The following is a 56,936-nucleotide window of genomic DNA, read 5'->3' on the forward strand; positions in this document are numbered from 1 at the left end:
ACACATCCGGCAGGAAACCGAACGCGTCGAGGATCGGTGGCGAGGTCAGGTAGCCCATGCCAGCTTCGGCAATCTCGCGATAGCGACGCTTGCCGGTGTAGGACGACAACAGGCTGAACATCCTGACCGCCGTGACATTGTCCTCCCGCTGTTTGATCGGTTTGACCAACTGCTGCGCCTCCGGCGACGCCGAGGCGATGAACCCGCCCGTCGCGGAATCGACGAAGGTCTTCGCGATGAAATCGGCAGTGGCACGTGCCTGGTCCAGCCATGCGCGCTCGCCGGTTGAGCGGTGCAGCGCGAGCAAGGCCTTCGCCATCTCGACGTTATCGGCCAGATAAGGACCACCCTTGTCCTGTTCGGCGTGCCGGAAGCCGCCGTCGTTGGACGGAGCCCGTTTGGCCAACGCCCAGCGCGCACCGGCCACCGCAAGCTCGCGCGCCTCCACGATGCCCGTGGCATCGTAATAGGCCAGCAACCCCGACACGGCCTGTGCGGTCTCACGGGTATATTGCCGTTTGTCGACGCCGGGCTCGCCTTCGCTCAGTCCCATCGAGGCGTAGAAGCCGCCGCCGGGTGCCGCCATCGTGTTCTTAAGAAAACCGTAGATCCGATCCGCAGCTTGCCGATAGGCTGGATCGCCGAACATGACAGCGGCCCGCGCAAACGCTGTCAGCGCGGCCTCCTGCGCGAACATCGGAAACTCACGAGCCGGCTCCGACCAGTCGGGCTTCAGATTGACCTGGTTCATGCCACCCGTTCCCTTGTCGATCATGGTGTCAGCCATCAAGGTCAGGACTTTCCGGATACGCGCTTCGTTCGTCCGGTCGCCCTGCCGTGCCCGCTGCAAGGCCCAGACCAGCATCGGACCGTCCACGAACTTGGATTTGCTCCAGCCGCCATACTCCTTGTTCCACGCACCATCGACGAAGCTGAGGATCTCATTGCGTTGCGCATCAGACAAACCCGTCGCCAGCGTGCGCCCGCGTTCTGGTCCGCTATCACCATAGTCCACCGGGGTGGGATCCTTGATCGTGTCGGTCAGCACCGGAATGAAAAACTGCGCAGAATAGAAACCACGTAGTTTGGCGATCTCCTTGCCATCTGGACCAAAGATGATGGTGGCGGGCCAGCCCCAGCGTTCATATCGCTGGGAAATATCCGGACGGCTATCCTGATCGACATAAACGGGGATGAAATGATCCTTGAGGACGGCGCGAACTTCAGGTTTCGACCAAGTTTCCTCGTTCATGACATGGCACCACTTGCACCACCAGGATTGCAGCGAGACAACAACGAATTTGTGCTCGCGAGCCGCGCGCGCAAACGTAGCCTCGCTCCATTCGCTCCAGAAGCCATCACTGATTGGCGCTGCGTGGGCGCCCATGGCAAACAGCAATGCCAGAAGCAGAACTCCGATGCGGATCATTTTCGTATTCTCCTGGCCACGATTGATACCCGCCTGTTTATGCGAAAATTTGTAATTCAAAATCGCAGCAGCTTTTTTCCCGCCAGTGCGCCGATCGCGGTCACCGCTGCAATCGCTATCGAGTACCAGGTAGCGACGAACAGCGGCGAGTCGTCGATGCATTGGGAGGCATACAGCGTGGCGGCGAATCCCGCCGACAGCAATCCGGCAAACGCACCGGCGAGGGCCGGCCGGCCGGGCGCGCCGTGGCGCAACGCAATCAGGGCGGCGATTTGATATGGTTGCTTCAACTTTGGTCCTCCTTGCACTTTCAATCGGAGCTAACCCTTTGGCCCGCCCGCGAGCTTTCGACGAGGAGCAGGCTGTCGACGCCGCCATCGCGTGCTTCTGGCGGCGTGGGCTTGAAGCAACGTCGGTGCGCGATCTGGCGGCAGCAATGGGGATCAACGGACCGAGCCTCTATAATGCGTTCGGCGATAAACGCGCGCTCTTCATCCGGGCCCTCGGACGGTATGCGGAACTTTGGATGCGGGAACGCATTGAGCGCCTGGAAAGTAGGCATTGCGCCGACGGCTCCGTTTCATCCCTTTGTGCCACGGGTTATTCGCGCCTTTCGGGAAGCCTTTCCGTTGGTGTCGCTCACCCTGGAGGAGGGACTCAGCAACGAGGTGCGTGAGCGATTCTCCCATGACCAGATGGACGTCGCGTTTGTCAGGACGTCCACTATCCATGCGGACAACCTTGTGGTTAGTCCGCTGCTGGAGGAGCCTATGGTCGTGGCTTTGCCTAGCCTCCACGCGATGGCACAGGGCAAGCGCGACACGGCGCTTCCGTTGAAGCGCCTGGCTGGCGATTCTTTCATTCTCTTTGGGCCGCCGGGGACGGGCATCTACGATGAAACCGTAGCGGCATGCCGAGCTGCCGGCTTTAGTCCTCACATCGGCCAGCAAGCCCCTCGCATCACGTCCACACTCGGCCTGGTCGCCGCCGGGCTGGGCATAGCGCTCGTGCCGGAGTCGGTGCAGAGCATGAGCATGGACGGCGTGGTCTATCGTCGACTGAAAGGCGCCGCTCAACCAAAGGCTGTTCTGGGTCTGGTATCGCGACGGGGCGACCCATCCGCGGTCGTTCGGCAGTTCCTAAACCTTGTCAAGCGAGCTGCGAAGGTTCACCCAAGTGACTGATGGGACGCCAAGGTTGCACGTCCGGCTTGGGGTCATTCGCGACGGATCGAGCACGTGTGCGACGAGTCCGCTTCACCCTCCGATCGCTACGATTCCGGCGCGCATGCTGGCCATGATGATATCCGACTCCTCGGCCTGATCAGCATCACCGCCGACACCAACATGGTGCTGGTCGCGGGGACGACGCTGAGCGGCTTTGTGATAATTTGGCGAACGAGCGATCCTGGCACGTCTCAAGGGCGTAAAGTCGGCGGCGTTTGGCGTCGATAGCGTATCCCGAAGTGGCGCGCCCGAAGAGATTAGAAGTAATCCCGTAAAGCGCTGTAAATACAACACTTTCCTTGCACGATTTGGTGCGGGGCACAGATCGAGGGACAAAGTTATTTTTTTACGCTGGGGACTGATCGGGCCAGCGCTAGGCTCATGTTTCGACCCGGCCCGCCGCCTGCCCATTCGTTATTCCGCCGACCCCGACACATCGGTTATCCAACCCGGCCGACGCACCAGCGGCCCCTCGAAAATCCGCATCCACCCGCCTACCCTTCCGCCATTCCAGCCCTGCATTCCGACCCGCGCGACCAAGGTTCCGGGACGGTCCCGACTGGCTTCACGAGATCAATCACGACGGCTACCTGTGAATGCTGATCGAACTTTGACCCCTCAATCGTCGCACGCGCGAATCTAAAGCCTTGATTTTATTGAAGAGGTAACAGAGACCCCCGCGCCGATCGGCGTCCAAACCCTGCGCCGAAAGACATACAGCGTCCGTAATGCATCATGGATCGTCCGGAATATGGAACCGCTCGCCGACGTGATAACGCTGCTTCGTCCGCGCGCGGTCGGAACGAAGGTTTTCCAAGGGGCGGGACGTTGGGCCGTGCGCCGCTCGCGAATGGATTTTGCCGGCTTTGGGCTCGTGCTGATCGGCGAATGCTGGCTCGCGGCGGATGGCCATCAACCCGTACATCTCGTCAAAGGCGATTTCGTCCTCGTGCCTGCCAACCCAGGCTTCACGATCGCCAGCGACCTTGCAAGCGAAGTCGTCTCAATCGACGCGCAACGGCCGATGGAGTGTCGGGCCAGCGGGGGTCGGTACGGCGATCCCGACCTCGAACCTGAGTTCAAACAGCTCGGTGGTTATTTCGAATTGGACCCCACCAACCGCAGCCTGCTCGGCGGCCTGCTGCCGGCCCTTGTCCATATCCAGGCCTCCGATCCCGCTGCGGGACGGCTTAGGCGCACGATAGACTCGATCGTCGAGGAGGCGCTCGCCGACCGGCCAGGCCGCGATCTCGTCGTCGATCGTCTTATCGAGGTTCTGCTCGTGGAGGCGCTGCGGTTCGGCTCCGAAGGCGTGGACGCGATCGGACAACCAGGCCTTCTCGCGGGGCTCGCTGATCCGCTTCTCGCCCGTGCCCTGAGGCGACTCCACGGAGACGTGCGCCTCCCTTGGAGGTCGTTGCGGCCGCGATCGGCTATCAATCGGCAAGCGCCTTCAGCACCGCCTTTCGCCGAGAGGTCGGCAGTCCGCCCAGTCACTTCGCTCGCACCACAGTCGGTTGACCGTCAGCCAGCCGCAACGCTCAACCAGTTCGGGGGCATCGGAGCCTGCGGCCTTTAGTGCGCAATTGCCGTCGGCCGCAAGGTGCCGAGGTTCCGCACCACGGTCTCATCGGTCAATTTCAGCATCCGGTACATTTGAGCGATTGCAGTGTCGGTGCCGCGGAACGTAACGAGCCCTCGCGCGAGAGCCTCCTCGAGACGGGAATATCCCGTCCAGACCTTCGTAAAGGCGCCCAGGTCGGCCTCGATCACGACATCGAGAGTCTGCCCGGGATCCTTCAGGCACACCTCGATCTCGTCTTGCCGGATCAGCAGCCACCAATGGCGCGGATTGCGGCTGCTCTTGGGGATGCCCCTGAAATCGAAGCGCACAACAAATTCCTGCGCCGTGATATCTTCGCGATCGATGTGCTGGCGTATCCCCCATATCAGCAGCTTCGAATCTAGATCGCCGGGACCGATCAGCCCCTGTCCCCATTTGAGCCCCCATTCGCCCATCATCTCGATCATCGGCCGAAACGCCTCTCCGGCTGCCGTCAGCGCATAGATGTGGCCTCGGCCCTTTTCCTTCGCATCGGGATGAACAACGCCGGCGACCGCCAATTCCTTCAGGCGTTGCGAAAGCATGGTTCTGGAGATCAGCGGAATGGCCGCCAGGAAGTCGCCATAGGATCTGGGGCTGTAACATAGCTCGCGGATGATCAGCGGCGACCATCGATCGCCGAAGATCTCGGCCGTCTTAGCGACGGGGCAAAACTGACCGTATCTGATCATGAGTTCGAGCTCCCGGATGGGCCTCAAGCGACAAGTCTGTTTTCCGTACTAATTCCGGAAAACCGATCCGGGCCTTCGATGTGGAGTCGAAGCCTCGCACTTTCAAGCGAAATATGCGGTTTCCGATAGATCCGGACGGGGGGCCAGGAAGCTAAGTACGGAATACAAACTTGATTCCGAACCCGGGGCGACGATTTCTAGTCGTGTATCGGGCAGCGATCGCTTGGAATGCTTCGATCAGTTTCGGCGAAATCTCCGCAGGCCCGTGTTGACTATCACGAGAAACAAAAAAGGCGCCCCCATGAAAGCAAAGAACCCCGTCTTGTGGATCTCCGTTTGCGCTATCGCCCTGTTCGTAGGGCCGAATGTCACCCGGGCGCAAACCGCGGCCGAAGCTGACGTCGTAACGACCATCTCTAATTTGGAAAATGACGGCGTCGAAGCCGATTTGGCCGGCGAGCCAGCCTTTTATCAGAAAGTTCTGGCCGAGGATTGGACCCGGGGCGACAGCGATGGAACCTTTTACACCAAAGCCGAACTCTTGAAACTAATGGCCGACAAGAAGAACTTTAAGACAAACAGCGAGAAGCTCTCTGAACTTAGGGTGCGCGTGTACGGCAATACGGCTGTGGCAACCTACAAGGACACCTATGACATTCTGATCATGGGGGAACGTCGCGCGCACACTGAGCTGGCCCCGGTTGTCTGAACAAAAATTCCGCGTCGATAAGTGGAGCCTCTGCCGAGGTTAGGCCGCCGCGCGGAGCGGCGGAAGATCGAAGTAGGCTTGATCCGGGGTCATGTCGTCAAGACTCGAATGAGGACGTCGGCCGTTGTAAAAGTCGAGATACCGGCCGATCGAATGTCGCGCCTCGCCGACGGTTTCGTAGGCTCGCAGATAGACCTCCTCGTATTTGACGCTGCGCCACAGCCGTTCGACGAACACATTGTCCCGCCAGGCCCCTTTGCCATCCATGCTGATGGCGATGCCATTGCTGGCGAGCAGGCCGGTGAACGCCGCGCCGGTGAACTGAGAGCCCTGATCGGTGTTGAAGATGTCCGGCTTGCCGTGGCGAGCCAAGGCATCTTCCAGGGTCTCGACGCAGAAGGCCGCCTCCATCGTGATCGACAGCCGCCACGACAGAACACGACGTGTCGCCCAGTCCAGCACCACGGCGAGATAGACGAAGCCGTGCGCCATCGGAATGTACGTGATGTCCATGGCCCAGACCTGGTTCGGCCGCCGGATCTCGATGCCGCGCAGCAGATACGGATAGATCTTGTGGCCGGGCTCGGGCTTGGTGGTGCGCGGACGGCGATAGAGCGCCTCTATCCCCATCCGCCGCATGAGCGTCTTCACATGCCGGCGGCCGATCTTGCACCCCTGCAAAGCCAGCAGGCCTCGCAACATACGCGAACCGGCGAAGGGATACTCCAGGTGCAGCCGATCGAGACGCTGCATGATCTCGAGGTCGGCTGAAGAGACTGGACGCGGCAGATAGTACACGCTGCCGCGACTGACCTTCAAAATCTCTGCCTGCTTGGTGATCGACAGATCGTGCTTACGGTCGATCATCGCTTTGCGCTCAGCAATCCCGCCTTGGTGAGCGCGCCTTCTAAAAAATCGTTCTCCAGCGTCAGCTCCCCGATCTTGGCATGCAGCGACTTCACATCGACCGCGGGCGTGGCCGGCGTCCCGCCCCCCGATCCGAAAATATCAGAGGCGCCGCCCTCAAGCTGTGATTTCCAGGCCGTAATCTGATTGGGGTGAACGTCGAAATGCTCCGCCAGCTGGGCTATCGTCCGATCGCCCTTGATGGCGGCCAGAGCCACCTTCGCCTTGAAGGCCGGTGAGTGGTTCCGCCGGGGTCGTCTGCTCATGGTCTCTCCTGTTCACGGCAATTATCGCCGCTGTCAGGCAGAAATTCCACTTATCGTTCTGTCCAGATTTCCGCGACCGGCTCTGAGGTCGGCCTCGGTCATGCTGGGCTGAAATGGGTCACGCGCGCTGGGATCATCCGTGAAGTGGCAATTATCGTCGATTTGGACTTTGCGCTGATCTCTCTGTATCGGCTTGGTTCTCTGAGTCGTCGCGTCCCGTGCGTGCTCCGTCCACATTGCCGCGACATGCTTGATCTAGATCAAAGGGGGCGTCGGTTCGTCGCGACACCCTTTCCCGATCGAATTGACCGCGCTGCGCGGCGACCGCTCGGAACGACCACCATGCTTCGATCCCTTTGCCTGCTCATCGCCTGTTGTGCATCCACCATCCTGGCGACGCTGAGTCCTGGCAGGAGCGCGGACAATCGAACGTTGCTGCCGATCCAGGAAGAAGTCTGGGCGCTCCCGCTGACACAACCGACCTTCGCCTACGTGGTGCGTCCGGTTGGACCGGGACCGTTTCCGCTGGCGGTGATGAATCACGGCGTCTCCCTCAACGCGGGCGAGCGCGGCTTCTTCCCGCTAGTCGAGTTTCGCGATGCTGCGATGTGGTTTGCGCGCCCGCGGCTACCTGGTCGTGGCGCCAACCGGCTCAGGATACGGTGCAGCGGCTCTAGATCTACCGGAGCGTGGGCTGTTTTCAGTATTCTATTCAAAGATCGGCAGCTGCGACAATCCGAATTTCAGAGATGCGGGGATGGCAGTCGCCCTGCTTGACGAGTGGATCATCGACTACATGACCGATCAAAAATTCGCCGTGCCCAATAGTGCCATTGTCATCGGCCAGTCCGCAGGCGGCTGGGCGGCAATCGCGCTCTCGAGCCAGAACCCGCCTTCGGTGAAGGAAATCATCACCTTCGAAGCCGGACGGGGCGGCCGCGTCGGCGGCAAGCCGAACAACAACTGCGCGCCCGATAAGCTCGTCGAGGCGACCGGCGAATTCGGGCGTACCGCCCGAGTACCGATGCTGTGGTTCTACGTCGAGAACGACACGTTCTTTGGACCGGAATTATCCAAACGAATGCATGCGGCCTACACCGCCGCGGGCGGCAATGCCGAATATCACCTGATGCCGCCGTTCGGCGGCGACGGGCATTTTTTCATCGATTCCGCCGAAGTCATTCCACTGTGGTCGCCTGTGGTGACCCAATTCCTGGATAAACATCGATAATGCACGATGGAGGCCAATGATGGGCAGTCGCCGCGCTTCGCAATTCTGCCCTCTCTCGACTTCACTGTTCGCCGCATTGTCGCTCCTGCTGTCGCCGAACCTCGCGGACGCTCAACAGGCCACACCGTCCGCGAGTGACCAGCCGCAGGCGGAAGTCGCGCCGCGCGGCCAGCGCAGCACGGTGCGCCAGATCAAATATGGCGACTGGCAGAAATACTGCTTCAAGACACCCGGCACCAACCAGGTGTGCCGCACCACCATCTCCGGCAATTTTGACACAGGCCAAACCGCAGTGCGCGCCGATCTGATCGAGCGCGAGGGAGAAGGCAAGGTACGGCTGCAACTCTTCCTTCCGGTCGGACTGTACCTGCAGGCCGGCGTCAAGCTCACGGTGGATCAGGGCAAGCCGCACCAAATCCCCTATGTCTGGTGCCTCACCAACACCTGCATCGCCGCCAACGTCGCCGACGCTGCGCTGATCCGCGAAATGGAGCAAGGACAGAACTTGCAGCTGGATGTCGTCGATTCAAGCGTGCAGAGCGTCAGCACCACGCTGTCGCTTGGCCAGTTCGCCTCCGTTCGCCACGGCGCGCCGGCACGGACGTTCGAGCAGGAGATCGATGAATAGGTCGCGGTGAAGCTCAGGCCAATCCACTGGATGCGCGCTCAATCGGCTCGATCAGCGACTTGGCGGCGAACGGCTTGGTGAGATGGGCGAGACATCCGGACTCGATCGCAGCCATCCGCGCCGCGGGATTATCCCTTCCCGTGATGTAGATGACCGGGGGGCTTTGGCTATCGACCTTGGGGATGGTGCGCGGCTGCGGCCGGAGCCTTGATCGTTGGCACTCTCGTCACCGGCGCCTATTACGGATCGTATCCCGCTTATGGCGGCGGCTACGCCTATGAAGGCTGCTATCCCAACGGGTACGGATACGGCGGATATTCGCAGACTTATTACGGGAGTCCGTATCACCACGATTACGGCTGGTAGCATCGATTGCCTTCGCAGGCCGCACGATAGCTCGTGCAAAAGGGCCTGCGCTCCGACGAGGCGGCCCCGGCCCCAATCTCCTCCCGACGCGGGGCCGTCTCGAAGGGCCTTCTCAGCCTGATGATGGCTCAGCCGGCGAAGACCACCACCATCACCGAGCCCCAGGTCGTCAGCAGGATGTTCGCGATCGGATAGGCGGGCGTATAGCCCAGTACCGGAACGGGGCTCCCCGCCCGCTCCTGGAGCGCCGCCATCGCTGCCGTCACCGTCTGTGCGCCGGTCAAACCGCCGAGCAGAAGGATCGGGTTCATGCGCAACACGAAATGGCCAAAGCAGAACCCGACGATCTGCGGCAGCAAGGTTACGATCATGCCACCCAGCAGCAAGCCGATACCTGACTCCCGGAGCGCGGAGAGGAAAATCGGCCCGGCATGAATCCCGGTGAGCCCGACGAAAGCCGCCAACCCGAGCGATGTCATGAGGCTGATGGCGCCGTCGGGGATCCGGCCAAACGTCGGGTAACGCGTGCGGAGATAACCGACCAGAAGTCCGGCGAGCAGCGTGCCGACGCTCGTGCTCAGTGTGAGCCTGACGCCACCAATTGAAAAACTCACGAGAACGCCAACGAGGCCCCCGAGGAAAATAGCGAGCCCCAACACGATGAAATCGATGCTTGTGCTGGGCGCAATGATGACGCCGATGCTCTTGGCCCCGTTCTGCACGACCGGTTCGGGTCCGACGATGCGAAGCAGATCGCCGAGCTGCAGGACGACGCCGGCCGCGACGGGAATCTCCTGACGACCCCGGCTCAACGAGCGTAGATAGAGGCCGCGCGTCCAGTTCTCTCGTGAAGCATCTTCGAGTGTCATCCCCGCAAGCTTCGGATTGATCAGGAAGACATCGGCGGAGATCAGGGGAATGTCCAGAAGCTCCCTGTCTTCCACCTCTTCGGCGCGAGGCCCGATCCATTCGACGATGATCTGGCGCGGGGCGGATAGCGCGATGACATCGCCGGCCGCCAGGTTCATTCCAGGTTCGGCGTCGAGGACGCGGTCTCCGCGCCGGACGCGGTGAATGAACAAACGATGTTCCGGGATGCGGGCTTCCGCGGCAACGACGGTCGATCCAACGAGGGGCGACTGCGCATCCAATCGATAGGCGCGTAGCTCGAACTTCCGCCACGCGGAGGCCAGCCCTGGCTTGGCGCGTGTCATGCCGAGCGATTGCTCGAGCTTGAGCGCCTCCGCCCGCAGGTCGACCTTCAACAGCGCCGGGGCAATCTGGGTACAGAAGAGGATCACACCCGCATAACCGAAGACGTAACAGACCGCATCCGCCACCGCGATGTGCGAGATGAACAGCGCACGCTCCGCCTCGGACACCGCCAACCCGTTGACCGCGTCGGTCGCCGTGCCCATGGCGGCGCTCTGGCTGAGCGCCCCCGACATGAGTCCCGCGGCAAATCCCGGATCCAGTTCCAGCACACGCGAAATCACGATGGCGGCCGCAAGGCCGGTGAAGCATACGACGAGGGCCAGCAGCATCGGTTTCAGCCCGTCGCGCTTCATCGCCGCCACGAACTGCGGACCGACGGAATAGCCGACTCCAAACAGGAACAGCAGGAACAGGAACGATTTTGTCATGCTGGAGACGGGAACGTGCGCGAAGTCACCCACCACCAATCCGGCAAAAAGCGCGCCCGTGACCGGGCCGAGACTGAACGTGCCGATCCTGAAACTACCGATCCAGTAGCCCGCGGCGATCACCAGGAACAGCGCGAGCTCCGGATAACGGACGAGAAACTGCTCCAGCCAGGTCAGCATCGCGGGGCTGCGGCTATGTCATCAGCATGACCAGCACCATTCCCCAGATCGTCCTGGCCGATGATGACAGCGGCAATCAGGGTAGCAGTGACGGCCCCAAGGCCTAGGCCCTTGTAAGTGAAGGAGCCGAAATAGTAGCCCAAGGCCAGCGAGAGGAAGATCGCGATTTCCGGATAGCTCTTGAGCGTCTGGAAGAACCAATTGATCATGATTTCACCTGTTCATGCTATCCCAAAGCGTCGGCACGCGCCCGCTTCGGCCCGGCGCCAAACAGCGGGCCGAAGAAGAACCAGCGGCGAGAACTGAAACCGCATCAGCCATGATCAGGCGACGGTTCACCGAGCGCCTGTTGATTTATGTCAAAGCGCTTCTCTGCGACGTGACGATTCAGATGCCGCTTCTGAGGAAAGCACTCGGGCCGCCTCGCCGCGTGGCGGCGGCCGGCCGGATGTCCCGTGACACCGCCGCCGGAGTTTGAAAGCCTTGAGATAGATCAAGGAGCGCAGCCAGCCCTCTTTGATTCTGCGGAATTGAAAAGGCAAGGAGCTCGATCGGGCTCCATTTCAACAGGTTGCGCAGCTCGGGAGCGTCACATGGAGTGGAGTGCGGATTCGGCTTCAGCCGACGGATGACGAAGTAAGGCTATCCGATCGCGCCATCGCGCTCATCGACCGCCAAACGTGATCTAGTCTTCGTCCGGCTCGCGCACGACCGGCGGTTCGTCGGCGCGGTCCTCTTCGTCCTCTTCCTCTTCGTCCTCGTCGTCTCCGTCTTCATTAGGATCTCGGGGCGGCATCGTGTTGCCCATGATCACGAAGGGACTCCAGTCGATCAACCTGGCGGAAAATTCCTCGGGGATGTGGGGGGTCATGGCGTTGCTCCTCGGGTGTGGACCCTGGGGATTTTACCCCTTCTCGCTGCAAGGTGGACATTGATCAAGCCGCGCTTGCCAGAGCATACCGCGTATTGGCGTCAGCTGGCTTGCGGCAACTGGCAGTCGGCTCACTTCGCCGGCGGCCGCAGCGGGCTGTTCAGCCAGCCCTGCGCCTCGGGAGATAACATGGGATCCAGATCGTCGCAGTCGGCGCAGCGGAATTGCTCCCGTCCGCCCTCGTCCGACGCAGAGACTAGCTTCATCGGCTTGCCGCATGCCGGACAAGGCTTCAGCCTCGGATAGGGATTCGCCATCGGACCTGCCCCGGTCGCAAGCGAGCATAATTCGTGGGAACCAGCGTTTCACAAACCCGCGACGGCCGCCACGAAAATCTATGGTGCCCGCCCCGTCGCTGCGCGGCGGACGGCTTCGTTGACCATCGCCCGGTCGCGCCGGTCTTCCGGAGAGAGCTCCATCACCGCGTCGTGGAATCCCCGCCGATATGGTCAGAGGGCTCTTCAGCGGCTTTTCGGCCCACTCCCACCAGAGGTCGAATGCGTCCTTCTCGCTCATAAAGCTTCTCCCGTCCCGTGAGGGTGAAACGCTGCAGAAGCTCGGCGGCCTTGACGGCAACGCCCGAAATATACTGGAGTTCGGCCTCCATTGTTGGGGTGGCTTATGGACGAGGAGTTCGACAGACAGGAGGCGCAGCGCGTCCGCGATCTGGCCGGCAAGGCCGAACCGTTCACCAGGAAGCGGCTGCTGGATTTGGCCGAGCGGTACGACACAAGGGCGGCAAACCATCTCGGGCCTCGCGGATCATCGAGCGGCCGCTGCCGATTCCAAACGTGAGCCCGGCGCGACACTGGCAGTCGGGAGAAGCATGAAGAAGCCGAGGCCCGTCGAGATCAGATGCGACGCCTGCGACGGCACCGGCTTCCCTCCGGTGAAGGAGCCCGAACCTGGTCGCAAAATCTATCCCGCGCCCTGCAGGAAATGCGGCGGCAAGGGACGGATAGCCAAGTCCTAACCCTCCTTGAGGACGGACTTGACCTCCCGAACGGGCCAGCTTTCGCCCGCGGGGATGACGCGCACCGTACCGCCTCCGCCGACCAGCGCATGCGAACTCACCTCGTCCTCGACGGTGACGACCGAGAGCTCGGTCTCGGGCTTCCAGTTCAGCGTGACGTCGAGGTCGTCGGGGAAGATCTGCCAGCGCGAGCCGTCGTCCAGTTCGACGAGGTGGCTCTCGGAATGGGATCGGATCTTCATCGCTTCCTCGCCTGGGCGGAAGCGACGTCGGTTTCGAGGTCATCGGCCATGCAAGACAACGGCGGCCGCATGGCCCAGTTCCGGACGATCCGCCGCCGCGGGACAGATGAAACAACCGGGGGCCGGCCGTGTTTAGCAGGCATGGGAAATGCTTTTTTGGCTATTCGGATTTTCGTGAGGAATCTCTGGATCTATATTGCCCGGCGGACCAGAAGGGGATCGTCATCTTCCTTGCTTCCGGCAGTCGGAATGACCTTGAGGATCGCCTGCCAGGCGTGCGCGGCTTCTGCAATGCCGAAGCTGGTGTCCATGGCCTCAATGAAGACGCGGGTTCCGAATACATCGAGGTTGATCCGCCGCATACCCCTCAGTGCATCGCGTCCGTCGGCGTCGTCCATCAGGACGACGATGGTCTGTCGGGGCTGGATCTTTCCTCGAAAGCTCTTCAGGGTTTGGATGATGCTGGCCTCACCAAGGTCGTGGGCGTCGGGCTTAGCCAGAGGGTCTGCCCCACGCGCCTTCCAGGCCTCGAGCGCAAGTTTGTAAGTCTCGAAAGTCTTGGTCTCTACCCGACGGATCCGGAACTTGTTCGTTTCGATCCATGAACGAGCATAGGCAAGCCAACGGCTCCGCGGGTCCGCATCCGACTCTGGATCGCGCGTGACTTCCTCCATGACCATGTCGGTCATCCAAATCGTGCCGCATGGCTCCATTAGCCAATCCAGCCTTTCGATCGCCGATAGCATCACCACCGGCGAGGCATCCATGATGAGGAAGATCGGATCCTTTTCGCTTAGCGCTCCCTGGGGGCTCATTTGGCGCCCCGAATGAAGTACCTGGCAAAGCGCTCGGCTTCACTGCGGACGACGTCTTGGTTCACGCCGCCGATCGCATCATGAGCCATATGAAGGACGGCTTCGACCGGATCCTCCTCGACGTATGCCAGCACATCCTCAGGTTCGGGACCAAGAATAGTTGGTTGCGCCGGAAGCGCCTCCACGGGAATTTCCTCATCGGCCGCAGCCATCAAACGGCAGAATTCCTCGACAGACATCATCACGGCGCGGGGTTTCCCGTGGCTTCGGATGACCACCGGCGCCTGGGCGGCAGCCCGCTGGATTTCGCCCGACTGCTGCTGGAGATCGAGAGAGGAAAAGGCGCGCATTGGTAACCCTCATTTACACGTAAAATACGTGTTTTATGGAAAATGTCAATGCCCCTGAGAACTTCGTTCTCCGGAACCCCACACGATAATCCGGAAGGCCGCTTTTTTGACGGTGATAGGGTTGAGCCTTGCGCTGCTGATCGGAGCGAGCGCATCGGCCGTTCTGAGCGGCTTCCCCGGGAGCAGCCTCAGACCTGCTGCTGTGCTTTCAGATAGCGCAGCCCTTCGACCGCAAGCTGATGTTCGTCACCGGTTTTATCGGCGAGAAACTGCGAGACCCGCTCTCGCGCGGAACTCTCCTCGTCCGGCGTCAAATTGACCATCAAGCCGTAGGCCTGCATCACCCGATCGATCACCGCTTCCATCGCACCTGCCCCCCGTCTTGAGCTAATGGAACCACTGGAACCAAGGGTCGATATCGGCGTTGGAACTGGAACTGCAAGGGGAGACGCGCGATGGATTTAACGCGTTGTTTGCATTGCGGTGAGCGCCTCATACCGGCACTGACGCTCGATGGATGGATCGAGCTCAAATGCATCTGGTGCGACAACATCGACCCGTTGAAAACTGAAGCCGCCAAATGGGTCGAAAGCCCGCTCTGTGCCTACCGCAAATCAAGCCCGAGCATATTGGTGATGCAGTCCACCCAGGATCGGACGGCACAGAATGCGCCCCGCTGCCTCGGCGGCACGTGATATCGGCGCGTCCTTGTTCAACGATAAGTGAGTGCGCGTGCCATTATAATAGTCCATGTAGGACAGCAGAACATGGCGCAGATGGCGTTCGCCGAACACCACGACATGATCAATGCATTCCCTGCGGATTGAACCGATCAGCCGTTCAGCATATCCGTTTTGCCATGGGGAGCGGGCAGAGGTCGGACGGTCTCGAATGCCGATCGACCGAACACGGCGGATAAATATCTCACCATAGGCTCCATCGCGATCTCGGATTAGGTAACGAGGGATTTGCTCCCAGCCGCAGGCCTGAGTGAGCTGATTGGCGATCCATTCGGCGGTCGGATGCGCTGTGACACCAAACCATAGAATCTGTCGTCGACCATGCCCCATGATCAATAGGCCATACAGGAGCCGAAATGAAATCGTCGGCACGACGAACAAATCGATCGCCGCGATGCCGTCGGCATGATTGCGGAGAAATGTCTTCCAGCCTTGGGACGGCGGGCCCCTTCGCCTGACCATATACTTGGCGACGCTGGTCTGGCCGATGTCGATGCCGAGCTTGAGCAATTCGCCATGGATCCGCGGCGCTCCCCACAGCGGATTGGCAATGCTCATCTCGCGGATCAGCCGTCGTATTTCGACCGGAACCGGCGGTCGGCCGGAACGAGGTCGTGACTTCCAGCGCCAGTATGACCTGAACCCGGCACGATGCCAACGGACGACAGTCTCCGGCTTCACAATCGTCAGCGCATTGAGGGTACTTGGCACCAAACGATACAGCCCAACAAAGATCAGGCGATCCATGGCACTGAAGGTCAGTCTGTTCGGCAGCTGACGGCGCTGGATGTTAAGTTGATGACGAAGGATCAGGATCTCGGCTTCCAACGAGGCCCGCGACCGGAAAAATAAGACCAGCACCGACCAAACCAGGCTGCAAGCTTCTCTCATAAGACAGAAGCATTGCGCGATTCGGCCTCACCCGCCAGCCGGATTAGATTTCCGACAGGGACAGGTAATTGTAGAACAGGATAAAGATCAGGATGGGAATGCTGAGACAGACGAAGAAGCCGGCCATGATCGCGCTGAGCTTTGGCTTCCTCACTGTAAGCGCGAGGCGAGGCTGGGCCCGCTGCGACAGCGAACTTCCGACCCCCTTCAGCCGTGACCAGAACGACACTCGCATCGCAATGCAATTCTTGGCTGGCAACGAGCACAGTTGCGATATCATAGCCAAAAGCCAGGTACTTACCAAGGGAGACCTGGGTCTTGACACGGGTCGTGACTTCCGCTTTGGGGTCAAAACCGGAAGTCGCCACCGGCTTGGGCCAGTTCCGCTTTGCCCTGCCGGCTCAACCGGTCGACGCAACACAGGCGTTAAATCTCTCTGCTGGTGTTTCAAATTGCAAGGTCTCACGTGGTCGTTCATTTAGCTGACGAGCCACTTTGTTCAGATGGGCTTGCGAATGCATCGACAAGTCGGTGCCCTTAGGAAAGTACTGTCTCAGCAGGCCATTGGTATTCTCATTCGACCCGCGTTGCCACGGGCTTTGCGGATCGCAAAAATAGACGTCGATTTTGGTCGCCAACGTAAAGCGACGATGATCCGTAAGTTCCTTGCCCCGGTCCCAGGTCAGGGATTTATATAGCTCCTTTGGTAGCTTCTTCGCCTGCTTGATGAGCGCGGTGACAACCGTCCGGGTGTCCTTGCCTGCCACCTTGGCCAACATCACGTAACGGGTATGACGCTCGACCAAGGTCGCGATGTAGGTGTTGTTCGGCCCGGACAGGAGATCGCCCTCCCAATGACCAGGCACCGCCCGATCTTCAACCGCCGCCGGTCGCTGACGGATTGAGACGATATCCTTGATATGCCCCCGTTTATCGCCATTCGGGTCAACCGGCCTGGAGCGACGCATCGAGCGCTTCGATCGAAGATGGCTAAGCAGCTCTTTCTTCAGCACGCCGCGCGCTTGGACAAACAGGCTGCGATAGATGGTCTCGTGTGACACCTGATTACACTCGTCTTCAGGGTGCGTTCTCTTCAGCCAACCGGCTATCTGCTCGGGGGACCAATCCAATCTGAGCTTCCCTGCCACCGCCTGCCGCAGCCGCGGATTGGTCGCTAACTTACAACATTTTGGACGACGAGATCGCGCCCAGGCATTCTCGTCCGCAAGTGTCGCTCGGTAGCGATCATAGCCGCCATTGCGACTCATTTCCCGGCTCACCGTCGAGGGTGAGCGGCCAAGCCGTTTGGCGATCGACCGTGCCGATTGATGTGCCGTAACGCCTCTGGAAATCTCCTCGCGTTCCGCGAGCGTCAACGCCAGCCTGGAGCGACGCCGCTCCGCAGGACGAATCCCACCATGCGGAGCTACCAAAAAATAGATCGACGATGACTGCTTACCAAAAGCTCGTCCAATCGCCTTCAGCGACTCCCCACGCTTCCAGCGATCCCATAACTCCGTCTTCTCTGCCGCAGTAAAACCTCTATGAAATCTCCGTTCCATCCCACACTCCATCTTTTCCCTCTAAGATAAAGTGTTGCGGCGACCGGTTGAGACCACCCCCCGAAACCGGACATCCGGCAGCGCGGCGGCGATGTCGGCCAAGTGCCAAACTGCGACTCAAGTCGTTCGATGTCGTAGACTGTCTATTGGTCGATGGCGCATCGAAAACACAGCTATCACCGACCGCTCAACGCCTTTGTGAACTGCCTTTGGACCATCCGGATCGGACGGGGCCAATTCGGAGAACTTCTTGAAATCCGCCAATGCGCGTTGCAGATCGTTCTTCCGTTCCCATGACACGCCGCGGTTATAGAACGCATCTGCGAAGTTCGGATTAAGCCGGATCGTTTGGTTCAAATCCTCGATGGCACGGTCGTATTGGCCTTTGTTATTATAGGCGAGGCCGCGGTTGTTGAACGCCGCTGCGTAGTTCGGATTAAGCCTTATTGCTTGGTTGTAATCCTCGATGGCACGGTCGTATTGGCCTTTGCGCCTATAGGCGATGCCGCGGTTATAGAACGCATCTACGAGGTCCGGATTAAGCCGGATAGCTTGGTTCAAATCCTCGATGGCGCGGTCGTATTGGCCTTTCTCATTGTACGCGAGGCCGCGGTTGTTGAACGAATCTGCGTCGTTCGGATTAAGCCGGATCGCTTGGCTCAAATCCTCGATGGCGCGGTCGTATTGGCCTTTAGCACGATAGGCGCCGCCGCGGTTGCTGAATGCATCTGTGCCGTTCGGATTGAGCCGGATCGCTTGGCTGCAATCTTCAATGGCCTTATCGCTTTCTTGCTTGTCGCTCAGCTCGGCGCAACGACTTGCAAACAGGGCAGCAAGCTGACGGCCGCTATATCGACCAGAATTAATTGCGCGTGTGCACGCGGCTATTGCTTGCTCGCCAGAAGCCCTCGCACACGTCTCGAAATCGTCGGCCGCGGCGGGCGTCGCCGCCGACCAAACTGTCGATATGAAGGCCAGAGCCGCCAGCGTGCCCCGCAGAATTGGCGTCATAGGATGTCCCTTTGGACAATAACCTCTAGCGAAATTGTATCGTAACAGCCTGAGGCTGCCATAGCTACTTGAGAGCGGCTCCGTATTGTGCTGATGAGATGGTCCGGCCACACTCACGTCGGCTACGGGGTCAAAAGCGGCCATCGGCGGCCATCATGTCCATGTCCGGCACCCCGACAACGGACATCCACCGACGATGAAAAGGAAGCCCGCCAACCGGACGGGCAAAGTTTCGGGAGAAGCGCCCTTTCATGGAGCGCCAAGGCAGTCTCTACGATTCGGCTGTCATCGCCAAGGTTGATCCAGTGACACTGACGCAGCGGTGCGCCGCCTTTTCCTGGTCGGTCGCGAATGCCCGCTTCGTTCAGCGCGGCTGCGATGGCGCGCAGGCTCGTTTTCCCGGCCGCACGAAGCGCATTGTTCTCTCGACCAGTGGCCCGTCCTGGACGACCGACGTCGCCCTTGAGACCCGACCAACCCGTTCCCCTCCCCCGAACAGCTCGCTGCCGACCGCGTTCACGGTGCTCACCGGATCGTCGAACGAGGTCACGCTCAACGCGCCATCATCGGCCGGCGCCAAGGTCAATTTCGTCGCCTTGGCCAGAAGCGGAAGCCATTACTAGCGCGTCGGAGCATCCTGCGGGTTCTGTGCCCTGCCATTCGAGAGATGAGCGCGTGTCTCTCTGCGCAGGCGTCGAACGTATTCCGCGCCCCAACCGAGACCGAGCATGGCGGCGACGAGCGAGCCCAAAAGCACGCCTAGTTTCGCTGCATTCAGTAGCCTTTCATCGGTGAAGGCGAGCATGGCGATGAAGATGGACATGGTGAAGCCGATCCCGGCCAGCAGGCCTATGAGGCAGACGCTGCGCCACGAAACACCCGGTGCCAGCCGACACCAGCCCAGCCGTACAGCAAGCCAAGTCGCACCGACCACACCGATCGGTTTCCCTGCTACAAGGGCAAGCCCCACGCCCAGCATGACGAATTCAGCCCCGGCAGAGAGATCAACGTCCGTCAGGCTGATGCCGGCATTCGCCAGCGCGAACAGGGGCATAATGGCGTAGGCCACCCAGGGATGCAGCGCTATCTGCACGCGCACTACGGGCGGCAACATCTCACGATGGGCTACGCGAAGCTGCCGCAGCGGCAACTCCAGGCGATGTGTATCCTTCGTCCAGACCGCATCGCTGCTTCGCAACTCCTCGGCCACGCGCGACACCACTTCCAACGGGTGTTCCCGCATGGGGATCGGCCGCACCGGGGTCATCAGGCCGAGCACGACGCCTGCAAAGGTCGGATGGGCGCCAGTCGTCAGAAAGCCGATCCAGACGAACGCGCCCGGCAGGATATAGCCGAGCGCGGAGCCGACCCCGATCCGCTGAAACCCTAGAACCATCAGGATGCCAAATGACACGACGATGAAACCGGTGAACTGAAGTCCTCCTGAGTAGAAGAAAGCGATGATCAGCACTGCGCTGACGTCGTCGATGATGGCTAGAGCCAGCAGGAAGACTCTGACATTGACCGAGATTGATCGCCCTAGTCGCCCGATTCATTCAGATTGCAGGGTAGAGGTGCTTGAGTTTGATACGGGCATTGGGGGTTGAGAATTGCCAATTGGCCTTGGTGTTGTTGGCATTGCGGTCGTGCTCCCATGCGGCGATTTCCTCGACGAGGGTCTGTTTATCGGCAATCCGACGGTCGAGGCACTGGGACGTGAGGACGCCGAGTTCGGACTCTGCCAGATCAAGCCAACTACCGTGCTTTGGAGTGTAGTGCCATTCGAAGCGCTCGACCAGTCGCCTGGCCTCGGCGGCTGGAAACGCTTCGTAGAGTGACCCCTTGCCGTGGATGTTGAGATTGTCCTGGACCAGTACGACGGTCTTGGCGTTGGCGAAGTAGCGATCGGCCAATTCTTTCAAGACGTGAGCGTAGTCCACGGCGGTATGGCGATCGGTGACCTTGACGTGGCGCCAGCCTTCGAGCGGTGCAAACATCATGAAGATGTTGGCGGTGCCGTTGCGCTCGTACTCGTAATCGCAGCGGGCCGGGCGTCCCCGCTTCATCGGGATCGGCAGGCGCGTCTCGGCAAGGAACTGCTTGGAGGTCTCGTCCAGGCACACCAGCGGGTAATCGGGATCGCGTGGCCGCGTGTAGACCGCCAGCACATCTTCCATGGCGGCTACGAACGCGCCATTGGCCTTCGGCGGGATGACCCAGCACTGCTGGCGATGGGGCTGGAGAATGTTTTTTTAGTGCCCGCCCAATCATCGAGTCGCTGGCGCGATCGACAATTTGCAGTTCCACGACCTTTTTCTCCAACAGCCGCAAGGTCCAGCGCGCGCGTCCCTTGGGAGGTTTGGAACAAGCCAGTGCAATCAATTTGGCTTCTTTCTCGCCGTCAAAAATCCGTGCAACCGCCGGTGTCGCCCGTTGCTTGCGGCTCAACACAGCCTCGAAGCCTTCTTCCACCAGTTGCTTCCGGACCCGGTAAACCATCGAGGCGCTGGTCTCCAGCGCCTTGATAATCCGGTTGTCACTCCAGCCTTCACCCGCTTCCGACACATCGGCCTTCAACAATATCCGCGCCTTCAGCAGCCGCTGCGCCGCGCTCTTGCCTTTGCGTATCAGCCCTTCGAGTTGCTCACGTTCCTCACCGCTCAGCCGCACAACATACTTCTTTACCGAAATGTCCTTCGCAGCCATGATTGCCTCCGCCGCATCCGATGCGACCAAAGCGAATCACAAAACTCATGTCCTTGCAAACTGATTGAAGCGAGCGACTAGCAGTGTGAGCACCCCCACGGCAAACGCGATGTCTGTCGCGGTTGGTACTGCCCAGCCCTGACCGCGAACCGGATCAGTGTTGAGGCTCAGGTAAATCAGCGCGGGGATAATGACGCCACCGGCAGCCGCGACCACGGGTAGAATTGCCTGATTGAGCCTGCTCAACGCACCTTCATGAATTTCGCGCCGAATCTCCATGCCTACGACGAGGAAGAAGATCGTCATCAGCGCGTCGTTAATCCAAAAGTGCAACGACCTGGAGAAGACGAACTCGCCAAGTCCGATTGAGAGCGGCAGGTGCCAGAGGGCATGATAGTCGTGGGCGAAGGGAGAGTTGGCCCAAATTAGTGCGGCGGCCGCTGCGATCAGGAGCACGCCGCCGCTGACGGCCTCGACGTGCAAGAAGCGCTGTAGTGTGGTGACGGCCCGCTCGGCAAGGAATTGGACTCGCGGCAGGTCTGCGGCTGGCAGTCGGTGATCCATTGGGCGCACGCTTTCTACGTGGCGGCCCGACCATCGCTTGACCTGTCACTGCTGCGAGCAGCGAACACCCGAAAGCCGTTCTACACAGCAACGGCAAGAAGGCAACCTTATTCAACGACCGCCCAATCTCGTGGTGGAAAGCAGAGCGGTGACGGTTGTCCGCACGGACTGCTGCAGTCATATCTCCATGCTTCACACCGGCCGTCGAAATTGTATGCTTGGGCGCGGAGAGAACTCGGAGTACCTGCACAATTGAGAGTTCCCCAGCGCGCCCTGGAGCTATCGCCAATTTTTGGTGACGGCCTGATCAGTCAGGCGGCGGCGGTTGCGGGCTGAGGGGCGGCCAGCTTGGCGGTGACCTCGATCCCGTCGGTGAATTTCACACCGAGAATGATCTTTGGCAAGTGTGCATGTCCGTCGAGCCGTCGCCAGGATCGTTGCGCCCCTTCGACCAGCTTGAATACCATGGCGAGAGCGGTCTTGTTTGAGAGGCAGCCTTTCGATCGGATCGTGCGGTGGCGGACGGTCGCGAAAGTGCTTTCAATCGGGTTGGTGGTGCGCAGGTGCTTCCAATGCTCGGCCGGGAAGTCGTAGAAGGCGAGCAGCAGGTCGCGATCCTTCGTCAGACAATCGACGGCCTTCTGGTATTTCGGCGTGTAGCTTTCGATGAAGGCGTCGAAGGCGACTTCGGCATTGGCCTTGGTCTCGGCCATCCAGATTTCCTGCAGCGCCCGCTTGGCCTTTGGTTGCACACTCTTGGGTAATTTGCCCAGCACGTTCGCCGTCTTGTGCACCCAACAGCGCTGCTCGCGTGCTTTCGGCCAGACCTCGCCGGCCGCTTTCCAGAAGCCGAGCGCGCCGTCGGCGATCATCAGCTCGGGCCGGGCATCGAGCCCGCATCGCTTCAGATCCAGCAGCAGATCGCGCCAATCCTGCGCACTTTCCCGAGCGCCATCGGTGAACCCGACGAGCTCTTTCTTGCCCTCGGGCGTCGCGCCGATCAGCACCAGGATGCACTGCTTTTCATCTTCCAGCCGCGCCTCGAGGTGGATGCCGTCCGCCCAGACGTACACGTAGCGCTTGCCCGACAAATCACGCTTGCGCCACTGGGCATGATCATCCTGCCAGCCGTCCTTCAGGCGGCCGATGGCGCTGGCCGAGAGGCCGGGCGCATCCTTGCCGAGCAAGGCCGCCAGAGCGTCCGAGAAATCGCCGGTCGAGATGCCCTTCAGGTAGAGGATCGGTAGCAGCGTCTCGATCGACTTCGAGCGGCGCATATAGGGCGGCAAGATCGATGGCGAGAAGCGGATGCGGCGGGGATCGCCGGCTGCGGCCTCGCGATCGCGCACGCGGGGCTGGCGCACCGGGACCGCGCCGATGCCCGTCATCACCTCGCGCTCGGGCAGATGACCGTGGCGCACCACGCGTTGGTGGCCATCCTCGGTCTTCAAATCGGCATGCTTGGAAAGAAACCCGGCGACCTCGGCCTCCACCGCCTGGGCGAGAAGGGCACGCGCCCCATCGCGCAAAATGTCGGTGAGTTGGTCGCTGAAAGTTCCTGGCTGAATCAGTTTTACGACGGTATCCTTAGACACGGCATATCGCTCCTTTGGTGGAGAAGTGGAGGCGTTGAACACCCCCACGATATGCCGCCTTCCCGATTCACGCCGTCACCAACTTTGGGCCATAGCTCCGCGCCCTGCGTCGTAAGCATCATTTTGTATAAGGGAACATCGCTATGAGCGCATCGCCAGACGAGAAGACGCCGCTCACGGACACCGATCCGTTGCCGGCTTTGCAACTGTTCAGGGCTCCCTTTGCAGTGCGATACATTGCGGCGCTCCTGATGACAGCATTCGCAACCGTGATAGCAGTCGGCATCGACGCCAAGATGACAATCCCGAACCTGTCTCTTGTCTTCGTGATTCCTGTAGTCGTTGCCGCCGTCACTTTCGGTCTAGGTCCCTCCCTTTTCTCGGCAATACTCGGAGCTCTTTCCTACAATTTTTTCCTGACCGAGCCGCGCTACTCGCTTGTCGTCGATGACCCAGCGAATGTATGGGCGATTGCGCTGCTTTTTGTCTGCGGATGTATCGCAAGCGCGGTAGCCTCTACCGCCCGGCGCAAGGCAGACGAAGTGGCGCTTTTGAAGCGACAAGCTGAGGCGCTCCAGCACTACAGTCGCGAGACCCTGGCGGCTGACAATACAAGAGCGATCATCTACAACACCGCCAATGCTCTTGAAGCCATCTTCCAGGTCCCTGTCGTCGTCATGATCCTGTTGGAGGCTGCTGTGGATTTCGTTGAGAGGCGCGGCGGGCTCGAACCCGTCGAGCTAGAACTCGAGGCGGCGCGGGCATCCTTGGCGACTGCTAGGCTTGTCCCCGCAAGCGTGTACCCGTTCGATACCTCGCGTTTCGATTTCTGGCCTGCGCCTACTTCCACGGGACAGCAGGCTGTCATTGGACTGGCATTTGATCCCGACGAGCGACCGCGTACAGCCGGTGTCCTGGTTGAAGTCGTCGGGAGCGTTCTTGCCTTGGCTCTCGACCGGCAGCAACTCCAGGCGTGATCTGGTGAGCAACTCGCGATCCAGGTTGGTTCCATCGACACGGGGCACAACCAGTGGCCGCTTTCCACCCGTCGGGGACATTCATTTGGTGAGATCGGAAGGTCTGCCTCGGGTCTTGGCTGCGTAAATACGCGGCGGCAACGAGAACCGAAAGAATCGTGTTCTATCAAATTGCGAACTGCATCGTAGGCGTTCTCACGCGCTGTCGATCGTTATCGGCTTGAGAAATTTCATTCTAGACGATCGCGAGCGCGCGCCGTTTTCACACAGCCACGGTCAAAAGCGGAAGTCGCGGGGCGGTCTGGTCCAGGTCCGCTATTCCCTCAGGGGCGGACATCAGTTGGCGCGGGCGGCATGTCCGGTTTGTGCCAATTCCAGACTAATGCGGTGCAGCAAATTGGACGTTGGTTCTTGCTTTGCTGACAATCATCAGCGCTATTGGATGTCCTTCGCCAAAAACACAAAGCCCAATGAGCGAAGCAGTGGGAGTGATCCGATGAATCCGAACCAAGCACTTTGGGAAAAAGGTGACTTCACTCGAATTGCGGCGAGCATGAGAGATAGCGGAGAGGTCCTCGTCAGCAGGCTGGGAATCACAAAGGGGCTCAAGATCCTGGACCTCGGATGTGGCGACGGAACAACCGCGATTCCTGCAGCGAAACTTGGAGCCGAAGTACTGGGTGTCGATATCGCGAGGAACCTCGTTGAGGCGGGGAACAGACGCGCCGAGGAGCTGGGCCTTACGAATTGTAAGTTTCAGGAGGGCGACGCCTCGAACTTGCACGAGCTCAAGGACGATACGTTCGATCTGGTCGTTAGCATCTTTGGTGCCATGTTTGCACCAAAGCCATTCGATGTAGCCGAGGAGATGGTGCGCGTAACGCGGCCCGGCGGACGGATTGTCATGGGGAATTGGATTCCGAACGATCCGACATTAGTGGCGCAGATCCTGAAAATCAGCGCGGCGTACTCGCCGCCGCCGCCCGAGGGCTTCATCAGCCCGATGACATGGGGCATCGAGACTAACGTCATCGAGCGATTTGGAAGCGCGGGGGCTGCGAAGGAGAACATATCATTCGTCAGAGACACCTATACCTTCAATTTCCCCGACAAGCCGTCAGACCTCGTCGATGCATTCAGAAAATACTATGGGCCAACCATGAATGCCTTTGATGCCGCGGAAAAGACGGGACGAGGGTCCGATCTGCAGCGAGAGCTGGAAACTCTATTTAACAATCAGAATAAAAGCCCGAGCAACGACGCGACTTCGATTCCGGCGACCTTTCTCCGCGTAACCGTGCAGGCCTGATGGGCGGGTTGGATGCAACGGGAAGCCGGGTCCAGGGCCTGCCCAGGTCGCCTTTGGGTCTTGGCCGCGTGAAAACTCCAACGTTCAATCTACGTGTAGAAACTCCTTCTCGATTTTCGTAAATTTGAAAACCAAAAGTGCTTGCGACCACTACTAAGAGAAGACGATAGAGAAAACAATTCTGCGCATTCTTGGCTCGTGCACGTTTTTACGCAGCCAGGGTCAATAGTGGAAGTCGTCAGGCCTCGGGCCCACGTCCGCTTCACCCCCGAGTGCGGACACGGGTTTCATCCAATATGAGGTTCGTTTTGTGCCGATATTGTTGCAAAAGTCGAAAATCGAACAACCCTAAAAATCTCGCGAAAGCCGATCTTTGGACTTCTCGGCTGCTGCGTCGCTTTTCAACGCCACTACGGAGGTCCGTGATCGATTTTGAATGAAACGATATCCGCGTTGCCGGCTTGCTGGCGCCTCGGGACGCGGTGATCCAGCCTTGCTGCCTGAGTTCTGACGCCCCCCGGATTACCTGCCTACGGGTGTAGCCGGTGTCCTCCGATAGGGTCTGGTAGGAGGGGTCGCACCGGTGCGTCTTGGTGTTGTACCGGTCCAGGAGGAGTGCTGCGACCACCTTGGCTGCCGGGCTGAGAGACCGGTCCAACAGAATCGCCTGCAGCATTTTCCATTTCAGAAGAAAAGTGACCGTCGTGGCCGTACCGCTTGCGCATGCTGATCCGCTCATAGCGCGCCCCCGAAAGGAAGAAGCGCGGCCGGAACCAGATGTTGCGCCTGGAGGGCGACAAGGGTAATTTCGGCCTGCTCAAAACGACCTTCCAACTTGCAAATGGCCAGCGCCGGGTTGCCGCCCGCGCGCTGGCTTCGCATTTCTGGATTAGGAGGTCGCCGCATGCCGCCCCCTGGTTTGCCAAAGCTCCCAAAAGCCTTTTCGCTGCAAGGAATGCATTTAGGAAGGTTTGCTTATGGAAGGGATTGATTTTGTTCGATGTATTAGTTCTGCTGGGATCGCCAATGATTTCAATACGATGGATGATTTATTCTCGAAAATTCCATGTACCATTTGTTATTGAAGAAAACCCTTTGGTATCAGGCTTTCCCGTTTAGTACCGCCTAGTTAGTGGTACACGGATGGTACATGGCACTTCGTGATTTGTTCTCTCGAATGGTTGCTAGATCACCCGCGACCGCCAGCGGATTCGGCGCCTTCCCTGCCCCACATCTTGGGCGATTGCCGGACGGTGTTTTAGAGTGGCCTGTTTTGAATCTGCGGGTGGCCTAATTCGGCCAGTACCCGCCACCGCGCCGGTCTGGCGTCACCAAACGTGCTCAACCCCCTTGCCGTTGTCGTTGCTCAGACAAAGCAAACGACCCCAGCGCAAGTGGGTTGCGCTGAGGCCGTTCTTGAAATGCGCCCGATCAGGGGCTGGGGGCTGAAGATCGGACGCCCCCGTATCATCAATTCTGAATCGTGTCCTAATTCGCTAGAAGGGGTGTCCCAATTAGGACACCCCCCAACTCAGTTAACGATATCCTTCAGGCACCACCGCTGCGGCCCGCGCCCGACCCCCGGGGACGACCGGCCCCAGTCAGTAGGCTCCGCGATACCGCCTCTGGCGCCACCTCGGCGACTCGAGCGCATTCGCCACATACGGATTGAGCACGCATTGTGCCGCGCGGCCGGATGCCGACCCGGCGCATTGCGCCAGTGATGTATAACGGCACTCGTAATAGGTGGCCTTGCCGTAGACGTGCAGGCAAACCGGGTAGCTTGGATCATTGGTCTGAGATCGCGCCGGCGCAGCGGCGGAAACCGTGCCGATCGCCAAAGTCGCCAAAAGCAGAATGCGCATCAGAACCTCCTCCGAAATTGGCGGCTGCAGTTGAGCTGCAGTTTCCGCCTTGGGGTCTGATTTAGGGAACCAATATGCATCTCGCCAGCATGTCGGCCGCTCCGAATTCCCACGCGCGTAACGCTAATACGTCGCCGTACCCGTAGCCCAAAGAAAAACCCGCCAGCGTGAACCGGCGGGGCTCGTCCCGAGCCACCCGCGACCGCCAGCGGCGCGGTCTCGTTCCTCGCCCCTACATCTTGGGTGATTGCCGGACGTCCCGCGGCGCGCTTTGATGGGCCATGCCCGCCCTCACCCGCAAGCATTCGAAGCACCGCGCCGACTGCTGGCAGGTCTATTTCGGCGACGTCCAGGTCGGCACGATCGCGCGCCGCGCCGGGGTGCCGGTCGACGTCGATCAATGGGGTTGGCAATGCGGCTTCTACCCCGGATCGGAGCCAGACGAATATCTCGACGGCACGGCCGCGACGTTCGAGCAGGCGCGCGACGACTTCGAAGGGGCATGGCGAGTCTTTTCGGCGAAGCGGGCGCCTGCCGATTACCAAGCGTGGCGTGATCAGCGCGATTGGACCACGCGGAAATATGCCATGTGGGAAGCCGGGGAAAAGCTGCCGACGCAGAAGCCGAATTCGACGATGCGCTGTCCCTGCGGCGAGACGTTTGATAGTCACCAGCTCGAACACAGCCTGATCCACGTCCCCCATATCACCAAGCACCGTCGTGAAACTCACCACCGATCGCCCATTCGCTGATCCGGAAAAAGCCGGCCGCAAGCTGCTGGAAATCGCCAACGCGACCGAAGCCGTCCAGGACGGGCGGATCCACATCGAAAAGATCAACGGGCCGTTTCTGAAGGCCGGCGGCAGCCCGGCCGAATATGGCGCTGGGCTCAAGCTTGCGATCGAGCGCGGCTGGCTGTGGCTGCACGAATCCGGGACTTACGTGAAATTTACACCCGCCGGCGCCGAGCTGTTCGCCTAAGCATGATGCCCACAATCAGCATATCGCGAGCCGGTTCGTTCAGGCGGCCGGTCATCGTAATCGGCCGATGGGCTCTAAAGTTTGCCCGCAACGCGTTGGGCCGCGACTGCAACAGATATGAGGCAGATCTCTATCAAACCACGAGCGATGATCGCCGCAAAATGCTCTGCCCGGTGCTGTGGATTTCGTCGAACGGTCGAATGCTCATCATGGCGGCGGCCGAGCCGATGGCAGAGATGATGACCCTCGAAAACTATCTCGATCTGGGCGAGCGGTGGGGCAGCGACTGTCCTTTTGAACCGAAGCCGTCGGATTGGGGCTGGTACAAAGGACGCCGTGTGGCGCTCGACTACTCGACCCCGGCATGGTGAGACAATCACAGCATGCCTTGGTCCGCGCCGTTTGATGACCCGATACCGCTGCCGGACGGCCGCCAGATCGTCACGCTCAGAGATGCCGCCACCTACATTACCAAGCTGCCGAAAGCCGAGCACGACGCGCCGGAATGGCAGCACGCCATGGAAGCGCTCATTCTCGTCGCCGAGAAAGGCGGCCCGGCGATGTTCGCCCGGATTGGCGTGATGCGGGCCTTGAACCGGCACGTCGAACCGGTGTTTGATCCCTCGCGCAAGAGTACTCATTGGGGCAAGCGCAAGCTGAAGAGAGACCAATGACCGTCTTAGTCTACGTCAACACGAGCAGGCAGGTTGGCGACGCCGAGCACATCAAGGTGTTCGCAAATGTGGACGCCGCGGAGAAATGGTTCGAGATAGACCACATTGTTGTCACGGAAGCGACGAGCCGGCACGCCGCGCGCGCGGATTATTACAATTGGCTTTTTTACTGCATGCGACGTCGCCATGACCGGCTGGTTGGTCGGTCTTGGATGGGTCGCGATTTCGCTGGCGCAGTATCTTTTCTTTTGATCAGCTCAGATACTGCACAAGCTGGGCGGCCTTCATGCCCGCACAGCCGATCATGATCCAAAGAGCGAAGTTGATTTCCAACGCGACCAAAACCATCCCGCGTCTCCCTAGTTTCGTCCACGTTTGTCGGGACGATTGGTCACGAGAATGGCTGTGACTCGCGCGGACTTCCAGCTGATATTTGAGGCATCTGTTGTGCAATGCGTGAGTTCGCTCAACCGCCCACGACAGTCGGCGATACCGATCCCATTTGAAAGTTTTTGCGAGCGAAGCCGCGGCCGAAAATCTGCTCTCGAAGAACGATCCAGAAGGCTTGGGTTTCGGGTCGCGTGCGAATGACGAACGCCTGTATACATTTGCGTTCGGTTGCTCACAAATTCGTCTTGCAGCAAGTTGCTGGCCCCGTTTGGTGTCCGTGGGTCCTTGGAGCGACACCGAGATTGACCCTCGCCTCGCACCATCTTTCCCAAATGCCCCCGTCGGTCCCAGACCCGGCGGGGGTTTTATTTTAGCGCGGGCGACAGGACCCTTCGGCCCTCTCGACAACCCCGCAAAAGGCCAGCATTTTGGCCGCGGGGAATTCACGAGGCTGCCTGATGCCGCTGACCAGGAGCGAAATCATTGGCTACGACGCTGACAAGATGCTTTTCCGCTTCACGATGATGAACGGTGTCCAAGCCATCGATTGCGAAATAAGCAGCGCTGCTCTGGATGATTTGGCCGGAACGCGCGGAACGGGAGGGTTCGCGGACCGCAACGCTCAGTTCGAGGAGTATCGCGCCAACATCGAGGAACTTGCGTCCCAGCAGTTTGATGCTCGGCCGAGCAAGCTGATCCGCGTTTTCGCGAAGCATTTGCCCAAACGATAATGCACTTGCCGCGCTCATCACGCCCTCATGGTGGTGCTCACAGCTGGGAGCAGCTGTGCCAATTCTGCGTTCTTAGCGAACAGCTTCGCCGAATACGCGCCTGAGCGGGGCTGAAAAGGAAGATCGGGGCGGCGGCATAAAGACCTGGTCGCTCGGGCCGAAGTTAAGAAACTCCAAAGCGGTCACTTTATTCCGACCGAACTTAGATTTTTGTTTTACACTTTAATTGAACCTGGCATCCACGTTGCTTTACAAAGAATTGGCGCGCCTAAAGAGGGGTAGGAGTTAAACGTGTTCGAAGTGGTGGTTATCGAGCGCCGCCCGACGAAATGGAAATGGCAGGTTTGCAGTGCTGACGGAACTCCTGTCATGTGAGCTGGCCCCGGTTGTCTGAACAAAAATTCCGCGTCGATAAGTGGAGCCTCTGCCGAGGTTAGGCCGCCGCGCGGAGCGGCGGAAGATCGAAGTAGGCTTGATCCGGGGTCATGTCGTCAAGACTCGAATGAGGACGTCGGCCGTTGTAAAAGTCGAGATACCGGCCGATCGAATGTCGCGCCTCGCCGACGGTTTCGTAGGCTCGCAGATAGACCTCCTCGTATTTGACGCTGCGCCACAGCCGTTCGACGAACACATTGTCCCGCCAGGCCCCTTTGCCATCCATGCTGATGGCGATGCCATTGCTGGCGAGCAGGCCGGTGAACGCCGCGCCGGTGAACTGAGAGCCCTGATCGGTGTTGAAGATGTCCGGCTTGCCGTGGCGAGCCAAGGCATCTTCCAGGGTCTCGACGCAGAAGGCCGCCTCCATCGTGATCGACAGCCGCCACGACAGAACACGACGTGTCGCCCAGTCCAGCACCACGGCGAGATAGACGAAGCCGTGCGCCATCGGAATGTACGTGATGTCCATGGCCCAGACCTGGTTCGGCCGCCGGATCTCGATGCCGCGCAGCAGATACGGATAGATCTTGTGGCCGGGCTCGGGCTTGGTGGTGCGCGGACGGCGATAGAGCGCCTCTATCCCCATCCGCCGCATGAGCGTCTTCACATGCCGGCGGCCGATCTTGCACCCCTGCAAAGCCAGCAGGCCTCGCAACATACGCGAACCGGCGAAGGGATACTCCAGGTGCAGCCGATCGAGACGCTGCATGATCTCGAGGTCGGCTGAAGAGACTGGACGCGGCAGATAGTACACGCTGCCGCGACTGACCTTCAAAATCTCTGCCTGCTTGGTGATCGACAGATCGTGCTTACGGTCGATCATCGCTTTGCGCTCAGCAATCCCGCCTTGGTGAGCGCGCCTTCTAAAAAATCGTTCTCCAGCGTCAGCTCCCCGATCTTGGCATGCAGCGACTTCACATCGACCGCGGGCGTGGCCGGCGTCCCGCCCCCCGATCCGAAAATATCAGAGGCGCCGCCCTCAAGCTGTGATTTCCAGGCCGTAATCTGATTGGGGTGAACGTCGAAATGCTCCGCCAGCTGGGCTATCGTCCGATCGCCCTTGATGGCGGCCAGAGCCACCTTCGCCTTGAAGGCCGGTGAGTGGTTCCGCCGGGGTCGTCTGCTCATGGTCTCTCCTGTTCACGGCAATTATCGCCGCTGTCAGGCAGAAATTCCACTTATCGTTCTGTCCAGATTTCCGCGACCGGCTCTATGAGCGGGTGGGAAAGGACCCGGCAAGCAGCTAGATACCAAGCCTATCGGGCGTTGTTTCTGTTGCTCGCTGCTGGCAGCAGCTGGAAAGCAAATGATGCCACCGAAGCGGATGACAAGCTCTAAGTATCGCTCCGTCACGTGTTACCTGAAATCGTTGAGCGGAGCTGGCGTGGCGGCGGAACGGTCCGAAACGTCGCGTCCGATTTTCGACCTGAGCTCCACAAGATCAGTGAAAATATCCGCCTGACGCCGTAACTCGTCGGCAATCATCGGCGGTTGGCTTGAAATCGTCGAGACTACGGTAACCCGGGCGCCGCGCCGCTGCACCGCCTCGACCAGCGAGCGGAAATCGCCGTCGCCCGAGAACAGCACAATCTGGTCGACATGCTCGGCCAGTTCCAAGGCATCGACCGCGAGTTCGATGTGGGCCGGGCCGGTCAGGCGGCGGCGGTTATGGGCTGACGGTCAGCGGGTTTAGCGATGACCTCGATCCCGTTGTTGAATGTCACACCGAGAACGAGTTTTGGCAACTGGTTGTGGCCATCGAGACGACGCCAGCTTTTCTGCGCGGCCTCGAGCAGCTTGAAGACCATCGCGAGCGCCGTCCTGTTGGACAGGCATCCCTTCGATCGGATCGTGCGGTGGCGCACGGTAGCGAAGGTGCTTTCAATGGGATTGGTCGTTCGCAGGTGTTTCCAGTGCTCGGCCGGGAAGTCGTAGAACGCCAGTAGCGTGTCCCGATCCTTGCCCAGGCAGTCGGCCGCCTTCTCGTATTTGGGCGTGTAGCTCGCGATGAAGGCGTCGAACGCCAGCTCGGCGGCGGCCTTGGTTTCGGCCATCCAGATCTCCTGCAACGCGCGTTTGGCCTTCGGCTGCTGGCTCTTCGGCAACTTGGCGAGTACGTTCGCGGTCTTGTGCACCCAGCAGCGCTGCTCGCGCGTTTTCGGCCAGACCTCACCGGCGGCCTTCCAGAACCCGAGCGCGCCATCGGCGATGGTAAGCCGCGGCGGCACGTCGAGCCCGCGCCGCTTCAGATCGAGCAGCAGATCGCGCCAGTCCTGCGCGCTCTCGCGGGCGCCATCGGTGAAGCCGACCAGTTCCTTGCGGCCTTCCGGCGTCGCGCCGATCAGCACCAGGATGCACTGCTTTTCGTCTTCGAGGCGTGCCTGGAGATGGATGCCATCGGCCCAGATGTAGACGTAACGTTTCGCCGACAGATCGCGCCTCTGCCACGCGGTGTGTTCGTCAAGCCAGCCGTCCTTCAGGCGGCCGATGGCGGATGCCGACAATCCGGCAGCATCCTTGCCGAGCAGTGCTGCCAGCGCCTCGGAGAAGTCGCCGGTCGAGATACCCTTCAGGTAAAGGATCGGCAGCAGCGTCTCGATCGATTTAGAGCGGCGCATATAGGGCGGCAGGATCGAGGGCGAGAACCGGATGCGGTCGGGGTCGGTAGCGTCCGCCTCGCGATCGCGCACACGCGGCTGGCGGACGGCGACCGGACCGATACCGGTCATCACCTCGCGCTCCGGCAGGTGACCGTGGCGCACGACCCGCTGGTGGCCGTCTGCGGTCTTCAAATCGGCATGCTTGCCGAGAAAGTCCGCGACCTCGGCCTCGACCGCCTGGGCCAACAGAACACGTGCCCCAGTACGCAAGATTTCCGTGAGTTGATCGTCGACGTTTGCTGGCTGAATCAGCTTGATGATGTTATCTTTGGACACGGCATATCGCTCCTTCGGTGGAGAAGTGGAGGCGTCAAGCACCCCCACGATATGCCGCCTTTCCGATTCCCGCCGTCACCAACTTTCAGCGATAGCTCCTGATGATGCCATGCGAGCGCAAGAGCGTAGAGCCTATGGCGGCGGTGACCGCCCCTGAGCGGACGGCAGCGCAGCATCAAACACTACTGCATTTTGTCGGCGAAGGGCGCTGGTCGGACGAAAAGGTCTTGGCCAAGGAGCGCGAGATGGTCCTGCCGGAGATCGTGCGCCATGGGCAGATCGAGGCCTGGATTATCGACGACACGGGTTTCCCCAAACAGGGCCGGCATTCGGTAGGGGTGGCACGGCAGTATTGTGGTCAACTCGGCAAGCAGGACAATTGTCAGGTCGCGGTGTCGCTATCGATTGCCAATCGTCACGCCAGCCTGCCGGTGGCCTACCGCCTTTATTTGCCGGAACAGTGGGTGGTGGACGATGACCGCCGGCGCAAAACAGGCGTGCCCGATGATATTCGCTTTAGGACCAAGCCCGAGATCGCGCTCGAGCAGATTCGTGCGGCCAGTGCAGCCGGCCTGCCGCCCGGTGTGGTGCTGATGGACGCCGGATATGGCTGCAACACGGAACTGCGCAGCAGCATCAGCGCACTGGGGTAGACCTATGTGGCCGGCATCTTGCCGAACACCACGGTATGGGCGCCGGGTATGGCGCCGTTGCATCCCAAAACCTGGTCGGGCCGCGGACGGCCACCGAAGTTGATACGGCGTGATCGCAATCATCGGCCGACCTCAGTCAAGCAGCTTGCTTTGGGCTTGCCGGCCAAAGCCTGGCACAAGATCGCGTGGCGCGAAGGCTCGGCCGAACAGTTGTCCTCGCGCTTTGCCCGGTTGCGTATCCGTGTCGCCCATCGCGATTACAATCTTACCAAGAGCCGCCCGGAAGAATGGCTGTTGATCGAGTGGCCGAAAGGTGAGGCCGAGCCGACAAAATATTGGTTCTCGACGCTTCAACAAAATATCACCTTCGGCAACCTGGTAGATCTCACCAAGCTACGCTGGCGCATCGAGCGCGATTATCAGGAGCTGAAGCAGGAGGTCGGGCTCGGGCATTTCGAAGGGCGGGGATGGCGTGGCTTCCACCATCACGCCACACTCTGCATCGCGACCTACGGATGCCTGATCTCCGAGCGGGAGACGATTCCCCCCTCAGCACCTCGTTCCACCGCGATGTTCCAGGCGCCTATCATTCCCCAAGGTTACAGACCCAGAGGCTCCACCGCTGCGGCCCGAGCGGCACATTCCAAACTCGATTACCACCATGCGCCGACGGCTCGTTCTCGCGCTCGTCAAAAACTTGCCGCGATGTCCGTGCTGCGCCGCTCCGATCAGGAACCCGGCGAAGTACAAAATTTTATGACGCAGTAAGATTAATTGATTACGGCTTCGCCATATGCCATGCCCCATTAAGAAAGCCGTCGCCATTAGTCTCGCCTAGCGTAGCATCTTTTTTGAACGTGTAGAGTGGTTTGCCTTTGTATGCCCACATCTTCTTGCCGTCGTCGCGTACAGCGATGGTCATATCGGGGGTCGCTTTGGCATCGCCATCGGCTATGAGCGGTGGCCAGATGTTTGGTTGCGCAGCATTTTAGTCCGCTTCGTGCCGATACTTTTGCAAAAGTCCTAAAATTCCGTGCGACTAATTTCCCGCCAAAAGAGGAAGCAAGCGCCAATCGCTGGCCAATGTGGTCTCAGATTCGTTACCGGGCCCGCGCATGAGCCCGTCGCTCGATGATGTAGTCCCCTACATAATTGTCTGGCCCGGAAAATTTGTGCTTGGTGATGCAAAAAGGGTCCTGCAACAGTATCTGCCATGCGTGGACCAAGCCTCGTCTAATTGCATTACTTGGCAGGGATCGTAAATTGAAACAGAGCACCCTGCGACTCGTGCCCGCTCACCCATAGCCGTCCTCCATGGTCCTCGATGATCGAGCGGCAGATTGATAGCCCCATGCCCATGCCGTTAGGCTTCGTCGTGTAGAATGCTTCGAAGAGACGCTGCAGGTTGGCCGCGTTCAGTCCTGGACCGGAGTCCCGCACGCCGACGCGCACGGCTTCCGAGGCGCTATTGGCGGTGCTGATATGTAGTTCGCGCTTTCCCTCAATGAGACCGCTCATCGCTTGAATTGCGTTGATGATCAAATTGAGCACCACTTGTTGGACTTGGACACGGTCTCCTTGAATGCGCGGCAAGTGCTCTGCCAAGTGCGTCTGCACGTTTACGCCGTTCTTAATCACCTCGCCGTGGACGAAGGTAAGAACCTCAAGGATCGCCTCGTTGATATCGAACGTCTCCGTCCGTCGTGCATCTTTCTTCACGAAACTGTGTATCCGGTCAATGATATCTCTGATCCGATTGACGTCCTTGATCAAGTGCTCAACAGATTGTCTTGCTTCTTCGATTTCAGGCGGCTGTTTCGTGAGCCAACGTAAACCGGCGCCCCCGTGCGTCACCGCTCCCGTCAGCGGCTGCTTGATTTCGTGGGCAATCGAAGCCGTGAGTTGCTCCATGGTTGCGACACGATTGGCGTGTGCCAGCGCGATCTGCGCGTCGCGATATTGCTGCTCGCTACGGGTAATCTCCAAGGCAATGGTGGCTTGGGCGGCGAAGTCCGTGATCAGTTCAATCTCTTTGTTGCTGAACGGCCGCACCTGACTGCGGAAAACACCGATGGCTCCAATTAGCTCATCATCCTTAAGCATAGGTACCAGGAGAACCGTCCTAGCACACGCCAATTCGACCGTAGTCACGACGAGAGGTGCGCGTTGAAGATAGCTCTGATCTGTCCTCAAGTCCGCGATGTGCACTGGCGACCGATCTCTGACGAGGCGCGCGATGGGAGTGCCGGGAGCTATGGGAATAACATCCGCTTGATGGAATAACTGGACGTACCTCGAAGGTCCTTTACGCGCTACAAGACGAACGCCAGTTCCCTCGAAAAGGAATAAAATGCCCAGATTAGCTCGGCAGAGCCGCGTAGCGTTGTCGAGGATAGTGTCGAGGATTGGCTGCAAATCATGCGGCGAGCAGGCAACGACGCGCAGCACTTTCGATATTGCCGCGCGGTGCTCCTGTAGCTCTGAGTGGGTAGGCACACGGCCGCGAGCGGCTTTAGGCCCACGTCCGGTCTTCTGGTTCTGATGAAGCCGTTTCATTGTCCCGTTCCCGCCTTTGGCCAACGCGGCCGCTCTTGTCCGCTTCTAGCGAGGGACTGGGCTGGGATCATAGCGACTCAATGGGCAATTCACGAGCCGTCACATAGGCTCCGATCCCAAACCGGGCAGCCGAATACTTGGGGTCCGCTTCGGGTCCAGACTGTGTGAAAACATTTTCGGAAGGCGCCATCAGCTCAGGCCACTTCCGCTTTGTCCCCAACAGCGGACATCGTTCCCGATTACGGCGGGCTTGAACAAAGGCATTCCGACGGCGCGCGGGGGCAGGGCACTTGGTCAGCGGTGCAAGTCGCCCACGTGCCGGAGCGGATCTAGCTCGGTCTGGGTGGACTAAAGGTCGATCAAGCCACCGTCGACGAATAGCTCGGCGCCGGTGGTGTAGGTGGCGTCGGCGGCGAGGTAGAGGGCCGCGGCGGCGACTTCGGCAGCGGTGCCGGTGCGCCCAAGCGGAATGCGGGTCTTGGCCCCCTCGATGAAGGAGTCTTTCTGGGCCGGCGTGAAGCCAACCTTGTCGAGGATCGGGGTGACGATCGGGCCTGGGCTGATGGTGTTGATCCGGATGCCGCGCGGCGCCAGCTCCTTGGCGAAGGTGCGGCCGAACGAGCGCAGTGCCGCCTTGGTCGAGCCGTAGATCGTCGTGCTGCCGCCCAGGGCGCCGGCCGCGCCGGACACCGAAGCGGTCAGGATGATCGCGCCGCCGTCCGGAATGACCGGGATGGCGTGCTTGAGCAGGAAGAATGCGCCTTTGACGTTGACGTTGAACTGGTTGTCGTAAAAGGCCTCGTCGACCTGCGCGATCGGCGCGAACTTGGCGATGCCGGCGTTGACGAATAGGATGTCGATGCGACTGTGCTTGCCCTTGACCTGCTCGACCAGGGCCTTGGTAGCGGCCACGTCGCTGGCGTCGGAGACCAGCACCTCGATCCCCGGTAGCGCTGCCTTGGCGGCGACTACCGAGCGCTCGCTGGAGCCGGTGACGATCACGGTCGCGCCTTCGGATTGAAAGAGTCTGGCGGTCTCCGCGCCGATACCGGAGGTGCCGCCGCTGATGAGAGCGATCTTGCCGTCGAGCTTGGCCATGAGAGGCCTCCTGACTTTTTGAGTGAGTTGTCGTGCCCAAGAGATGGGGCGGCGCGGGGCTCGATGCAACGCGCTCCGCGAACCGCCAGCCACCGGGCGTTTTTCTAGGGTCATTTAAGCTGCGACGTCTGCACCGGGTGTGCGCCGTGACAAGGCGGCGCTTTTCCAGTGGGTGCAAGTCCCACCCGGCAACCGCTCCAGCCGGAAGCAACCGGAGCAGTCATGGAGGTAACGAAGTGGCTGAAGCCTCTGGTTAGCGTGTCACGAATTGGTGACAGCGCGAGTGTGCAGGCCGTAACGCGAGTGAACGCCGAGCAAGCCTCGAAAAGGACGATGCGCAGGCCGACCCGACAACCCTTTCGGGGAAGGCTGACACGGCTGGGTGAGGCAGAGCGAAGAGTACGCCCAGCCGCTGCGCCGGGGTAGTGGCGACAGCATGTACACAAGGAAAGCGTACGCAACACGGGAAGCCCCAGGGTGTGGCCAGCGATGACCAACCGGATGCCCGCGAGGGACAGGCCGGGCGCCCTGGGGTGGCGGAGAGGTTCGTAGTAGCGCTGAAGCCGGGTAATGCCGGTGGAGGGAAGGGACCTCAGTTCAAAACAGACGCAACAAGTGGTGAGGGATTTGGAGATTGGGCAACCTATCAACTCCGAAGAGTGTTCAGAAACTGCAGACGGCGTTGCACGCGAAAGCGAAGGCAGAAGCCGGCTATCGGTTCTATGCCCTGTACGACAAGATCAGCCGCGAGGACATTCTGGCCCATGCTTATGCCCAGTGCCGCTCCAACAAGGGCGCACCGGGTGTGGATGGTCAGGACTTCGCGGACATCGAGGCGTACGGGGTGCAGCGGTGGCTTGGCGAACTGGCGCTTGCGCTCAGGCAGGAGACGTATCGACCGGATCCTATCAGAAGAGTGTACATACCGAAGGCCAATGGCAAACTCAGGCCATTGGGCATTTCGACCTTGCGTGATCGGGTCTGCATGACGGCAGCGATGCTGGTGCTGGAACCGATCTTTGAGGCCGATCTTCCGCCAGAGCAGTATGCCTACCGTCCCGGGCGCAATGCCCAACAGGCGGTGGTCGAGGTGGAAGCGCAGCTGTTCCGCGGCCATCCGGAAGTCGTTGACGCCGACCTCGCGGACTACTTCGGGAGCATTCCGCATGCCGAACTTCTAAAGTCGGTAGCGCGCCGGATTGTTGATCGGCGCGTGCTGCATCTGATCAAGATGTGGCTGGAATGTCCCGTGGAAGAAACCGACGATCGAGGACGGACGAAACGCACGACCGAAGCCCGTGACAGGCGGCGAGGCATTCCGCAGGGCTCACCCATCTCACCGCTGCTGGCGAATCTCTACATGCGCCGGTTTGTGTTGGGATGGAAGATGCTCGGGCTGGAGCAAAGCCTCGGCTCTCGCATCGTGACCTATGCCGACGACCTCGTGATCTTGTGCCGGAGAGGCAAAGCCGAAGAAGCCTTGCAGCAACTGCGCAAGATCATGAGCAAGCTGAAGCTAACGGTCAACGAGGAGAAGACGCGAATCTGCAAGGTACCGGAAGAGGAGTTCGACTTCCTGGGATACTCATTCGGACGGATGTACTCAGCGAGAACCGGCCAGGCGCGCCTGGGGTACCGGCCATCGAAGAAAAGCATCAAGCGCATGGTGGAGAACATTCACGCGCTGACCGCCCGATCTGGGATATGGCAAGAAACCACAGAGCTGGTGGGTAAGTTGAACCGCATGCTGCGCGGATGGGCGAACTACTTCAAGGTAGGCACCGTCAACAAGGCGTACCGGGCGATCGACAACTACACCGCTGTGCGGTTGCGCCGGTGGTTGCGCTCCAAGCACAAGGTCAGGCGACGTAAGGGCGGGGCTTATCCACTCTCGCACCTCTACGGGCACTTCGGGCTCGTACGCTTAACTGCGCTTGGACACGACGTGCCGTGGGTGAAGGCGTGAAGTCTTGTCCGAGAGCCGGATGCGAGAGATTCGCCCGTCCGGTTCGATGAGCGGGATGTGGAAACGGAGTCACGGTTGAACCACTAAGGCACCGCCAAACGAAAGAGGCGGAAAACAGATATGTTCGAACCTAAAGCCACCGCGCCACATCTCGACTCTACCCAGACTGCGTTCGCGTTTTTACACAGCCTGGGTCAAAATGCGACATCGCCCCATCCCGGCCCGACGTCCGCTTTGCCCTCGAAGGCAGACATCCGCTGGGGCGGATGGCTGCTCTGCTTTGACCAACAGGCGAACTGGTCAGGGCGTGTCACCTGCCTTGCGGATCATCAGCGGCATCGACAAAAATCGTGCTGGATGGACCCTCGAACTGAAGTTGTACGATGGCTTCTTCGTCCATGGTCCATACGAAGTGCGCTTGACCCGCAGGCACGATGGCGAATGTACCGACCTTTCCGATTTCAGGGTTTGAGGTATCGAATTGTTCGCCTTCGCCGTAGTAAACTTTACCGCTCAGAATTGTTGTGTATTCAGCGTATGGGTGCCTGTGCGGGCGTGTCTGTCGATTTGATGGGAATTTAAAGCGCAGGACGACTGTTCCGGCTTTGGTAGGATCGCCGAACAGAACCGCCGCCTTTCCCCCCGCTACGAGGGGAACATCGAACCATTTCAATTGATCCTCGTGAACCGAATATGAATTGACTATCGGGGAGGAAGTATCAGTCATGAAATTTTCATCCAAATGATCAAGAAAGCACACTGCCACTATCGTACAAACTAACGCGCCACGGAAATGGAAAATTGTTCGTTGTGGGTCAATCTCTACAGAAATGCCATGTCCGAGCTAGGTCCGGTCTACCCTCGAACTCGGACATCATCCGGTGCAGTCAGCACTTCGCATTTGGGCCACAGAACGAACCCGCTCTCGCGGGAGGGTGCGGCGGCGAGGTCGGGCGCATTGCGTCTGGCACAGTAATCATTTGATCGAACGCGGGTGACGGGCGGGCGCTCCGTCTTGAGGATCGAGGGGTCAAGCACTCCAACCTCTAGACAGGAGCCCCCAATGAGCGAGAAGCCCATCAGCCCGCTGCGCCAACGCATGCTCGAAGACATGAACATGCGCAGGTTGGTGCCCGATACGCAACGCGAGTACATCCGTGCCGTCAAGAGGCTCGCGACCTTTCTCGGCCGTTCCCCCGACACCGCGACCCCGGAAGAGCTGCGCGCGTTCCAGCTGCATCTGACCGAGAACGGTGCGCAACCACCGAGCATCAACGCGACCGTGACTGCACTGCGGTTCTTCTTCAAGGTGACGCTCGACCGGCCGGAGACGACGCGCCATCTCGTGTTCGTCTACGAACCGCGCAAGCTGCCACGCGTGCTCTCGCCCGAAGAGGTGTTGCGGCTGTTGGAGGCCGCACCCGGGCCCTGCGGGCATTCGAGGAGATTTGTATGCTCGACCAACTCAGCGGCGGCAGACTTGATCTCGGCATTGGCCGGGGCGCTGTCCCGCTTGAACTTTCCTTTTTTGGCATTTCGGCAGAACAGGCCCAGGACCGCTATAGCGAAGCAGCCGAGATCGTTCTTCAAGCGATGGAGACCGATACACTCAACCACGACGGCCGCTACTTCAAGCTGGACAACGTTCCGATTTCACTGTCGCCGTTCCAGAGACCCCATCCGCCCCTCTGGTACGGCACTACCAAGCCCGAGACAGCGCTTTTGGCCGCCGAGAAAAATATCAACATTGCGTGCATCGGCCAGAGTGTAGCGATCCGAACCATCACCGATGCGTATCGCTCTCGCTGGAATGCAACGTCGTCGGCCGAAAGCGACAGTATGCCTCTGTTGGGCATGGTGCGCACCATCGTCATCGCGGATAGTGATGCTGCAGCAGAGGCCCTCGCCGCGCCAGCCTATGCGCGTTGGTTGAAGACGTTTACACACCTCTCGCAGAGCCGCGGTTTGCCTGCTCCGCCCAACCTGCCAACGTCATTTGAGCAAGCTTCGGATGAAGGGCACTGCGTGGTCGGATCGGCCTCAACCGTGCATGATGCCTTGAAGAAACAGGTGGACGAGGCCGGTGTGACATACGTCATGTGCCACCTCGCTTTTGGCGACCTCCCGCTCGCTGCATCGCTCGATACGATCTCAGCCGTTCAGTCGAAGATCATGCCCGCCTTTGGCAAGGTTCAATTCGTCTAGCGCAGCAGCAGCGTCCGATTCTCTGTTAACCGCCAGCAGGATTGGATTTACGCCAGGCAATGTTCGCCAGCACTAACTCTCCGCGCAGAGTCGTCCGCGCACAAATCAACGAGGAACTGGGTGCAGAATTTCGTTGGCCTAATGGCTTTGATAGCCATAGCAGCGCTGCTGGTCTGGTCGGGCTTTTGCGCCTGGCAGGTTAGACATAGTTTCTTGAAATGGGGCGGCGTGGGCCTTGCGGCCGTGCTGGCTCTCGCAGTGACGTCCATCAGCGCACTCACGATCACGGGAATGATAAAGCAGCATACCCGCAGGGCCCCGGTACCGGACCTCAAGGTCGAGGCAACCCCCGAACGAATTGCGCGCGGCAAGGCGCTCGTCGATGGCTTCTGTAGCGCGTGCCATTCAAAGAGCGGCACGCTCACCGGAGGTCTCGACATAGGCAAGGATTTCCCGATTCCCATCGGGTCGTTCGTGTCCTCCAATCTGACGCCGACCGGAGCTTTGAAGCACTGGTCCGACGGCGAGATTTTTCGCGCGATCCGAAACGGGGTCGATGCTGAGGGGCACTGGTTGACTGTGATGTCGTACACCAACGCCGGCAAATTGAGCGACGACGATATCCAGGCCGTGATCGCCTTTATTCGAAGCCTGCCTGCCGCCGGCGCGCAGACGCCTGATCCTCCAGACCAGGTCAGCCTGCTTGGTGTGGTCATGTTGGGCGCCGGCATGCTGCCGAGTGGCAAGCCGGTTGTCACCAGTAGCGTCACGGCGCCGCCGAAGGGTCCGAACGTTCAATTTGGCGAATACATCCTGTCGTATCAGGATTGCCGTGAATGCCACGGCGAAAATCTCGCCGGCGGCGTTCCGGGCCAAATGGCGCCGCTGGGACCCGATCTCAATCTCGTTAAAGACTGGAAGCTCGCGGAATTCCTCGCCACGATGCGCACCGGTATCGATCCGAACGGCCATGAACTCAGCGAAAAAATGCCTTGGCGTCCGATCGGGCGCATGGATGACGACGAACTGGACGCCGTCTATGAATATCTGACGCATCGCCCCGATCCTGATGCACCCAACGTAACCAACACGAGCAATCATGATGATCGGAACCGGTGAACTCTCATTGGCGCACCGATATCGCGCGCCGCCGAAAAAACGGGGCGCATTATCTGCCCTCCGATCCTGGACGGACTGCACCATCAATATGGCCGGATTTGATTTACGATAGGCGCAGCCGGATGCTGGCTACGCATGGAGAAATACATGATGTACAGATATGCACTCGCAGCACTGGTGCTGAGCCGCATTGCGAATGCGACGGTCGCGCAAGCTGAGACCATCAAGCCAATAAAAGCTTCCAAGCACGATATCGTGGGTGCGACCTTCCTGCGAAAGGATGCCGTCCACGAAGACAAAGACGATAATGCAAGCACCGATGTGGTGACCTTCACATCATCGAACGCAGCGTTCCAGACCGGGGTTTACAAATCGGGCTCAGCCCATGAGGAGATAAAGGGCCCGCAAGGATTTCCATATAACGAGTTTCTGTATTTCAGTTCCGGCCGTGTCAGGTTGACCTCCTCGGACGGTTCGGTGATGCATGTCAACGCCGGAGAAGCCGTCACGCTTCCCAAAGGATGGACGGGGCATTTCGATACGCAAGGCTATACCAAGCTCTATGTCACCTATAACCCCGACGATGAAAAAAATAGTTTCAAGGTCGACGCCGATGCTCACGATTGTGCAAATCTCCACACCGGCAGACATTGCGGCGGCCCGCGATCTTGTCAGGGAGTTCACCGCCTGGGCGTTCACGCTGGAGCCCGACTCGAGGGATGCCCCGACCTTCCACGACCTTGAGAGTGAACTCGCAGCGCTTCCTGGGGATTACGAGCCGCCGACCGGCTGTTTCCTACTGGCGAGAGACGAGGGACATCCGGTCGGCTGCGTGGCGTTTCGTGCGCATAGCGACGACACGGTCGAGCTGAAGCGAATGTATGTGCGGCCGGATCAACGCGGGAAGCGGATCGGACAGGAACTGGTCGGCGCATTGGTCGCGGAAGCTCGGGAACAGAACAACCACCGCATCGTTCTGGACAGCCATCGCACCATGACAGGCGCCCACCGGATCTATCGCGCCGCCGGTTTCAGGGACGTCGCGGCGCCAGCGGGATTCCCCGAGCAATTCCTGTCCCGAGTCGTGTTCATGGAAATGGACCTCGGCTGAGAGCCAAAGTCCGCAAGCACAATTCGGACGGCCAACACGCGGCGCTGCCGTTCGATGCTCGCCATCAAGAGGACGTCGCGACATCTGTTAGTCTAATCTATTCGAATTTACCCGCCCCGGCGGGGAACCGCTGCCGGCCCACAAGCCCGGCGCCCACGTCGATTTTGTTCTTCCCGGCGGGATCGTCCGTCAATATTCTTTGACCGCCGCAGAATCCAACCCCACAAGCTACACCATCGGCGTAAAGTGCGAGCCAGCGAGCGGGGGCGGATCGCGCTACATGCACCAGGAGCTGCGGGTCGGGAAGTCTCTCGAGATTAGCGCCCCGCGCAACAATTTTCCGCTAGTCGAAAACGCGGGGCATAGCGTGCTATTGGCCGGTGGCATCGGTATCACTCCAATTTGGTGCATGGTGCGGTGGGCCGCAACTGGAAACTCTACTATGCCTGCCGTTCTCGTGCCGACACGGCTTTCCTGCGTTCCCCTGAAACGACGCCTAATGTGCATTTTCATTTCGCGGCCCAAGCTCGGTGGGCATGTCGTGACGGCTCGAGGATGGATAGACGCGATGGGCCGCCCGAGCGAGCTCGATCGCAGTTAGTTTTCCGAAGCCGGAGCCAGCCCCGGTTATCAGGACGACCTGTTCGGCCTGCATCGCGTCATGCCTCATTTCTTGCTTGTTTCAGAAAAAAGAGATGCGCATGCCAGCATGGCAAGCACCGCGCCGATCGTCGCGATCCCACTCCAACTAACTGATGCGAGAACCGGGGCTATGTACGAGCAGATCGCTCCGCCACCGAAAAGAATTGCCATGAACACGCTGTTGATCGCGCCTCGGCGGGCTGGGTCGAGCGCGTAGATTTCCCGTTGAGACACGACAAGATTGGCCTGGACGCCTGCATCTATGACAATCGCGCATATTGCCAGAACCCAGACAGGTATCGAAAACGCGGAGAGTATGAACATACACGCGGTTGCCAAGGACGCCCCGATAGAAACGGCGCGAGCCAAGCCGCGGTCCGCCCAGCGACCGGCCAGCGGAGCAATGAACGCGCCGCCGGCTCCCGCCAAGGCAAAGGCCGCGACGCCATCTAGCGTCAGCCCATATCCTGAAACGAGCCAAATGGGCACTGCGGTCCAGAACAGGTTAAATGAACCGAACAGAAGGGCCTGGCGAGCGGCTCGTCGCCGCAACGTGGGATGTTCTCGGAGCAACGATAAGTAGGCGCGAATCCCGTAAAGATAGCTATGTCGAGGCGTTGGCCGCCGAGCCGGAATAAGCAGAATCAATATTATGGCTACGACTGAAACACATAGTGCTGAGCCAAAATACAGATCCCGCCATCCGAACCGAGATGCGACAAATGCCGCGATCGGCCTCGACAAGAGAATGCCCAAGAGCAATCCTGCCATGACCAATCCCACCACTCGACCCCGACGCTCCGGGGCAGCGAAATGCGTCGCCAACGGTACGAGTATTTGTATGGTGGCCGACGAGACGCCAAGCAGCCCCGCACCGATCACAAACTGCGTGCTGTCGGATGAAATCGCCACGTAAATAAGCGCCAGGACGTTTGCGACAAGCGACCCGGCGACTAACAGTCGATTTTCGATATGATCGGCAAGCGGCACCAGTAGAATAAGGCCGAACACGTATCCGATTTGAGTAGCGCTGACGGCAAGGCCCCGGAGCTCAGGGGCAAGCGCGATAGAAGTGCCGATCTCAGATAGCAAGGGCTGCGCATAATAGTTGCCAGCGACCACCAAACCGCACGACAAAGCGATCGCAGTGGTTAGGAGTCCGGACCCTCGCGTAGATGGGGATGCATGCGACGAATCGTGAGAATGAGTCATGCGCCGACTTCCAGCGGAATTTTATCGGCCGCATGACCCAAGGCGCTCAGCTGGAGGCCCCCCTTTGCCTCGACCGGAGGGAATCGTCTATCCGCTACGATCCGCAATTCGCCGCGCTCGCGATTCTTTTGGTTCGTTGCCATGAAGCGACTGCCAATAATTGGGACATGTCACTCACGGTAAGGAAAAGGCAGCCATACTTGAAATCGATATGTGATATGCCTATACATCCATACGATGGATTTGCACGGTATCGATCTGAATTTGTTGGTTGCCTTCGACGCGCTAATGGCAGAGCGAAGTGTAACCCGCGCGGGCCTGCGCATCGGCCGAACCCAACCGGCCATGAGCGCCGCCCTTGCCCGGTTGCGCGACCTGTTGAAGGACGATCTTTTCGTTCGAGGGCAAAATGGCCTTCAGCCGACGCCGCGGGCGATCGACCTCGCGGATCCCCTTTCGCGGGCTCTCGCTGAAATTCAGAGTGCGCTCGATTATACGCAAACGTTCGTGCCGGAAACCTTCGAGGGCGTTTTCACACTCGGACTTTCCGATCATCCCGCATTCGTTGTTTTGCCGGCGCTTTTGACGCGCATCCGCAAGAGCGCCCCGGGCGTCACCTTGCACGTCCGGGGTTTTACCGCGCGGGACAGTGCGGTGCGGCTTTTGGATGCAGGCGAGATAGACGCGGCGATCGGAGTTCCCGCCCAAGCCAGCGGTCGTATTATGGCAGAAGCCTTGTTCGAGGAGCCGTTTGTTTGTGTGGTGCGCAAAAACCATCCTGTTGCTTCGCGCAAGTTCAACCTTCAGGCCTATCTATCGCTCTCTCATTTGCTTGTTTCGCCGGAGGGCGACCGTTTTGGCCAGGTGGACTCGAAGCTGGCTGAAATGGGTTTGCGGCGAAATCTAGTTGTCACCCTTCCCCATATGTATTCGGCGCCGGAAATAATCGTGCGTTCCGACCTTGTCGCTACACTGATGGCGGGAGTTGTCGAAACATCGGCCTGCAAACGTGATTTAGCCGTGCTCGCGCCACCACTTGCACTGGAACCCGCACCATTCGTCCTTACGTGGCATCGCCGAAATGACGTTCATCCGGCGCAGCGATGGCTTCGACAAGTCATATCCGAAGTGTCGCGAGACTACGTCAAACAAAGAGCGAAGCATATTGGGTCGGCGACGCGCGCCAAAACGGTATCGAAACAATCGGCGCTGCTGAAGATACGCCGCTAAATACAGAAATCGGCGCATCAATATCGACCGGACGTATGCGCCGCCATATCAACTTTCGATTACCGAACTGCCTCCTCGCTAAGTATCTTGACGTTCGCGCGGCAGCGTTTGGATGCTGGGTCGCGCATAGAAATCGCACGGGCAAATGCCGTGCTTCAGCGGGATACAATCATGAAAACAAGTCTGTCAGCGGCCGCCGTTATCGCGACACTCACGATCGCCACAGCGCACGCGGAAACAACGATTCCCCATATTGCCGACGTTTCGCACGCCGAAACGGCGACGGCGGATTTCTTCTATCGTTTCTTCACGGCCAAATCCCAGAAGAACCTCAAGAAAACGATGGCGTTTTTCTCGAAAGATCTCAAAACCTACACAGATGCGACGCTGGGATGGGGTCTCGACGGATTCGACGCCGTGAATGGCATATTCGCGAAATACATGCCGACGTGGCCGGAAGCGGGCATGTCATATCCTACAAAGGTTTTGGGCGGTAACGGGAGCGCGCTCGTCCAATTTACCGACACGCCGGAGTTGTTCGGTGGCGAACTCAGAATCCTCGGTGCGGTCGATATCGTCGATGGCAAGATCGTCCGCTGGGTCGACTACTGGGACGCCGGCAGCTTCGACAAGGCCCTCTATCAGCAGATTAAGACACCTGCGGATCACTTTCCCTACGAATACGCGGAAAACGTGGTTGGCGAGCATGCATCGCCCAAGATCCAGGACGTCGCGAAGCGGTTGAACGCTGCGCTGAATTCCCCAAAGCCCGGCGATGCGGCGTCCCTCTTCGCGAGTGACGGCGTGCTGGAGGATGCGGCGCTCAGAATACAAGTTCTCGGCCGCGCCGCCATCGGCCGGTACTTCAGCCGCACTGCGCAGGACATTCCCTATGGGCTTGGCTCAAAGCCACGGCATGTCGTCGGCAACGACCGAGGAGGCGGCTTGGAATGGATCGCGGATCCTAAAAAGGGGGTGCGTGTTGGTGTGAGTGCCCTGACGCTCAACTCCGCCGGCCTTATCGAGAAGATGACTTCGGTCTACGACACGAGGCTTCTGGACAAGGCGGCGGTCTCCAAACTCGTCGACTTTGTCAGAGAGCCCTAATCGCGCTCTATCTATTGGGGATGAACATGTCGAATTCGCAAGTAGCGATTGTAACGGGTGGCGCGCGTGGCATTGGAAAATGCCATCAGCCTCAGGCTGGCACGTCAAGGGGTCAAGGGCTACTCCGACCAACCACTCGCGAAGCTCATCGAGATGCCTGAGAGGTCGCCTGGCACCGGCGAGGTGCGCGTACGGGTCACGGCGGCGGCGCTGAACCCTCTGGATGCCAAGCTCACACAGGGGCACATGCAGCAGGCCACGCTGGATCGACTCGCCAAGCTCGCCGCTAATTCCGAGCTCGGCGTCGAGACCGCCGGGAGCTTCCCTATCGAACAGGCGCCGACGACCTTCAGGGCCTTCGTTGCCGGCACGCTGCCCGGCAAACACATCATGCAAGGAGAGGACAAATGACCACGACGGCAAATGATAAGACCGTTCTCGTAACGGGAGCATCGCGCGGAATCGGCGCGGCGATTGCCAAGCAGTTGGCGGGCATCGGGATGAATGTCATTATCAACTATGCGTCTGACGAGGGCGCGGCCAATGAAGTGGTAAGGAGTATCACCGCTGCTGGCGGGGTAGCGATCGCAGTCAAGGGCGACGTATCGAAGTCCGACCAATTTGCCCACCTGTTTGACCAAGCCGAGTTGCGTTTCGGCGGCCTCGACATGCTGGTCAACAACGCGGGGCAGATGAGTCCGATGCCTATTGCCGACGTTGACGAGGAAAAGTTTGACCGGCTGTTCGCCATCAACGTGCGTGGGGTGCTGAACGGATGCAAGCTGGCTGCGAAGCGGCTCCGGGACGGCGGCCGCATCGTCAACATCTCGACCAGCGTCATCGGTATGTCTCCTCCGGGATATGGTCCCTACTGCGCCACTAAAGCCGCTGTGGAGGCCCTCACTCGTAGTCTTTGCAAGGAGGTGGGCCAGCGCGGCATCCGGGTGAACGCCGTTGCGCCGGGTCCGACCGACACCGAGCTGCTCAGCAGCGCCAACAGCGAGGATCGCATGAAGATGTATGTTTCGATGACCCCACTAGGACGTCTTGGACAGGCCGAGGACATTGCCAGCGTGGTCGTCTTCCTCGCCACCGACGAGGCCGGCTGGGTCAACGGCCAAACCATTCGCGTGAACGGAGGCATGGTAGCATGAACGGGCTCCGACCCGGTGCAGGCCGTTCGCTAGTTTCAAGTTCCCTTAAGGCAGTGAACGAGACGCAGAAGGAAGAAGTCCTCCACAAGACGACCGATATCCGTTTGATCCTTTATTCGGATGGCTCGCGAAAAATCGTCATGGCCGCATGACGACCGGGCGCTGATGGCGGTTTGTCATTTGCGCCGACGCTCCGTTCAAATCCCTCTCCTCCTCATTACCCGAAAGCCAAGATGTCCGTAGAAAGCTCGATCGCTGCGCCAGGTACTTCTTCAAACGTCACTTCAAGAGTTACCTGGGAAGAAAAGAAGGTCCTGACCGCGACTTTGGTCGGCACCACCATCGAATGGTACGATTTCTTCGTCTATGCCCAGGCGGCCGGATTGGCCTTCGTGCCGCTGTTCTTCTCGCCGATGACCCATAACAATCCGCTGCTGGCGCAGATCATCTCGTTCGCCACCATCGGGCTGTCGTTCCTGTTCCGGCCGCTTGGGGCGATCATCAGCGGCCACATGGGCGACCGGTTCGGTCGCCGCGGCGTGCTGGTGATGACGCTGATCCTGATGGGCACCGCAACGGCGCTGATCGGCCTGCTGCCGACCTATGCGCAGATCGGCGCATGGGCGCCCGCACTCCTGATGTTCCTGCGCATACTCCAGGGCTTTTCGGCCGGTGGCGAATGGGGCGGCGCGGCGCTGATGTCGGTGGAATATGCGCCGGTCAACCGGCGCAGCTTCTTCGGCTCGTTCCCGCAGATCGGCACGCCGCTCGGCATGATTCTCGCGACTGGCGTATTGTGGGCGATGACGGCGGCGCTCGGCAAGCAGGCGATGGCGGAATGGGGCTGGCGGCTTCCATTCCTGTTCTCGATCGTGCTGATCGTGATCGGCGCGGTGATCCGCCGCTCGGTCGAGGAGTCGCCCGTCTTCAGGGCGATGCACCAGCGCCGCAAGGAATCCTCCGCGCCATTGCGCGAGCTGTTCCGGCACCACAGTGGCAGGATTTTCCGCACCGCCCTGACCTTCATGGCCAATAACGCCGCCGGATACATTCTGATCGCTTTCATCATCAGCTATGGCCTCAACACACTGAAGATGCCATCGGACCAATTGCTGCTGGTCAGCACATTGGCGGCGATCAGCTGGTTTGCGTTCATGCTCTTGGGCGGCCTGATGGGCGACTGGATCGGGCGGGTGCGCAGCTTCCAGATCGGCTACGCGATCATGGCGGTGTGGGCGATCCCAATGTGGTTCCTGATCGATTCAAAGTGCATGGCGCTGTTTTTCGTCGGAGCGCTGGGCCTGACGATCGGGCTCGGCCTTTCCTATGGCCCGCAAGCCGCGCTCTACGCCGAGCTGTTCCCGGCCGAAATCCGCTACTCGGGCGTCTCCGTCAGTTATGCGCTCGGCGCCATTCTCGGCGGCGCCTTTGCGCCGGCGATCGCGCAATGGATCATCGGAACCTACGGCGAGTCCTGGCTGGTCGGCCTCTACATCGCGGTTCTCTCGGTGATATCGCTGATTGCCGTCTCCACGATCAAGGACCCCAAAGGCGTGGACCTCAACGTCCACGACCATGGCGCCAGCTAAAGCCTTCCCGGCCTTGTCTGAATCGCAGATTCCCAAATCAGGTGGGCTCTGATTCTAGCTTCCTGCTGGGACGGACGCCAGTATGGGTGGCGCGAGCATATTTACTGGATCTGCGTGAGCGTGTTGGTGGAATGGGCAACCGCGTAGGATCGCGCAATTTCAACGACCGACTCTCCAGCCTCTCGCCGCGAAATTGCCTCGCGACGCTGATGCGGGGTCAGCTTGGGCCGACGGCCACGGCGGACGCCGCGCGCTTTGCTCGCTCACGTCCCTCGCTTGTCCGGCTGTGAATCAGTTCACGTTCGAATTCGGCTAAGCCGCCGAGAACCGTGACCATCAGTCGCCCATGTGTATCGCGGAGCGACCGGAACCCTGCACCAGTCTCGTTGAGGGCCACCAGCGTGTTGAGTAAATCGCGCGTCGACCGCGAGGCGCGTCACGATCAGCACATCACCCACAGCAAGAGCTTCGATCGCGCGCCGTAACTGGATGCGGTCAGTGACGGCGCCGCTGATTTTTTCCTGAAACACGAGCCTGAGCACCGACTACTCTCGGCGAGCAGCTCAATAGCAGCTTCACGACTCGTTGGTATCAACTTTGCATATGTGATATTGTCTCAATGGTGTGCATGTCGATGCACGGCGTGCGCATATTCGTTGAACCAGTTTTTTAAAGAGGACGACATGGCCAAGAAAGCGAAGAAGGCAAAGAAGACCACGAAGGCAGCCACCAAGAAGGTGGCAAAGAAGACTTCCAAGAAAAAGAAGTAGCCGTATCCACGACCGACAAATTGCCGCCTCCAGGTCGCAGCGTGGACACAAGCGACAACTCCTAGGGATCTGAAATGTCCTTTGCAGTCGTCCCGTATCGCGGCAAGGCATGATGAGGCTGGACCTTTGCTCAGGTTACTGATGCGTAAAGGTCCAGTTTTTCGTTTGGCCGGCACTACAGTGCGCGGCGGGAGGTTCGTTGATCTGCCGCCGCGTCGCTCGGAGACTGGCGTGAATCCCAACTCCGCCCCCGCAACGCAGTGGTGATCGAACCTCGTCTCCGCGCGGTGTCTCCCAAAAACGGGAATATTCGGCGCACAGGCCGGAGACTATCGGCAAACCGGCCTCGGATTTCGCAAGATCGGGGGTCTGGAGACAGTCCGCCAGCGTGCGAAAGCCCGCCGTTGGCGGGCCTTTCTCTGACAGTTACGGCCACTCGTGGGGACGCTTGGACTGATTGGCTGGCGACGCAGTGCTGATCGCACCTGTCTCCGGGCAGATTCCCTGCTAACAAGGAATTTTACAGGGAATTTTGCGATTCTGGGAGTTGAAGCGGATTTTTCAGAGCAAGAAGCCGCTGTGCCGCAGCGACTTTTCGAGCAATTCCCTACGCAAACTAGCAGGGAAGATATTTCGGGGAACGGGGAATATTTCACCCAGAACAGGGAATTCTGCCTGCTGAATTGCAAAACGGCGATTGCCGCCGCGCAGACGGGTGCGGCGAGAACTCATCCTGCCCATTCGGGTAGTTCCCGAACGCGTTCGAAATTCCCAGATTAGGGTCAACCAACTGGAGTTTCGCTATGACCGACCCGAGTGCAACCAACCTTTCTTTGCTCTCTTCCGCCGTCGCCGGCGTCGTCGCCCGGGCGACCCCCGCAATCGTCTCCGTACACTCACACCGCTCGCGCGCATCGGGCTTCGTTTGGAAACCTAATTTCGTCGTCACCGCCGACGAGGCCTTGGCGGACGAGGGCGAGATCTCGATCGAGCTTTCGGATGGAACCGTTCGGCCGGGCAAGATCGCGGGACGCGATCACACGACCGACGTCGCCCTGCTGCGGATCGACGCCAAGGATAGCGCCAAGGATATCGCGCCGATCAAGATTTCGCCCGGCGTGCCAATGCTCGGTTCGCTCTCGGTCGTCGTTGCCGCGGAGCGTGGCGTACCTGCGGCAGCGCTCGGGACGGTGTCGTTAGTGGGCGGCCGCTGGCGCAGCCTTCGCGGCGGCGAAATCGACGCCAGGATCGAGCTCGATGTTCGATTGCGGCACAGCCATCAAGGCGGTCTCGTGCTGGATGCGTCGGGCGACGCCATCGGTATGGCGGTGCTCGGGCCACGACGCGTCATCGTTATCCCGGCGGCGACGATCGAACGTGTCGCTGGCAGGCTCGAAACCCACGGTAGGATAGCACGTGGCTATCTCGGGGTCGGCCTTCAGGCCGTCAAGCTCGACGATGGCGTCGGCGCGATGGTGATGAACGTCGACAAGTCGGGTCCATCGGCTGCCGCCGGCATCCGTCAAGGTGACGTGATTGTGGGCTGGAACGACGACAAGATCTCTGGCGTACGATCGCTGTTGCAAGCACTTGGCCCCGATAGCGTGGGGTCGGTCGCGGAGGTAACGGTCCGTCGCGCAGGCGAGCCGGTGCGGTTCAAGCTGACGATCGGCGAGAGGCCGGAAACGTGAGCGAGGAGCCCTCGCCGGCTATCGTCGTCGCCCTCGAGATCGACGATCCCGCGCTCGCGGACCGAATGGCCTCACTGCTCGGCGGCGTCGCCGGTCTCCGCCTCGCGGCGCCGGGAGAAGCGGCGGCAATCACCGTCGTGTCGCGCAATCGGCAAAGCAGCGCCGAACTACACGGTTTCGATCTTACGCCGAGAGAGCTCGACGTGCTCACGCTGCTGGCCGAAGGCGCATCGAACAAGACAATTGCGAAACAGCTCGGGATTTCGGTCCATACCGCCAAGTTCCACGTTGGCTCACTTCTTGACAAGCTTGATGCAACCGGTCGCACCGACGCTGTGGCGCACGCGGCGCGACGCGGCGTCATCAACCTGTAACGATTGAACCCACAGAATCAGGGCGGCGCGAGCGGCGATCAGGATTTCCGTCATGGTCCTCCTCGACTGTGTGCATGAGCGGCCATTGAACCGGATTTGAGGCGCGCGCTCGCCAAGCCGCGCTTTCGTTGGTTACGATCCAGGTAATCCAGCACGCCGCTGCAGTTCTGAGCGTTACCTCAACGCGCGCTGAAGGTGAGGCCGGCGCGCTCCTTCAGACGCCTGCGCAACGCCGGACCCATCAGCGCGCCCGGCGTCCAGGTGCCGCCCTCGCCCTGAACGTCGCGCACGAGGCAGAGAGCGCTCTCGGCGATCATCTTGCTGGTCGAGCCGTAGCCCGGATCGCGGTCGCCCGTGACTACCGCCTCGACCCGTCCGCCATCCGGCAGTTCGCCCAGGAAGAGGATGTCGTAGAAGCCCTTCTCGCGCTGTTCCCGAGTCGGGCCTGCGCCGGGTTTGAGACCGCCGGTCCCGAACAAGGAAACCATCGTGGCGAACGTCTCGGTCGTCACGCGAGCGATTTCCCCAAATCCCGGCGCGACCATCATCTCGTCGTAAACGAAGTCCGTGCCGTAGGGATGACCCAACAGGAAATTCGTGCGGTGCACGTTCTTGGTGTTGATCGGCGCCATTGGGAACGGCACGAGCCACACGTTCATGCTCGGGTCGTATTTGGGGATGAGGCCCGACGGCTGGGACGGCCCGGCGAACCCCGGTGTCAACGCGAAGGGATCGGTCAGCAGCCGGATCAGGGCCGGGTCGCGCGCGGCGGCGGCCAATGTCGCCTGAGCGCTCGCCGCGGTGCCGCCAGACATGCCGCCTTTCACCTTGCGCAGGCGGGCTTTGACCCGCCGCGCCGGGCGTCCGAATTTCTCGCGCGCCTTCTCCTGCAACGTGACCACGCCGAGATCGAACGGGATGGAATCGAAGCCGCAGGAGAAGACGATGCGCGCGCCGGTCCGTTTCGCCTCTTCGTGATGGGCGTCGATCATGCGCCGCATCCAAGCCGGCTCGCCGCACAGATCAACATAGGCCGTGCCCGTGGCCACACAGGCGGCCACAAGCTCGGGGCCGTGGAGCTGATAAGGCCCGACCGCCGTGATGATCACGGCCGCACGCTCGCACATCGAACGCAGGCTGGCCGGCTCGGCGGCATCCGCCTTAACCAAAGGCAAATCGCCCGGTGCGCCGATGTCGGCACGCACCTTCTGGAGCTTGTCGGTCGAGCGTCCCGCGATCGCCCACGACGGAGCATCGTCGCCGCGATAGGACGTCGCCAGATATTCGGCGATGAGACGGCCGGTGTAACCCGTCGCGCCATAGACGATGAGGTCGAATTCCCGCTTCACGACGTTGGTCCTCCTCGAGACCCGGGAGAGCTATCTTCAGATCCGTGTGCAATCGCTCTGTACGCTTCGCGGCGCCAGGGGCCACGCAACATTCGCTACCAGTTGGGCGGTACCCCTTACTCGGACCGGTCTTCCACCGGCTGGATCGCGCCAGCTTGCCTAGCGCACTCATTCGATCACCTCGTCGGCGCGGGCGAGCAGCGGCTAAGAGGTGGGGGATGCCAGGCCATTTTGCGCTGTCGTGGAGCCCGGCGAGGACACGAGGACGCTCAGCACGAGCAGCAAGTGCCATTTGAGGGTCCGCTGCTTCATTGAACCGTCCCATCGCGTTTGACGGAGGATACCACAGTTCCCGCCTTGGGGCGCGCAACGTCCGGTTAGGGTCAGAAGCGCCGTTTTGATCGCGTGCCAACCGCTTCCGGTCTGCCCCGATAAACCGACATTGTCGGTATCAGCCGGGAGGTCTTAAAGGTGCCAATAGGCGACATGGCCAGCGTCATTCGATGACCTCGTCAGCGAGCGCGAGCAGCGTGGGCGGCGGTGTCAGTCCGAGCAATTTGGCGGTCTTGAGATTGATGATGAAACTGAACTTGGTCGGCGCTTGCACCGGGAGATCGGCCGGGCTTTCTCCCTTCAGGATGCGATCGACGTATTCGGCCGAGCGCCGAAATACATCCGCCGACTCGGGTCCGTACGCCATCAGGCCGCCCTCCATGACAAATTGCCGATAGATGGAAATCGCGGGCAGCCGGAGACGCTCGGTTAATCCCGCAATCGCTCGGTCGTGGATGATGTTGAAGGGGCCCGCCGGAGAGATCAAGCTGCCGCCCGCTTCCTGCGCAATGGATTTGATCAAGCCTTCGAGTTCGGCCGCGTCACGAACCGGCAACCCCTTCAGTTTCAACGGCATCGGCGACGGGGCGGTTTCAATCGAACGCAAATAGGGGACATAATAGGGAGTGGTATCTGGATTGAAGAGGAGCGCCGTCTGGCTCAAGCCGGGCGCGATCTGCTTGAGAAGCTCCAGCCATTTCCCGATAAGTGACAGCTCCATGAAGATGAAGCCGGTGATATTACCGCCGGGTCTCGCCATACTCGCGACGTGCCCCAAACCGACGGGATCGTTGGACAACACGAAAACAATCGGGATCGATCGCGTCGCTTGATGCAGTGCTTCGACGAACGGCGTTCCGTTGGCGACGATGAGGTCGGGCGCCAGCTTCACCATCTCCGCCGCAAAAGTCCGGACGCTGTCGATGCCGCCGTCCGCCCAGCGATCCTCGATCCGGATGTTGCGACCGTCGATCCAGCCGAGCTTCTGCAGGCCTTCCCGGAGCGCGGCGATGCGCGCCTGTCCCTCCGGCTCCTCTTTGGCAACGCCCATCAGCACCCCGATGCGCCGAATCCGGTCCGGCTGTTGCGCGCCCACGGCGAGTGGCCATGTTACCGCTGCGCATCCGAGAAGCGTAATTAACTCGCGCCGTTTCATGTCCGATCCCAAGCTCAGGAGACAGCATTGTATCGGCTGAAACGAGCACTTTGATAGGGGC

Annotated in this window: 52 protein-coding genes and 11 pseudogenes (1 of these 63 only partly in view); 30 read left to right on the forward strand and 33 right to left on the reverse strand. The window is 60.0% G+C overall.

The features are described 5' to 3' along the window. Window positions 1-1,429, reverse strand: the 5' portion of a protein-coding gene (locus tag NL528_RS45760) for a DUF255 domain-containing protein (protein WP_309185826.1). The gene continues 296 nt to the left of window position 1, outside the view; 1,429 of the gene's 1,725 nt are visible here — the first part of the coding sequence; its start codon is at window positions 1,427-1,429; its stop codon lies off the left edge, out of view. A gap of 56 nt (window positions 1,430-1,485) precedes the next feature. Next, window positions 1,486-1,695 (reverse strand): annotated as a pseudogene (locus tag NL528_RS45765) (NrsF family protein); the annotation flags it as partial. Window positions 1,696-1,706: 11 nt separating this feature from the next. On the opposite strand from NL528_RS45765, the pseudogene NL528_RS47450 reads away from it, so the two are divergent. The 3 genes and pseudogenes from NL528_RS47450 to NL528_RS45780 form a co-directional block, all read left to right on the forward strand. Next, window positions 1,707-1,868 (forward strand): annotated as a pseudogene (locus NL528_RS47450) (TetR family transcriptional regulator); the annotation flags it as partial. Window positions 1,869-1,968: 100 nt separating this feature from the next. Further along, entirely contained in the window at window positions 1,969-2,613 is a 645-nt protein-coding gene (locus tag NL528_RS45775) for a LysR substrate-binding domain-containing protein (RefSeq protein ID WP_375144131.1), read from the forward strand. A 793-nt stretch (window positions 2,614-3,406) separates the two neighbouring features. Beyond that, window positions 3,407-4,234, forward strand: a complete 828-nt coding sequence (locus tag NL528_RS45780; protein ID WP_309185828.1) for a cupin domain-containing protein — start codon at window positions 3,407-3,409, stop codon at window positions 4,232-4,234. Here NL528_RS45780 and NL528_RS45785 read toward each other — a convergent pair. Beyond that, window positions 4,231-4,950, reverse strand: coding sequence for a helix-turn-helix domain-containing protein (locus NL528_RS45785; RefSeq protein WP_309185829.1), 720 nt, complete (start codon window positions 4,948-4,950; stop codon window positions 4,231-4,233). The genes NL528_RS45780 and NL528_RS45785 overlap by 4 nt on opposite strands. Before the next feature lie 301 nt (window positions 4,951-5,251). Between NL528_RS45785 and NL528_RS45790 the strand changes: the two genes are divergently transcribed. Continuing rightward, window positions 5,252-5,659 carry a nuclear transport factor 2 family protein gene (locus NL528_RS45790; RefSeq protein ID WP_309185830.1) on the forward strand — a complete coding sequence of 136 codons (408 nt, stop codon included), beginning with the start codon at window positions 5,252-5,254 and terminating at the stop codon, window positions 5,657-5,659. Window positions 5,660-5,698: 39 nt separating this feature from the next. Here NL528_RS45790 and NL528_RS45795 read toward each other — a convergent pair. Continuing rightward, a protein-coding gene (locus NL528_RS45795; protein ID WP_143206051.1) for an IS3 family transposase occupies window positions 5,699-6,831 on the reverse strand; the annotation gives its coding sequence in 2 pieces (ribosomal slippage) (window positions 5,699-6,576 and window positions 6,576-6,831; 1,134 coding nt in all). A 342-nt stretch (window positions 6,832-7,173) separates the two neighbouring features. Between NL528_RS45795 and NL528_RS45800 the strand changes: the two are divergent. The 3 genes and pseudogenes from NL528_RS45800 (at window position 7,174) to NL528_RS45810 (ending at window position 9,056) form a co-directional block, all read left to right on the forward strand. Further along, window positions 7,174-8,062 (forward strand): annotated as a pseudogene (locus tag NL528_RS45800) (alpha/beta hydrolase family protein). A gap of 19 nt (window positions 8,063-8,081) precedes the next feature. Continuing rightward, the gene (locus tag NL528_RS45805; protein WP_309185832.1) at window positions 8,082-8,690 is read left to right on the forward strand and encodes an invasion associated locus B family protein; all 609 of its coding nucleotides are present in this window, start codon (window positions 8,082-8,084) and stop codon (window positions 8,688-8,690) included. Between the two features lie 207 nt (window positions 8,691-8,897). After that, on the forward strand, window positions 8,898-9,056 hold the full coding sequence (locus NL528_RS45810) for a hypothetical protein (protein WP_309185834.1): 159 nt from the start codon (window positions 8,898-8,900) through the stop codon (window positions 9,054-9,056). A 128-nt stretch (window positions 9,057-9,184) separates the two neighbouring features. Here NL528_RS45810 and aspT read toward each other — a convergent pair. From aspT to NL528_RS45870, 11 genes and pseudogenes are all read right to left on the reverse strand, one after another. Beyond that, window positions 9,185-11,088, reverse strand: a pseudogene (aspT, locus tag NL528_RS45815) (aspartate-alanine antiporter); the annotation flags it as partial. A 476-nt stretch (window positions 11,089-11,564) separates the two neighbouring features. Further along, a complete protein-coding gene (locus tag NL528_RS45825; protein WP_309185838.1) occupies window positions 11,565-11,750 on the reverse strand; it encodes a hypothetical protein in 186 nt (61 codons plus the stop codon). A 131-nt stretch (window positions 11,751-11,881) separates the two neighbouring features. Beyond that, window positions 11,882-12,016, reverse strand: a complete 135-nt coding sequence (locus NL528_RS45830) for a hypothetical protein (RefSeq protein ID WP_309185839.1) — start codon at window positions 12,014-12,016, stop codon at window positions 11,882-11,884. A gap of 763 nt (window positions 12,017-12,779) precedes the next feature. Next, window positions 12,780-13,025 (reverse strand): hypothetical protein, encoded by a 246-nt coding sequence (locus NL528_RS45835; protein WP_309185840.1) that lies wholly within the window; start codon window positions 13,023-13,025, stop codon window positions 12,780-12,782. A 191-nt stretch (window positions 13,026-13,216) separates the two neighbouring features. Then, window positions 13,217-13,840 (reverse strand): hypothetical protein, encoded by a 624-nt coding sequence (locus NL528_RS45840; RefSeq protein ID WP_309185842.1) that lies wholly within the window; start codon window positions 13,838-13,840, stop codon window positions 13,217-13,219. Then, entirely contained in the window at window positions 13,837-14,190 is a 354-nt protein-coding gene (locus NL528_RS45845; protein ID WP_309185844.1) for a type II toxin-antitoxin system prevent-host-death family antitoxin, read from the reverse strand. Before NL528_RS45845 ends, NL528_RS45840 begins: the two co-directional genes overlap by 4 nt. 188 nt (window positions 14,191-14,378) lie before the next feature. Next, a complete protein-coding gene (locus tag NL528_RS45850; protein ID WP_309185845.1) occupies window positions 14,379-14,555 on the reverse strand; it encodes a hypothetical protein in 177 nt (58 codons plus the stop codon). Window positions 14,556-14,804: 249 nt separating this feature from the next. Then, window positions 14,805-15,440 carry an integrase core domain-containing protein gene (locus NL528_RS45855; RefSeq protein ID WP_309185847.1) on the reverse strand — a complete coding sequence of 212 codons (636 nt, stop codon included), beginning with the start codon at window positions 15,438-15,440 and terminating at the stop codon, window positions 14,805-14,807. A 424-nt stretch (window positions 15,441-15,864) separates the two neighbouring features. Next, entirely contained in the window at window positions 15,865-16,056 is a 192-nt protein-coding gene (locus tag NL528_RS45860) for a hypothetical protein (protein WP_309185849.1), read from the reverse strand. A 166-nt stretch (window positions 16,057-16,222) separates the two neighbouring features. After that, a complete protein-coding gene (locus tag NL528_RS45865; protein ID WP_309181756.1) occupies window positions 16,223-17,383 on the reverse strand; it encodes an IS30 family transposase in 1,161 nt (386 codons plus the stop codon). 117 nt (window positions 17,384-17,500) lie between these two features. After that, on the reverse strand, window positions 17,501-18,394 hold the full coding sequence (locus NL528_RS45870; RefSeq protein WP_309185409.1) for a tetratricopeptide repeat protein: 894 nt from the start codon (window positions 18,392-18,394) through the stop codon (window positions 17,501-17,503). A 251-nt stretch (window positions 18,395-18,645) separates the two neighbouring features. On the opposite strand from NL528_RS45870, the gene NL528_RS45875 reads away from it, so the two are divergent. Continuing rightward, window positions 18,646-19,017, forward strand: coding sequence for a hypothetical protein (locus tag NL528_RS45875; protein ID WP_309185410.1), 372 nt, complete (start codon window positions 18,646-18,648; stop codon window positions 19,015-19,017). Here the strand turns inward: NL528_RS45875 and NL528_RS45880 are convergent. The 4 genes and pseudogenes from NL528_RS45880 to NL528_RS45895 all read right to left on the reverse strand — a co-directional run. Next, window positions 19,014-19,937, reverse strand: a pseudogene (locus NL528_RS45880) (Na+/H+ antiporter NhaA); the annotation flags it as partial. The gene NL528_RS45875 and the pseudogene NL528_RS45880 overlap by 4 nt on opposite strands. Window positions 19,938-19,950: 13 nt before the next feature. After that, window positions 19,951-21,100 (reverse strand): IS630 family transposase gene (locus NL528_RS45885; RefSeq protein WP_309185411.1). Its coding sequence is split into 2 segments (ribosomal slippage): window positions 19,951-20,638 and window positions 20,637-21,100, totalling 1,152 coding nucleotides; the frame shifts between segments, so codons are not numbered across the junction. Between the two features lie 78 nt (window positions 21,101-21,178). Further along, window positions 21,179-21,698, reverse strand: a pseudogene (locus NL528_RS45890) (Na+/H+ antiporter NhaA); the annotation flags it as partial. 277 nt (window positions 21,699-21,975) lie between these two features. Continuing rightward, window positions 21,976-23,259, reverse strand: a complete 1,284-nt coding sequence (locus NL528_RS45895) for an IS256 family transposase (RefSeq protein WP_309176722.1) — start codon at window positions 23,257-23,259, stop codon at window positions 21,976-21,978. A gap of 143 nt (window positions 23,260-23,402) precedes the next feature. On the opposite strand from NL528_RS45895, the gene NL528_RS45900 reads away from it, so the two are divergent. Further along, window positions 23,403-24,236 carry a DUF4118 domain-containing protein gene (locus NL528_RS45900; protein ID WP_309185412.1) on the forward strand — a complete coding sequence of 278 codons (834 nt, stop codon included), beginning with the start codon at window positions 23,403-23,405 and terminating at the stop codon, window positions 24,234-24,236. A 496-nt stretch (window positions 24,237-24,732) separates the two neighbouring features. Beyond that, on the forward strand, window positions 24,733-25,545 hold the full coding sequence (locus tag NL528_RS45905; protein WP_309185414.1) for a class I SAM-dependent methyltransferase: 813 nt from the start codon (window positions 24,733-24,735) through the stop codon (window positions 25,543-25,545). 262 nt (window positions 25,546-25,807) lie between these two features. Here the strand turns inward: NL528_RS45905 and NL528_RS47455 are convergent, their stop codons facing one another. Beyond that, window positions 25,808-26,284, reverse strand: a complete 477-nt coding sequence (locus NL528_RS47455; protein WP_375144125.1) for a helix-turn-helix domain-containing protein — start codon at window positions 26,282-26,284, stop codon at window positions 25,808-25,810. A gap of 38 nt (window positions 26,285-26,322) precedes the next feature. On the opposite strand from NL528_RS47455, the gene NL528_RS45910 reads away from it, so the two are divergent. Further along, the gene (locus tag NL528_RS45910; RefSeq protein ID WP_309185416.1) at window positions 26,323-26,664 is read left to right on the forward strand and encodes a hypothetical protein; all 342 of its coding nucleotides are present in this window, start codon (window positions 26,323-26,325) and stop codon (window positions 26,662-26,664) included. A 482-nt stretch (window positions 26,665-27,146) separates the two neighbouring features. Here the strand turns inward: NL528_RS45910 and NL528_RS45915 are convergent, their stop codons facing one another. After that, on the reverse strand, window positions 27,147-27,410 hold the full coding sequence (locus NL528_RS45915; protein ID WP_309185417.1) for a DUF3551 domain-containing protein: 264 nt from the start codon (window positions 27,408-27,410) through the stop codon (window positions 27,147-27,149). A gap of 281 nt (window positions 27,411-27,691) precedes the next feature. On the opposite strand from NL528_RS45915, the gene NL528_RS45920 reads away from it, so the two are divergent. The 5 genes from NL528_RS45920 to NL528_RS45940 all read left to right on the forward strand — a co-directional run bounded on the left by NL528_RS45920 (window position 27,692) and on the right by NL528_RS45940 (window position 30,186). Further along, the gene (locus tag NL528_RS45920; RefSeq protein WP_309185418.1) at window positions 27,692-28,162 is read left to right on the forward strand and encodes a hypothetical protein; all 471 of its coding nucleotides are present in this window, start codon (window positions 27,692-27,694) and stop codon (window positions 28,160-28,162) included. Beyond that, window positions 28,131-28,391, forward strand: a complete 261-nt coding sequence (locus NL528_RS45925) for a hypothetical protein (protein ID WP_309185419.1) — start codon at window positions 28,131-28,133, stop codon at window positions 28,389-28,391. The genes NL528_RS45920 and NL528_RS45925 overlap by 32 nt, the downstream gene beginning before the upstream one ends. Before the next feature lie 200 nt (window positions 28,392-28,591). Then, complete coding sequence (locus NL528_RS45930) at window positions 28,592-28,762, forward strand: hypothetical protein (protein ID WP_309185421.1); 171 nt, start codon at window positions 28,592-28,594, stop codon at window positions 28,760-28,762. A gap of 12 nt (window positions 28,763-28,774) precedes the next feature. Continuing rightward, entirely contained in the window at window positions 28,775-29,065 is a 291-nt protein-coding gene (locus NL528_RS45935; protein ID WP_309185422.1) for a hypothetical protein, read from the forward strand. 848 nt (window positions 29,066-29,913) lie between these two features. After that, complete coding sequence (locus tag NL528_RS45940; RefSeq protein ID WP_309185423.1) at window positions 29,914-30,186, forward strand: DUF1488 family protein; 273 nt, start codon at window positions 29,914-29,916, stop codon at window positions 30,184-30,186. Window positions 30,187-30,619: 433 nt separating this feature from the next. Here the strand turns inward: NL528_RS45940 and NL528_RS45945 are convergent. From NL528_RS45945 to NL528_RS45955, 3 genes and pseudogenes are all read right to left on the reverse strand, one after another. After that, a protein-coding gene (locus NL528_RS45945; protein WP_143206051.1) for an IS3 family transposase occupies window positions 30,620-31,752 on the reverse strand; the annotation gives its coding sequence in 2 pieces (ribosomal slippage) (window positions 30,620-31,497 and window positions 31,497-31,752; 1,134 coding nt in all). A 228-nt stretch (window positions 31,753-31,980) separates the two neighbouring features. Continuing rightward, window positions 31,981-32,268, reverse strand: a pseudogene (locus NL528_RS45950) (NYN domain-containing protein); the annotation flags it as partial. A gap of 8 nt (window positions 32,269-32,276) precedes the next feature. Beyond that, window positions 32,277-33,560, reverse strand: a complete 1,284-nt coding sequence (locus NL528_RS45955; protein ID WP_309181748.1) for an IS256 family transposase — start codon at window positions 33,558-33,560, stop codon at window positions 32,277-32,279. A 98-nt stretch (window positions 33,561-33,658) separates the two neighbouring features. On the opposite strand from NL528_RS45955, the pseudogene NL528_RS45960 reads away from it, so the two are divergent. Beyond that, a pseudogene (locus NL528_RS45960) lies at window positions 33,659-34,981 on the forward strand (IS701 family transposase). Window positions 34,982-34,991: 10 nt separating this feature from the next. On the opposite strand, the pseudogene NL528_RS45965 reads toward NL528_RS45960, so the two are convergent. The 3 genes and pseudogenes from NL528_RS45965 to NL528_RS45975 form a co-directional block, all read right to left on the reverse strand. Then, window positions 34,992-35,180, reverse strand: a pseudogene (locus NL528_RS45965) (hypothetical protein); the annotation flags it as partial. Window positions 35,181-35,455: 275 nt separating this feature from the next. Beyond that, on the reverse strand, window positions 35,456-36,769 hold the full coding sequence (locus NL528_RS45970; RefSeq protein WP_309185424.1) for an ATP-binding protein: 1,314 nt from the start codon (window positions 36,767-36,769) through the stop codon (window positions 35,456-35,458). A 348-nt stretch (window positions 36,770-37,117) separates the two neighbouring features. Beyond that, a complete protein-coding gene (locus NL528_RS45975; RefSeq protein WP_309185425.1) occupies window positions 37,118-37,867 on the reverse strand; it encodes an SDR family oxidoreductase in 750 nt (249 codons plus the stop codon). Between the two features lie 634 nt (window positions 37,868-38,501). On the opposite strand from NL528_RS45975, the gene ltrA reads away from it, so the two are divergent. Further along, on the forward strand, window positions 38,502-39,833 hold the full coding sequence (gene ltrA / locus NL528_RS45980; protein WP_309185427.1) for a group II intron reverse transcriptase/maturase: 1,332 nt from the start codon (window positions 38,502-38,504) through the stop codon (window positions 39,831-39,833). Window positions 39,834-40,143: 310 nt separating this feature from the next. On the opposite strand, the gene NL528_RS45985 is transcribed toward ltrA, so the two are convergent. Next, window positions 40,144-40,560 carry a cupin domain-containing protein gene (locus tag NL528_RS45985; RefSeq protein WP_309185428.1) on the reverse strand — a complete coding sequence of 139 codons (417 nt, stop codon included), beginning with the start codon at window positions 40,558-40,560 and terminating at the stop codon, window positions 40,144-40,146. A 390-nt stretch (window positions 40,561-40,950) separates the two neighbouring features. On the opposite strand from NL528_RS45985, the pseudogene NL528_RS45990 reads away from it, so the two are divergent. The 5 genes and pseudogenes from NL528_RS45990 to NL528_RS46010 all read left to right on the forward strand — a co-directional run. Continuing rightward, window positions 40,951-41,100 (forward strand): annotated as a pseudogene (locus NL528_RS45990) (phage integrase N-terminal SAM-like domain-containing protein); the annotation flags it as partial. A gap of 185 nt (window positions 41,101-41,285) precedes the next feature. Then, on the forward strand, window positions 41,286-42,038 hold the full coding sequence (locus NL528_RS45995; RefSeq protein ID WP_309185430.1) for an LLM class flavin-dependent oxidoreductase: 753 nt from the start codon (window positions 41,286-41,288) through the stop codon (window positions 42,036-42,038). 120 nt (window positions 42,039-42,158) lie between these two features. After that, on the forward strand, window positions 42,159-43,157 hold the full coding sequence (locus tag NL528_RS46000; RefSeq protein WP_309185432.1) for a c-type cytochrome: 999 nt from the start codon (window positions 42,159-42,161) through the stop codon (window positions 43,155-43,157). A gap of 147 nt (window positions 43,158-43,304) precedes the next feature. Then, on the forward strand, window positions 43,305-43,901 hold the full coding sequence (locus NL528_RS46005; protein ID WP_309185433.1) for a cupin domain-containing protein: 597 nt from the start codon (window positions 43,305-43,307) through the stop codon (window positions 43,899-43,901). Beyond that, window positions 43,783-44,268, forward strand: a complete 486-nt coding sequence (locus NL528_RS46010; protein ID WP_309185434.1) for a GNAT family N-acetyltransferase — start codon at window positions 43,783-43,785, stop codon at window positions 44,266-44,268. Before NL528_RS46005 ends, NL528_RS46010 begins: the two co-directional genes overlap by 119 nt. A 666-nt stretch (window positions 44,269-44,934) precedes the next feature. Here NL528_RS46010 and NL528_RS46015 read toward each other — a convergent pair. Next, on the reverse strand, window positions 44,935-46,002 hold the full coding sequence (locus tag NL528_RS46015; protein WP_309185436.1) for an MFS transporter: 1,068 nt from the start codon (window positions 46,000-46,002) through the stop codon (window positions 44,935-44,937). Between the two features lie 357 nt (window positions 46,003-46,359). Between NL528_RS46015 and NL528_RS46020 the strand changes: the two genes are divergently transcribed. The 5 genes from NL528_RS46020 to NL528_RS46040 all read left to right on the forward strand — a co-directional run bounded on the left by NL528_RS46020 (window position 46,360) and on the right by NL528_RS46040 (window position 51,202). Further along, window positions 46,360-47,352, forward strand: a complete 993-nt coding sequence (locus NL528_RS46020; protein ID WP_309185437.1) for a LysR family transcriptional regulator — start codon at window positions 46,360-46,362, stop codon at window positions 47,350-47,352. A gap of 171 nt (window positions 47,353-47,523) precedes the next feature. Beyond that, the gene (locus NL528_RS46025) at window positions 47,524-48,459 is read left to right on the forward strand and encodes a hypothetical protein (protein ID WP_309185438.1); all 936 of its coding nucleotides are present in this window, start codon (window positions 47,524-47,526) and stop codon (window positions 48,457-48,459) included. Window positions 48,460-48,525: 66 nt separating this feature from the next. Next, on the forward strand, window positions 48,526-48,870 hold the full coding sequence (locus tag NL528_RS46030) for a hypothetical protein (protein ID WP_309185440.1): 345 nt from the start codon (window positions 48,526-48,528) through the stop codon (window positions 48,868-48,870). Further along, window positions 48,867-49,613: an SDR family oxidoreductase gene (locus NL528_RS46035; protein ID WP_309185442.1), complete on the forward strand. Its 747-nt coding sequence runs from the start codon at window positions 48,867-48,869 to the stop codon at window positions 49,611-49,613. Before NL528_RS46030 ends, NL528_RS46035 begins: the two co-directional genes overlap by 4 nt. Before the next feature lie 233 nt (window positions 49,614-49,846). Further along, window positions 49,847-51,202, forward strand: a complete 1,356-nt coding sequence (locus NL528_RS46040) for an MFS transporter (RefSeq protein ID WP_309185443.1) — start codon at window positions 49,847-49,849, stop codon at window positions 51,200-51,202. Window positions 51,203-51,303: 101 nt separating this feature from the next. On the opposite strand, the gene NL528_RS46045 is transcribed toward NL528_RS46040, so the two are convergent. Both NL528_RS46045 and NL528_RS47460 read right to left on the reverse strand, forming a co-directional pair. Further along, on the reverse strand, window positions 51,304-51,423 hold the full coding sequence (locus NL528_RS46045) for a hypothetical protein (RefSeq protein WP_309185868.1): 120 nt from the start codon (window positions 51,421-51,423) through the stop codon (window positions 51,304-51,306). Beyond that, window positions 51,420-51,744: pseudogene (locus tag NL528_RS47460) on the reverse strand (recombinase family protein). Before NL528_RS47460 ends, NL528_RS46045 begins: the two are co-directional and overlap by 4 nt. 1,031 nt (window positions 51,745-52,775) lie before the next feature. Here NL528_RS47460 and NL528_RS46055 point away from each other — a divergent pair. Continuing rightward, window positions 52,776-53,663: a S1C family serine protease gene (locus tag NL528_RS46055; RefSeq protein ID WP_309185446.1), complete on the forward strand. Its 888-nt coding sequence runs from the start codon at window positions 52,776-52,778 to the stop codon at window positions 53,661-53,663. Next, the gene (locus NL528_RS46060) at window positions 53,660-54,037 is read left to right on the forward strand and encodes a LuxR C-terminal-related transcriptional regulator (RefSeq protein WP_309185447.1); all 378 of its coding nucleotides are present in this window, start codon (window positions 53,660-53,662) and stop codon (window positions 54,035-54,037) included. The genes NL528_RS46055 and NL528_RS46060 overlap by 4 nt, the downstream gene beginning before the upstream one ends. Before the next feature lie 179 nt (window positions 54,038-54,216). On the opposite strand, the gene NL528_RS46065 is transcribed toward NL528_RS46060, so the two are convergent. Further along, window positions 54,217-55,386, reverse strand: a complete 1,170-nt coding sequence (locus tag NL528_RS46065) for a saccharopine dehydrogenase NADP-binding domain-containing protein (RefSeq protein WP_309185449.1) — start codon at window positions 55,384-55,386, stop codon at window positions 54,217-54,219. Window positions 55,387-55,882: 496 nt separating this feature from the next. Then, window positions 55,883-56,770 carry an ABC transporter substrate-binding protein gene (locus NL528_RS46070; protein WP_309185451.1) on the reverse strand — a complete coding sequence of 296 codons (888 nt, stop codon included), beginning with the start codon at window positions 56,768-56,770 and terminating at the stop codon, window positions 55,883-55,885. Window positions 56,771-56,936: the final 166 nt, after the last annotated feature.

It is taken from the genome of Bradyrhizobium sp. Ash2021 (assembly GCF_031202265.1).
Lineage (GTDB): Bacteria > Pseudomonadota > Alphaproteobacteria > Rhizobiales > Xanthobacteraceae > Bradyrhizobium.

Coding starts and splice junctions, on each gene's coding strand:
- NL528_RS45780 (WP_309185828.1), top strand. CDS start 3,407: ATGGAACCGCTCGCCGACGTGATAACGCTGCTTCGTCCGCGCGCGGTC.
- NL528_RS45785 (WP_309185829.1), bottom strand. CDS start 4,950: ATGATCAGATACGGTCAGTTTTGCCCCGTCGCTAAGACGGCCGAGATC.
- NL528_RS45790 (WP_309185830.1), top strand. CDS start 5,252: ATGAAAGCAAAGAACCCCGTCTTGTGGATCTCCGTTTGCGCTATCGCC.
- NL528_RS45805 (WP_309185832.1), top strand. CDS start 8,082: ATGGGCAGTCGCCGCGCTTCGCAATTCTGCCCTCTCTCGACTTCACTG.
- NL528_RS45825 (WP_309185838.1), bottom strand. CDS start 11,750: ATGACCCCCCACATCCCCGAGGAATTTTCCGCCAGGTTGATCGACTGG.
- NL528_RS45830 (WP_309185839.1), bottom strand. CDS start 12,016: ATGAAGCTAGTCTCTGCGTCGGACGAGGGCGGACGGGAGCAATTCCGC.
- NL528_RS45835 (WP_309185840.1), bottom strand. CDS start 13,025: ATGAAGATCCGATCCCATTCCGAGAGCCACCTCGTCGAACTGGACGAC.
- NL528_RS45840 (WP_309185842.1), bottom strand. CDS start 13,840: ATGAGCCCCCAGGGAGCGCTAAGCGAAAAGGATCCGATCTTCCTCATC.
- NL528_RS45845 (WP_309185844.1), bottom strand. CDS start 14,190: ATGCGCGCCTTTTCCTCTCTCGATCTCCAGCAGCAGTCGGGCGAAATC.
- NL528_RS45850 (WP_309185845.1), bottom strand. CDS start 14,555: ATGGAAGCGGTGATCGATCGGGTGATGCAGGCCTACGGCTTGATGGTC.
- NL528_RS45860 (WP_309185849.1), bottom strand. CDS start 16,056: ATGCGAGTGTCGTTCTGGTCACGGCTGAAGGGGGTCGGAAGTTCGCTG.
- NL528_RS45865 (WP_309181756.1), bottom strand. CDS start 17,383: ATGGAACGGAGATTTCATAGAGGTTTTACTGCGGCAGAGAAGACGGAG.
- NL528_RS45870 (WP_309185409.1), bottom strand. CDS start 18,394: ATGACGCCAATTCTGCGGGGCACGCTGGCGGCTCTGGCCTTCATATCG.
- NL528_RS45875 (WP_309185410.1), top strand. CDS start 18,646: ATGGAGCGCCAAGGCAGTCTCTACGATTCGGCTGTCATCGCCAAGGTT.
- NL528_RS45900 (WP_309185412.1), top strand. CDS start 23,403: ATGAGCGCATCGCCAGACGAGAAGACGCCGCTCACGGACACCGATCCG.
- NL528_RS45905 (WP_309185414.1), top strand. CDS start 24,733: ATGAATCCGAACCAAGCACTTTGGGAAAAAGGTGACTTCACTCGAATT.
- NL528_RS47455 (WP_375144125.1), bottom strand. CDS start 26,284: ATGAGCGGATCAGCATGCGCAAGCGGTACGGCCACGACGGTCACTTTT.
- NL528_RS45910 (WP_309185416.1), top strand. CDS start 26,323: ATGTTGCGCCTGGAGGGCGACAAGGGTAATTTCGGCCTGCTCAAAACG.
- NL528_RS45915 (WP_309185417.1), bottom strand. CDS start 27,410: ATGCGCATTCTGCTTTTGGCGACTTTGGCGATCGGCACGGTTTCCGCC.
- NL528_RS45920 (WP_309185418.1), top strand. CDS start 27,692: ATGCCCGCCCTCACCCGCAAGCATTCGAAGCACCGCGCCGACTGCTGG.
- NL528_RS45930 (WP_309185421.1), top strand. CDS start 28,592: ATGCTCATCATGGCGGCGGCCGAGCCGATGGCAGAGATGATGACCCTC.
- NL528_RS45935 (WP_309185422.1), top strand. CDS start 28,775: ATGCCTTGGTCCGCGCCGTTTGATGACCCGATACCGCTGCCGGACGGC.
- NL528_RS45940 (WP_309185423.1), top strand. CDS start 29,914: ATGCCGCTGACCAGGAGCGAAATCATTGGCTACGACGCTGACAAGATG.
- NL528_RS45970 (WP_309185424.1), bottom strand. CDS start 36,769: ATGAAACGGCTTCATCAGAACCAGAAGACCGGACGTGGGCCTAAAGCC.
- NL528_RS45975 (WP_309185425.1), bottom strand. CDS start 37,867: ATGGCCAAGCTCGACGGCAAGATCGCTCTCATCAGCGGCGGCACCTCC.
- NL528_RS45985 (WP_309185428.1), bottom strand. CDS start 40,560: ATGACTGATACTTCCTCCCCGATAGTCAATTCATATTCGGTTCACGAG.
- NL528_RS45995 (WP_309185430.1), top strand. CDS start 41,286: ATGCTCGACCAACTCAGCGGCGGCAGACTTGATCTCGGCATTGGCCGG.
- NL528_RS46005 (WP_309185433.1), top strand. CDS start 43,305: ATGATGTACAGATATGCACTCGCAGCACTGGTGCTGAGCCGCATTGCG.
- NL528_RS46020 (WP_309185437.1), top strand. CDS start 46,360: ATGGATTTGCACGGTATCGATCTGAATTTGTTGGTTGCCTTCGACGCG.
- NL528_RS46025 (WP_309185438.1), top strand. CDS start 47,524: ATGAAAACAAGTCTGTCAGCGGCCGCCGTTATCGCGACACTCACGATC.
- NL528_RS46035 (WP_309185442.1), top strand. CDS start 48,867: ATGACCACGACGGCAAATGATAAGACCGTTCTCGTAACGGGAGCATCG.
- NL528_RS46040 (WP_309185443.1), top strand. CDS start 49,847: ATGTCCGTAGAAAGCTCGATCGCTGCGCCAGGTACTTCTTCAAACGTC.
- NL528_RS46055 (WP_309185446.1), top strand. CDS start 52,776: ATGACCGACCCGAGTGCAACCAACCTTTCTTTGCTCTCTTCCGCCGTC.
- NL528_RS46070 (WP_309185451.1), bottom strand. CDS start 56,770: ATGGGCGTTGCCAAAGAGGAGCCGGAGGGACAGGCGCGCATCGCCGCG.